The sequence below is a fragment of the Peribacillus sp. Bi134 genome (genome assembly GCF_918698065.1).
In the GTDB taxonomy this organism is placed as follows: Bacteria; Bacillota; Bacilli; order Bacillales; family DSM-1321; genus Peribacillus.
Window position 1 is genome coordinate 1 of sequence record NZ_CAKKLN010000009.1, and the last position, 56,145, is coordinate 56,145.

Annotated in this window: 60 protein-coding genes, 15 tRNA genes, 2 rRNA genes, 2 pseudogenes and 1 riboswitch (1 of these 80 only partly in view); of the genes and pseudogenes, 58 read left to right on the plus strand and 21 right to left on the minus strand. The window is 37.3% G+C overall.

Annotation, left to right across the window (positions count from 1 at the left end; all coding sequences use genetic code 11):
• From LQ188_RS20215 to LQ188_RS20320, 22 genes are all read left to right on the plus strand, one after another.
• Positions 1–127 (plus strand): 23S ribosomal RNA (locus tag LQ188_RS20215); the annotation flags it as partial.
• A gap of 119 nt (positions 128–246) precedes the next feature.
• A 5S ribosomal RNA gene (gene rrf / locus LQ188_RS20220) occupies positions 247–362 on the plus strand.
• Positions 363–371: 9 nt separating this feature from the next.
• Positions 372–446 (plus strand) — tRNA-Asn (locus LQ188_RS20225).
• Positions 447–451: 5 nt separating this feature from the next.
• A tRNA-Ser gene (locus tag LQ188_RS20230) sits at positions 452–543 on the plus strand.
• Positions 544–552: 9 nt separating this feature from the next.
• Positions 553–627: transfer RNA gene (locus LQ188_RS20235), tRNA-Glu, on the plus strand.
• Between the two features lie 15 nt (positions 628–642).
• A tRNA-Val gene (locus tag LQ188_RS20240) sits at positions 643–718 on the plus strand.
• A 105-nt stretch (positions 719–823) separates the two neighbouring features.
• Positions 824–897: transfer RNA gene (locus LQ188_RS20245), tRNA-Met, on the plus strand.
• Between the two features lie 5 nt (positions 898–902).
• Positions 903–978 (plus strand) — tRNA-Asp (locus LQ188_RS20250).
• A 12-nt stretch (positions 979–990) separates the two neighbouring features.
• A tRNA-Phe gene (locus LQ188_RS20255) sits at positions 991–1,066 on the plus strand.
• A 7-nt stretch (positions 1,067–1,073) separates the two neighbouring features.
• Positions 1,074–1,149: transfer RNA gene (locus LQ188_RS20260), tRNA-Thr, on the plus strand.
• A 16-nt stretch (positions 1,150–1,165) separates the two neighbouring features.
• A tRNA-Tyr gene (locus LQ188_RS20265) sits at positions 1,166–1,249 on the plus strand.
• 10 nt (positions 1,250–1,259) lie between these two features.
• Positions 1,260–1,333: transfer RNA gene (locus LQ188_RS20270), tRNA-Trp, on the plus strand.
• Between the two features lie 17 nt (positions 1,334–1,350).
• A tRNA-His gene (locus tag LQ188_RS20275) sits at positions 1,351–1,426 on the plus strand.
• A 35-nt stretch (positions 1,427–1,461) separates the two neighbouring features.
• A tRNA-Gln gene (locus LQ188_RS20280) sits at positions 1,462–1,536 on the plus strand.
• Between the two features lie 3 nt (positions 1,537–1,539).
• Positions 1,540–1,614 (plus strand) — tRNA-Gly (locus LQ188_RS20285).
• A gap of 8 nt (positions 1,615–1,622) precedes the next feature.
• Positions 1,623–1,696 (plus strand) — tRNA-Cys (locus tag LQ188_RS20290).
• 8 nt (positions 1,697–1,704) lie between these two features.
• A tRNA-Leu gene (locus LQ188_RS20295) sits at positions 1,705–1,785 on the plus strand.
• A 174-nt stretch (positions 1,786–1,959) separates the two neighbouring features.
• A complete protein-coding gene (locus tag LQ188_RS20300) occupies positions 1,960–2,949 on the plus strand; it encodes a tyrosine-type recombinase/integrase (protein WP_230177966.1) in 990 nt (329 codons plus the stop codon).
• A 724-nt stretch (positions 2,950–3,673) separates the two neighbouring features.
• Positions 3,674–4,939: a hypothetical protein gene (locus tag LQ188_RS20305; RefSeq protein ID WP_230177967.1), complete on the plus strand. Its 1,266-nt coding sequence runs from the start codon at positions 3,674–3,676 to the stop codon at positions 4,937–4,939.
• A 493-nt stretch (positions 4,940–5,432) separates the two neighbouring features.
• Positions 5,433–5,729 carry a hypothetical protein gene (locus LQ188_RS20310; RefSeq protein ID WP_230177968.1) on the plus strand — a complete coding sequence of 99 codons (297 nt, stop codon included), beginning with the start codon at positions 5,433–5,435 and terminating at the stop codon, positions 5,727–5,729.
• On the plus strand, positions 5,719–6,021 hold the full coding sequence (locus LQ188_RS20315) for a hypothetical protein (protein WP_230177969.1): 303 nt from the start codon (positions 5,719–5,721) through the stop codon (positions 6,019–6,021). The genes LQ188_RS20310 and LQ188_RS20315 overlap by 11 nt, the downstream gene beginning before the upstream one ends.
• 123 nt (positions 6,022–6,144) lie before the next feature.
• The gene (locus tag LQ188_RS20320) at positions 6,145–6,939 is read left to right on the plus strand and encodes a hypothetical protein (RefSeq protein ID WP_230177970.1); all 795 of its coding nucleotides are present in this window, start codon (positions 6,145–6,147) and stop codon (positions 6,937–6,939) included.
• 689 nt (positions 6,940–7,628) lie between these two features.
• On the opposite strand, the gene LQ188_RS20325 is transcribed toward LQ188_RS20320, so the two are convergent.
• Positions 7,629–8,102: a hypothetical protein gene (locus LQ188_RS20325; RefSeq protein WP_230177972.1), complete on the minus strand. Its 474-nt coding sequence runs from the start codon at positions 8,100–8,102 to the stop codon at positions 7,629–7,631.
• Between the two features lie 702 nt (positions 8,103–8,804).
• On the opposite strand from LQ188_RS20325, the gene LQ188_RS20330 reads away from it, so the two are divergent.
• Positions 8,805–8,999: a hypothetical protein gene (locus LQ188_RS20330; protein WP_230177974.1), complete on the plus strand. Its 195-nt coding sequence runs from the start codon at positions 8,805–8,807 to the stop codon at positions 8,997–8,999.
• A gap of 39 nt (positions 9,000–9,038) precedes the next feature.
• Here LQ188_RS20330 and LQ188_RS20335 read toward each other — a convergent pair whose 3' ends face one another.
• The 3 genes from LQ188_RS20335 to LQ188_RS20345 are packed head-to-tail and all read right to left on the minus strand — an operon-like array spanning position 9,039 to position 10,563.
• Positions 9,039–9,590 (minus strand): adenylate kinase, encoded by a 552-nt coding sequence (locus LQ188_RS20335; protein WP_230177976.1) that lies wholly within the window; start codon positions 9,588–9,590, stop codon positions 9,039–9,041.
• Between the two features lie 49 nt (positions 9,591–9,639).
• Positions 9,640–9,882 (minus strand): hypothetical protein, encoded by a 243-nt coding sequence (locus LQ188_RS20340; protein WP_230177978.1) that lies wholly within the window; start codon positions 9,880–9,882, stop codon positions 9,640–9,642.
• Complete coding sequence (locus LQ188_RS20345; RefSeq protein ID WP_230177980.1) at positions 9,883–10,563, minus strand: hypothetical protein; 681 nt, start codon at positions 10,561–10,563, stop codon at positions 9,883–9,885.
• 672 nt (positions 10,564–11,235) lie between these two features.
• Between LQ188_RS20345 and LQ188_RS26860 the strand changes: the two genes are divergently transcribed.
• The 4 genes from LQ188_RS26860 to LQ188_RS20360 all read left to right on the plus strand — a co-directional run bounded on the left by LQ188_RS26860 (position 11,236) and on the right by LQ188_RS20360 (position 14,021).
• Positions 11,236–11,358 (plus strand): hypothetical protein, encoded by a 123-nt coding sequence (locus LQ188_RS26860; RefSeq protein ID WP_290370130.1) that lies wholly within the window; start codon positions 11,236–11,238, stop codon positions 11,356–11,358.
• Between the two features lie 128 nt (positions 11,359–11,486).
• Positions 11,487–12,131 (plus strand): HNH endonuclease, encoded by a 645-nt coding sequence (locus LQ188_RS20350; RefSeq protein WP_230177981.1) that lies wholly within the window; start codon positions 11,487–11,489, stop codon positions 12,129–12,131.
• Between the two features lie 9 nt (positions 12,132–12,140).
• Positions 12,141–12,992, plus strand: coding sequence for a DUF6615 family protein (locus tag LQ188_RS20355; RefSeq protein WP_230177983.1), 852 nt, complete (start codon positions 12,141–12,143; stop codon positions 12,990–12,992).
• A gap of 18 nt (positions 12,993–13,010) precedes the next feature.
• Positions 13,011–14,021, plus strand: a complete 1,011-nt coding sequence (locus LQ188_RS20360; RefSeq protein ID WP_230177985.1) for a hypothetical protein — start codon at positions 13,011–13,013, stop codon at positions 14,019–14,021.
• A gap of 32 nt (positions 14,022–14,053) precedes the next feature.
• On the opposite strand, the gene LQ188_RS20365 is transcribed toward LQ188_RS20360, so the two are convergent.
• From LQ188_RS20365 to LQ188_RS20375, 3 genes are read right to left on the minus strand one after another with little or no spacing between them, the layout of a single operon-like run.
• Positions 14,054–14,737 carry a hypothetical protein gene (locus tag LQ188_RS20365; RefSeq protein WP_230177987.1) on the minus strand — a complete coding sequence of 228 codons (684 nt, stop codon included), beginning with the start codon at positions 14,735–14,737 and terminating at the stop codon, positions 14,054–14,056.
• 17 nt (positions 14,738–14,754) lie between these two features.
• Positions 14,755–15,045 (minus strand): hypothetical protein, encoded by a 291-nt coding sequence (locus tag LQ188_RS20370; protein ID WP_230177989.1) that lies wholly within the window; start codon positions 15,043–15,045, stop codon positions 14,755–14,757.
• Entirely contained in the window at positions 15,035–16,576 is a 1,542-nt protein-coding gene (locus tag LQ188_RS20375) for a DUF3427 domain-containing protein (protein ID WP_230177991.1), read from the minus strand. The genes LQ188_RS20370 and LQ188_RS20375 overlap by 11 nt, the downstream gene beginning before the upstream one ends.
• A gap of 692 nt (positions 16,577–17,268) precedes the next feature.
• Here LQ188_RS20375 and LQ188_RS26745 point away from each other — a divergent pair.
• The 6 genes from LQ188_RS26745 to LQ188_RS20400 all read left to right on the plus strand — a co-directional run bounded on the left by LQ188_RS26745 (position 17,269) and on the right by LQ188_RS20400 (position 20,600).
• Positions 17,269–17,997: a tyrosine-type recombinase/integrase gene (locus tag LQ188_RS26745; protein ID WP_253074058.1), complete on the plus strand. Its 729-nt coding sequence runs from the start codon at positions 17,269–17,271 to the stop codon at positions 17,995–17,997.
• Positions 17,994–18,197 carry a site-specific integrase gene (locus LQ188_RS26750; RefSeq protein ID WP_253074059.1) on the plus strand — a complete coding sequence of 68 codons (204 nt, stop codon included), beginning with the start codon at positions 17,994–17,996 and terminating at the stop codon, positions 18,195–18,197. The genes LQ188_RS26745 and LQ188_RS26750 overlap by 4 nt, the downstream gene beginning before the upstream one ends.
• Positions 18,198–18,367: 170 nt before the next feature.
• Complete coding sequence (locus LQ188_RS20385; RefSeq protein WP_187050469.1) at positions 18,368–18,580, plus strand: hypothetical protein; 213 nt, start codon at positions 18,368–18,370, stop codon at positions 18,578–18,580.
• 53 nt (positions 18,581–18,633) lie between these two features.
• A complete protein-coding gene (locus LQ188_RS20390) occupies positions 18,634–18,885 on the plus strand; it encodes a hypothetical protein (protein WP_230177993.1) in 252 nt (83 codons plus the stop codon).
• Positions 18,886–19,098: 213 nt separating this feature from the next.
• Positions 19,099–19,626: a DUF6241 domain-containing protein gene (locus LQ188_RS20395; protein ID WP_230177995.1), complete on the plus strand. Its 528-nt coding sequence runs from the start codon at positions 19,099–19,101 to the stop codon at positions 19,624–19,626.
• Between the two features lie 542 nt (positions 19,627–20,168).
• Positions 20,169–20,600 (plus strand): ASCH domain-containing protein, encoded by a 432-nt coding sequence (locus LQ188_RS20400; protein WP_063577328.1) that lies wholly within the window; start codon positions 20,169–20,171, stop codon positions 20,598–20,600.
• Positions 20,601–21,206: 606 nt separating this feature from the next.
• Here LQ188_RS20400 and LQ188_RS20405 read toward each other — a convergent pair.
• Together LQ188_RS20405 and LQ188_RS20410 are read right to left on the minus strand one after the other, a co-directional pair.
• Positions 21,207–21,497: a hypothetical protein gene (locus LQ188_RS20405; protein WP_063596606.1), complete on the minus strand. Its 291-nt coding sequence runs from the start codon at positions 21,495–21,497 to the stop codon at positions 21,207–21,209.
• A 414-nt stretch (positions 21,498–21,911) separates the two neighbouring features.
• A complete protein-coding gene (locus LQ188_RS20410; protein WP_134783170.1) occupies positions 21,912–22,118 on the minus strand; it encodes a hypothetical protein in 207 nt (68 codons plus the stop codon).
• Between the two features lie 473 nt (positions 22,119–22,591).
• On the opposite strand from LQ188_RS20410, the gene LQ188_RS20415 reads away from it, so the two are divergent.
• Together LQ188_RS20415 and glsA are read left to right on the plus strand one after the other, a co-directional pair.
• Complete coding sequence (locus LQ188_RS20415; RefSeq protein WP_101223432.1) at positions 22,592–23,047, plus strand: stage III sporulation protein AH; 456 nt, start codon at positions 22,592–22,594, stop codon at positions 23,045–23,047.
• A 373-nt stretch (positions 23,048–23,420) separates the two neighbouring features.
• On the plus strand, positions 23,421–24,362 hold the full coding sequence (glsA, locus tag LQ188_RS20420; protein ID WP_101223532.1) for a glutaminase A: 942 nt from the start codon (positions 23,421–23,423) through the stop codon (positions 24,360–24,362).
• Positions 24,363–24,490: 128 nt separating this feature from the next.
• Here glsA and LQ188_RS20425 read toward each other — a convergent pair whose 3' ends face one another.
• A complete protein-coding gene (locus LQ188_RS20425; protein WP_053533812.1) occupies positions 24,491–24,685 on the minus strand; it encodes a hypothetical protein in 195 nt (64 codons plus the stop codon).
• Positions 24,672–25,193, minus strand: coding sequence for a tyrosine-type recombinase/integrase (locus tag LQ188_RS20430; RefSeq protein WP_230178222.1), 522 nt, complete (start codon positions 25,191–25,193; stop codon positions 24,672–24,674). Before LQ188_RS20430 ends, LQ188_RS20425 begins: the two co-directional genes overlap by 14 nt.
• A gap of 356 nt (positions 25,194–25,549) precedes the next feature.
• Here LQ188_RS20430 and LQ188_RS20435 point away from each other — a divergent pair, with 356 nt between their 5' ends.
• From LQ188_RS20435 to clpP, 3 genes are all read left to right on the plus strand, one after another.
• Positions 25,550–25,882 carry a hypothetical protein gene (locus LQ188_RS20435; protein ID WP_101223431.1) on the plus strand — a complete coding sequence of 111 codons (333 nt, stop codon included), beginning with the start codon at positions 25,550–25,552 and terminating at the stop codon, positions 25,880–25,882.
• Between the two features lie 447 nt (positions 25,883–26,329).
• A complete protein-coding gene (locus LQ188_RS20440; protein WP_230177997.1) occupies positions 26,330–27,037 on the plus strand; it encodes a sigma-70 family RNA polymerase sigma factor in 708 nt (235 codons plus the stop codon).
• 30 nt (positions 27,038–27,067) lie between these two features.
• Positions 27,068–27,652 carry an ATP-dependent Clp endopeptidase proteolytic subunit ClpP gene (gene clpP / locus LQ188_RS20445; protein WP_101223429.1) on the plus strand — a complete coding sequence of 195 codons (585 nt, stop codon included), beginning with the start codon at positions 27,068–27,070 and terminating at the stop codon, positions 27,650–27,652.
• A 140-nt stretch (positions 27,653–27,792) separates the two neighbouring features.
• Here the strand turns inward: clpP and LQ188_RS20450 are convergent.
• Positions 27,793–27,912 (minus strand): annotated as a pseudogene (locus LQ188_RS20450) (alpha/beta hydrolase); the annotation flags it as partial.
• Between the two features lie 167 nt (positions 27,913–28,079).
• Between LQ188_RS20450 and LQ188_RS20455 the strand changes: the two are divergent.
• Positions 28,080–28,667, plus strand: a complete 588-nt coding sequence (locus tag LQ188_RS20455; RefSeq protein WP_230177999.1) for a DUF6241 domain-containing protein — start codon at positions 28,080–28,082, stop codon at positions 28,665–28,667.
• A gap of 136 nt (positions 28,668–28,803) precedes the next feature.
• Here the strand turns inward: LQ188_RS20455 and LQ188_RS20460 are convergent, their stop codons facing one another.
• Positions 28,804–29,697, minus strand: a complete 894-nt coding sequence (locus LQ188_RS20460; protein ID WP_101223427.1) for a TauD/TfdA family dioxygenase — start codon at positions 29,695–29,697, stop codon at positions 28,804–28,806.
• 30 nt (positions 29,698–29,727) lie between these two features.
• Entirely contained in the window at positions 29,728–30,717 is a 990-nt protein-coding gene (locus tag LQ188_RS20465) for an aliphatic sulfonate ABC transporter substrate-binding protein (protein WP_230178001.1), read from the minus strand.
• A 384-nt stretch (positions 30,718–31,101) separates the two neighbouring features.
• Between LQ188_RS20465 and LQ188_RS20470 the strand changes: the two genes are divergently transcribed.
• Positions 31,102–31,869, plus strand: coding sequence for an ABC transporter ATP-binding protein (locus LQ188_RS20470; RefSeq protein ID WP_101223425.1), 768 nt, complete (start codon positions 31,102–31,104; stop codon positions 31,867–31,869).
• A gap of 32 nt (positions 31,870–31,901) precedes the next feature.
• Positions 31,902–32,726 carry an ABC transporter permease gene (locus tag LQ188_RS20475; RefSeq protein ID WP_230178003.1) on the plus strand — a complete coding sequence of 275 codons (825 nt, stop codon included), beginning with the start codon at positions 31,902–31,904 and terminating at the stop codon, positions 32,724–32,726.
• A gap of 61 nt (positions 32,727–32,787) precedes the next feature.
• On the opposite strand, the gene LQ188_RS20480 is transcribed toward LQ188_RS20475, so the two are convergent.
• Positions 32,788–34,014 carry a HAMP domain-containing sensor histidine kinase gene (locus LQ188_RS20480; protein ID WP_101223424.1) on the minus strand — a complete coding sequence of 409 codons (1,227 nt, stop codon included), beginning with the start codon at positions 34,012–34,014 and terminating at the stop codon, positions 32,788–32,790.
• 453 nt (positions 34,015–34,467) lie between these two features.
• Here LQ188_RS20480 and LQ188_RS20485 point away from each other — a divergent pair, with 453 nt between their 5' ends.
• The 6 genes from LQ188_RS20485 (at position 34,468) to thiC (ending at position 41,305) form a co-directional block, all read left to right on the plus strand.
• Positions 34,468–35,388, plus strand: coding sequence for a glycerophosphodiester phosphodiesterase (locus LQ188_RS20485; RefSeq protein ID WP_101223423.1), 921 nt, complete (start codon positions 34,468–34,470; stop codon positions 35,386–35,388).
• A gap of 154 nt (positions 35,389–35,542) precedes the next feature.
• Positions 35,543–36,682, plus strand: coding sequence for a zinc-dependent alcohol dehydrogenase (locus LQ188_RS20490; protein ID WP_230178005.1), 1,140 nt, complete (start codon positions 35,543–35,545; stop codon positions 36,680–36,682).
• Positions 36,683–37,023: 341 nt separating this feature from the next.
• Complete coding sequence (locus LQ188_RS20495) at positions 37,024–37,476, plus strand: hypothetical protein (RefSeq protein WP_230178007.1); 453 nt, start codon at positions 37,024–37,026, stop codon at positions 37,474–37,476.
• A 226-nt stretch (positions 37,477–37,702) separates the two neighbouring features.
• Positions 37,703–38,236, plus strand: coding sequence for a histidine phosphatase family protein (locus LQ188_RS20500; RefSeq protein ID WP_101223420.1), 534 nt, complete (start codon positions 37,703–37,705; stop codon positions 38,234–38,236).
• Between the two features lie 135 nt (positions 38,237–38,371).
• Positions 38,372–39,160: an HAD family hydrolase gene (locus LQ188_RS20505; protein WP_101223419.1), complete on the plus strand. Its 789-nt coding sequence runs from the start codon at positions 38,372–38,374 to the stop codon at positions 39,158–39,160.
• A 116-nt stretch (positions 39,161–39,276) separates the two neighbouring features.
• Positions 39,277–39,391, plus strand: a riboswitch (TPP riboswitch).
• A gap of 135 nt (positions 39,392–39,526) precedes the next feature.
• On the plus strand, positions 39,527–41,305 hold the full coding sequence (gene thiC, locus LQ188_RS20510; RefSeq protein WP_230178009.1) for a phosphomethylpyrimidine synthase ThiC: 1,779 nt from the start codon (positions 39,527–39,529) through the stop codon (positions 41,303–41,305).
• Positions 41,306–41,596: 291 nt separating this feature from the next.
• On the opposite strand, the pseudogene LQ188_RS20515 reads toward thiC, so the two are convergent.
• Positions 41,597–42,069: pseudogene (locus LQ188_RS20515) on the minus strand (DUF3231 family protein).
• 422 nt (positions 42,070–42,491) lie between these two features.
• On the opposite strand from LQ188_RS20515, the gene LQ188_RS20520 reads away from it, so the two are divergent.
• Positions 42,492–43,130, plus strand: a complete 639-nt coding sequence (locus tag LQ188_RS20520; RefSeq protein ID WP_101223417.1) for a spore coat protein — start codon at positions 42,492–42,494, stop codon at positions 43,128–43,130.
• A 57-nt stretch (positions 43,131–43,187) separates the two neighbouring features.
• Here the strand turns inward: LQ188_RS20520 and LQ188_RS20525 are convergent, their stop codons facing one another.
• From LQ188_RS20525 to LQ188_RS20535, 3 genes are all read right to left on the minus strand, one after another.
• A complete protein-coding gene (locus tag LQ188_RS20525) occupies positions 43,188–43,553 on the minus strand; it encodes a carboxymuconolactone decarboxylase family protein (RefSeq protein ID WP_101223416.1) in 366 nt (121 codons plus the stop codon).
• 112 nt (positions 43,554–43,665) lie between these two features.
• Positions 43,666–44,448, minus strand: a complete 783-nt coding sequence (locus tag LQ188_RS20530) for a cytochrome c oxidase assembly protein (RefSeq protein ID WP_230178011.1) — start codon at positions 44,446–44,448, stop codon at positions 43,666–43,668.
• Positions 44,438–44,956, minus strand: coding sequence for a DUF2243 domain-containing protein (locus tag LQ188_RS20535; protein ID WP_230178013.1), 519 nt, complete (start codon positions 44,954–44,956; stop codon positions 44,438–44,440). The genes LQ188_RS20530 and LQ188_RS20535 overlap by 11 nt, the downstream gene beginning before the upstream one ends.
• A 271-nt stretch (positions 44,957–45,227) precedes the next feature.
• Between LQ188_RS20535 and LQ188_RS20540 the strand changes: the two genes are divergently transcribed.
• From LQ188_RS20540 to LQ188_RS20570, 7 genes are all read left to right on the plus strand, one after another.
• On the plus strand, positions 45,228–46,073 hold the full coding sequence (locus tag LQ188_RS20540) for a manganese catalase family protein (protein WP_101223413.1): 846 nt from the start codon (positions 45,228–45,230) through the stop codon (positions 46,071–46,073).
• Positions 46,074–46,260: 187 nt separating this feature from the next.
• Positions 46,261–47,241, plus strand: coding sequence for an NAD(P)H-quinone oxidoreductase (locus LQ188_RS20545; RefSeq protein ID WP_230178014.1), 981 nt, complete (start codon positions 46,261–46,263; stop codon positions 47,239–47,241).
• 211 nt (positions 47,242–47,452) lie between these two features.
• Positions 47,453–48,220 (plus strand): arylamine N-acetyltransferase, encoded by a 768-nt coding sequence (locus tag LQ188_RS20550; protein WP_230178016.1) that lies wholly within the window; start codon positions 47,453–47,455, stop codon positions 48,218–48,220.
• A gap of 334 nt (positions 48,221–48,554) precedes the next feature.
• Positions 48,555–49,172: a hypothetical protein gene (locus LQ188_RS20555; protein WP_230178018.1), complete on the plus strand. Its 618-nt coding sequence runs from the start codon at positions 48,555–48,557 to the stop codon at positions 49,170–49,172.
• Between the two features lie 383 nt (positions 49,173–49,555).
• On the plus strand, positions 49,556–49,699 hold the full coding sequence (gene sinI, locus LQ188_RS20560) for a DNA-binding anti-repressor SinI (protein WP_157831045.1): 144 nt from the start codon (positions 49,556–49,558) through the stop codon (positions 49,697–49,699).
• 133 nt (positions 49,700–49,832) lie between these two features.
• A complete protein-coding gene (locus LQ188_RS20565) occupies positions 49,833–50,402 on the plus strand; it encodes a YdhK family protein (protein WP_230178020.1) in 570 nt (189 codons plus the stop codon).
• A 277-nt stretch (positions 50,403–50,679) separates the two neighbouring features.
• Positions 50,680–51,162 carry a GNAT family protein gene (locus tag LQ188_RS20570; RefSeq protein ID WP_230178022.1) on the plus strand — a complete coding sequence of 161 codons (483 nt, stop codon included), beginning with the start codon at positions 50,680–50,682 and terminating at the stop codon, positions 51,160–51,162.
• A 237-nt stretch (positions 51,163–51,399) separates the two neighbouring features.
• Here LQ188_RS20570 and LQ188_RS20575 read toward each other — a convergent pair whose 3' ends face one another.
• A complete protein-coding gene (locus LQ188_RS20575; protein ID WP_101223408.1) occupies positions 51,400–52,236 on the minus strand; it encodes an RMD1 family protein in 837 nt (278 codons plus the stop codon).
• Positions 52,237–52,442: 206 nt separating this feature from the next.
• A complete protein-coding gene (locus tag LQ188_RS20580; protein WP_230178024.1) occupies positions 52,443–53,300 on the minus strand; it encodes a DUF4915 domain-containing protein in 858 nt (285 codons plus the stop codon).
• A gap of 425 nt (positions 53,301–53,725) precedes the next feature.
• On the opposite strand from LQ188_RS20580, the gene LQ188_RS20585 reads away from it, so the two are divergent.
• The 3 genes in view from LQ188_RS20585 to LQ188_RS20595 are tightly spaced (at most 37 nt apart) and all read left to right on the plus strand, a layout consistent with a single transcriptional unit that may run on beyond the window.
• Entirely contained in the window at positions 53,726–54,910 is a 1,185-nt protein-coding gene (locus LQ188_RS20585) for a glycosyltransferase family 4 protein (RefSeq protein ID WP_230178026.1), read from the plus strand.
• Positions 54,911–54,930: 20 nt separating this feature from the next.
• Positions 54,931–55,254: a hypothetical protein gene (locus LQ188_RS20590; protein WP_101223405.1), complete on the plus strand. Its 324-nt coding sequence runs from the start codon at positions 54,931–54,933 to the stop codon at positions 55,252–55,254.
• A 37-nt stretch (positions 55,255–55,291) separates the two neighbouring features.
• Positions 55,292–56,145 carry the beginning of a glycosyltransferase gene (locus LQ188_RS20595; RefSeq protein WP_230178028.1) on the plus strand. 937 nt of this gene lie beyond the right edge of the window, so the window shows 854 of its 1,791 coding nt (coding positions 1–854); it begins with the start codon at positions 55,292–55,294; its stop codon lies beyond the right edge, outside the window.

A 56,145-nucleotide genomic window follows, 5' to 3' on the forward strand; every position in this document is an offset into this window, starting at 1 on the left:
TCAAGATGAGATTTCCCATGGCGCAAGCTAGTAAGATCCCTGAAAGATGATCAGGTTGATAGGTCAGAGGTGGAAGCGTGGCGACATGTGGAGCTGACTGATACTAATAGATCGAGGACTTAACCATCGCTTTTAAAAAAATGAAATACCTTCTTATTATCTAGTTTTGAAGGAATGAAAATTTCTTCTTGCATTTTCTCGAAAAGACGTTATAATAATATATGTCTTGAAAAAATGTTAACATTGTTTGGTGACGATAGCGAAGAGGTCACACCCGTTCCCATTCCGAACACGGCAGTTAAGCTCTTCAGCGCCGATGGTAGTTGGGGGTTTCCCCCTGTGAGAGTAGGACGTCGCCAAGCTTATATTGTTCCGCAGTAGCTCAGTGGTAGAGCATTCGGCTGTTAACCGAACGGTCGTAGGTTCGAGTCCTACCTGCGGAGCCATTATTGGAGAGCTGTCCGAGTGGCCGAAGGAGCACGATTGGAAATCGTGTAGACGGGTAACCCTGTCTCAAGGGTTCAAATCCCTTGCTCTCCGCCATTTATACCTGGCCCGTTGGTCAAGCGGTTAAGACACCGCCCTTTCACGGCGGTAACACGGGTTCGAATCCCGTACGGGTCACCATTTAGACAACATATTGGAGGATTAGCTCAGCTGGGAGAGCATCTGCCTTACAAGCAGAGGGTCGGCGGTTCGATCCCGTCATCCTCCACCATTTTTCAATAACATCAAGTTGTTTCTGCATAAAGGATTGATCATTTCAGCCCATTGAAACGCTTAATACGAAAACTTGATGCATAAAAAGCAACATTATTACCGTCGCGGGGTGGAGCAGTCCGGTAGCTCGTCGGGCTCATAACCCGAAGGTCGCAGGTTCAAATCCTGTCCCCGCAATCTATGGTCCCGTGGTGTAGCGGTTAACATGCCTGCCTGTCACGCAGGAGATCGCGGGTTCGATTCCCGTCGGGACCGCCATTTTTATTGTTTGGCTCAGTAGCTCAGTCGGTAGAGCAAAGGACTGAAAATCCTTGTGTCGGCGGTTCGATTCCGTCCTGAGCCACCATAGTAGTGCCGGTGTAGCTCAACTGGTAGAGCAACTGACTTGTAATCAGTAGGTTGGGGGTTCAAGTCCTCTTGCCGGCACCATGTTTCATCCATATGCGGAGGGGTAGCGAAGTGGCTAAACGCGGCGGACTGTAAATCCGCTCCTTAGGGTTCGGCAGTTCGAATCTGCCCCCCTCCACCATCTTTATTACAGGGGTATAGTTTAAAGGTAGAACAGAGGTCTCCAAAACCTCCAGTGTGGGTTCGAGTCCTACTACCCCTGCCAATTTAAATCCTATAATGGCGGTTGTGGCGAAGTGGTTAACGCACCTGATTGTGGTTCAGGCATTCGTGGGTTCGATTCCCATCAGTCGCCCCATTTAATAAAACATGATATAATGATTACAACGTTAATGGGCTATAGCCAAGCGGTAAGGCAACGGATTTTGATTCCGTCATGCGAAGGTTCGATCCCTTCTAGCCCAGCCATATGCGAAAGTAGTTCAGTGGTAGAATACAACCTTGCCAAGGTTGGGGTCGCGGGTTCGAATCCCGTCTTTCGCTCCAAAAACGTTGGCGGCATAGCCAAGCGGTAAGGCAGAGGTCTGCAAAACCTTTACCACCGGTTCGATTCCGGTTGCCGCCTCCAACAAACATGCCGGTGTGGCGGAATTGGCAGACGCGCACGACTCAAAATCGTGTTCCTCTGGAGTGCCGGTTCGACCCCGGCCACCGGTATCAAATTTTATTACCTTCAATTACACAGTGAATTAGGTAATAGCAACGTTTAAAAACGTCTCTACAGTTATTGTAGGGGCGTTTTTTTGTTGTCTTTTTTATCTATTTTCACATGACAAAATTAACTAAAATCGTGTTCATGAATCGTGTTCACTGTAGAAAGGAGGAACCAATTTGGCAAGGCGTAAAAATGTTTTGAATGAAGTTGAATTAGCTGTTATTGAAAAGAAAGTTAAATCCCATGTAGAAACATTTAAGGATGCTATACAATTGTTCATCCAAGACTGTGAACTTCGAAATTTAAGACCTCATACAATTCAATATTACTTGAATGAAATACAAGCATGTTTAAATCAGCTTAGAGATCAGGAAATCGACATAACTGTTTTAAAGCCTTCTAATCTAACTGAAGAACATATAAAAAACAATGTAATCCTCTATATGCGTAACTTCAAGGGTAGCAGAGTGGTTACTATCAATACAAGATTGCGTGCTTTACGTGCCTTTTATAATTTTCTTTATAAACAAAAGCATATTTCAAATAATCCAATGGAAAATATCAAGTTGCTTAAAGATAGGAAAACAGTTATTGCTACATTTACTAAAGATCAGTTAAATAGGTTGTTTAAACAGCCGGACCTTAGAACTTTTACGGGTGTCCGTGATTACACAATCATGATGTTAATGCTTGAAACTGGTATAAGAGTGAATGAGTTAGCAGGGTTATCTTTAAAGGATATTCGCTGGGAAGACTATATGGTTGTTATTAGAAATGCTAAAAGTTATCGGGAAAGATTAGTTCCCATTCAAAAAGAAATGAAACAACAAATAAAAAAATACATAGCTATTCGTGGCTGTGTAGAGAGTGAAGCGTTGTTTGTTACTGTTGATGGGGAAAGATTGTCTAAAAGAGGGATACAACAAAGGATTACTAAATATGGGGAGATGGCTAATCTTAAAGATGTGAGATGCAGCTGTCATACTTTTAGGCATACTTTCGCTAAATTAAGTGTTCAGCAAGGTGCTAATATATTTGAAATTCAAACTATTTTAGGACATACCAGCATGGAAATAGTAAAGACATATGTAAATCTATTTGGTAATGATGTTAGAGACAGACATAAAGAATTTTCACCAATAAAAATGCTGGATAAACGAATCTAATAATGTTCGAGAACAAAAAGAAAGCCACCTATTCACAGTAGGTGACCTAAGATCCTTTAAAATTTAATACGAAAAATCGTAATTCTTGTATTTATTTTATCGAAAAAAATAAATTTATGCAAGTTGTCTTTAGTTATGTCTTTTTTACGGTCTTTCCAACGTGGAAACCTACTAACACGTTGTTAAACAAAACTTGAAAGGTACTGGTTGTAGCCAATGCAGAAAATACAGCCGTAATCACATGAACAGCTTTCCTTGTTTGCTGGTGGTTACTAGGTGAGAACGACCATTAACGGTTCGGTAGGTTGCTTGGTGTGTTACGGCACAGGTAGCAATAGACAAACGATAACATTCGGCACGTTGGACAAGCATAACGTGTAAAAAGTCTGTTGTGTATGAAAGTACAACATTCAAACAAGGTGATACGGTGGAACCCTCAACAACTCGGTTCAATTCAGTGTTAATGAATGGCTGCTTTTATAGTACTTAATTTTTTTAAGTGCTATAAAGGTAATCATTCTTTTGTCCAATGTTTCCTAGACAATCTTGTTAATTCAGTAGAAATCAAAACCAAAAATCAAGAAAATCAAGATAAAATAGAACATACCTTATGTTAAATTTATAATTGCTACCTTAAATATATGTCCTAATTCATGTGTAAAGTGCCAGTTAATAAGTAGGTAAGTTAACTCTTACAAAACACACATGAAGAGGAAGATTATATATGCTAGTGAAAATACCAACGCAAAAAAACATCAATATTATTGATTCAATTATGGGAAGTGGAAAGACTAGCTGGGCTATACAGTTCATGAAAAACGCACCTCCCTATCAAAAGTTTATTTACATCACGCCATTTAAAGGAGAAGTAGAAAGGGTCATTCTATCCGTTGGCCGTGGCTTTAAACAGCCACAAATAGACGATAAAAATAATACAAAATTAGAAGATATAAAACGCCTTATTGCAAATGGTGAAAACATTGTTTCAACCCACTCTCTTTTTAGAAGTATAGATAGTGAAGTCATTGACTTGTTAGATATGGAGAATTACACGTTAATTCTTGATGAAGCTATGGATGTAATCGAACAATTAGATATTTCAAAAGATGATTTAAAAGTGCTATCCGAAAACGAAGTGATCGAAGTAGATAATAAAGGGGTTGTACACTGGAAGCAATTCGATTATAAAAGAGGATATTTCGAAAAGTTGAGGAACTCAGCCAATTCAGGGAACCTAATGATGTATGAAGATGAAAAAAAAGAACCAGTTGCAGTATATTGGACTTTTCCAATAGATACCTTTAAATGTTTCGAGGAAATATATATTTTAACCTATATGTTTGATGGACAAATACAACGTGCTTATTTTGATTTATTCGGTCAAAATTATATCTATAAATCAGTTGTAAAGGAAGGAACAGTATACAAGCTAGCACCTTATGTTTCTTTTAGAAATGAAGAACGTTTACAACTAAAGGAACTGATAAACATTTATTATCTTTCACCTAAAGACAAAAAAGATATGAATAAAATGGGGAATAAGCATAATTACTTTAGTGTGGCTGATTTAAAGAAAAAGGTTAAAAGCAAAGACACAAAGAAAGTAATAAAAGATAATGCCTATAATTTCTATTACAATAAATGTAATGTACCAACGGATGAAGTTATGTGGACTACCTTTAAAGAATTTAAGGATCACCTAACACCTAAAGGCTTAAAGGAACATTTCGTAAGTGTAAATGCCCGTGCAACAAATGAATTTCAACATAAAAGCACTTGTATCTATTTAGCTAACATTTACCTCAATCCATTAACAAAACATTTCTTTAACAAACAAGGGGTGGAAGTTAATATTGAATTATTTGCTTTATCGGAACTTCTTCAGTGGCTTTTTCGCAGTCGTATTAGAACTGGACAGCCCATCAATGTTTACCTTCCCTCTAAGAGAATGAGAACTTTACTGGAACAATATCTCGACAATCAAATTTAACTCTTCTCTTCACTTTAATAGCTTAGTAAGCAAACGCTGAAACCGTTGGTATCACTGGGTTTATCAAGTATTTCCTTATAAGAAAGATACTAAAATAATAAAAACCTTCCCAATTACATTACAAGGGATAGCCAAAGAACGGCTAAACCCTTTCCATGATAATTTGGCTGATAATAGAGGGATTGTAATAATATATCCTAATAATAATAAAGTGAGGGGGGTTATGCCCTCACACGAGGCTTTAGCCGAGTTATGTTTTGAACTCAAAGAAACTAAAATTAGTTTTTAACAGAATAATTATGTATTTCAAGTCAGGTTAATTCAAAGCCTGGCTTTTTTTATTCAAGAAAGGTGATCAAATATAAACACCCTTTGTTTTTAGTTTAGATTTTCAAAAAAATATTTTCTACAATGTCCTAAATTGAAATCAAATTGTCAGTAAGTAATAGTAACGGGCTTTAAGAAGTCCAAAAAAAACTTGGAGGGATACAAAATGAAAACAAAAACGATTATTAAGAACGGAACTATTTTTTCAGGAGAGATTAAAATGGTTAAGACTTTTCCAGCTTCAATTCGAAGTAACGGTGAGGATACTACAACTACATTTTTATGTTTTGAGATAATTGATGATAAAGGTTGGCATCTTATAACTGTTAGAGATAAAGGGATTTTGGATAGTATAACCATAACGGGCGACGGAGGGGGAAGAATAGTTGATATAAATAATCTTTCTATTAAGGAGTACGAATTTATTAGTAGAATGATTGAAGGTGCAAAGTATGAAATTTAATAGAGAGGAACAGGAAACAGTTATTACTTTTGACGCTAAAAAAGGGAGATGGACTTTCTATAGCTGCGTCCCCTCTCACGTTCATTCCTTTATAAAAAATCCTATTCTAAATAAAGAAAAAATAAAGGTATTAACATCACATGAAGGTAAACCCACTAGTATTAAGTTTACTGTTGAAAATTCTCTTGTTACAAAGAGTTTTTTGAAGAAAAAACGAACGTTAAGCAAAGAACACAAAAAGGCGTTACAAAATGGAATGAATAAAAAAAGGGTACAAAAGACTAACCTATAATCCCACTATCTAAACGCTGTATAAGGCATTTACTCTAGCTTTATATGGCGTTTAATAATGGAATTGATTTGCAGGAATATAGTCCCTATTTGTCGAATTAAGTAGGTGAAAAGGGGAGAAAAGATGAGAAAGCATCTATTTTTGTTTGCATTATTATTAACACTATTATTGGTGGGCAATGATGCCAGTGCACAAACAACAGCCAAACCAACAAATGAACAATTAGAAGCCCAAATTACCGAACTTGAAAAAGAAATTGAGGAATTAAAAAGTGTAGATGAATTAAAAAGTGATATGCAGGATTCGTTATTAAATAAAGAAAAGGATAAAGCCAGCAATATCTATAATGCCTCTATGTGGTTTATAGCTGCTATAGGTGTTCTTGTTGCAGTAGGCGGTCTTTCTCTTACATATTTCTCTAATAAAATAGCCAAACACCAAAAGAAAATTGAATTAGTTTTAGATTCTAAAGACTTTGATAACAAAGTAGAAGCCATTGATAACAAAGTAGAATCGATTGAACAAAGACTAGCCACCATTCGTTTTGAAGAAAGATTGAATATAATATCTACTGCTAAAAGGCAATTTAAGACACTATGCAAAGACATAGATAAAATAATAGCTGATGTAAAAATCACAAAAGAACATAAAGTGATGGATATTGAAGACCTTGAAGAAATTTTGAATAGAGATGCAGATGGTGATTACGGATTTAATGATTTCATCTCCGAATATGAAAGAGTAAAAAAAGATTTTATAGAAACGTCGGGTCATGAAATTACTCCTATGGACGATGAGGAAAATGAAGAAACTGTAGAGGAAGCACTCCTAGATGATATTGAGGACTTAGAAAGTTTGCTTGAGGATTTTGAAAGAATAGAAAATGAGATTGGTGCTGCGATATTATTAAAATCCTGAATTTATGAGTAAAGTAAAGTGGAATTTGATGCTTGTCCACCCCTTTTGGAGACAGTAGCCCCAAACTTTTTTATGCTTTTTTGTGGATTTGAAAATGGGCAAATTGTTAAAAAGCTAGGCGGGACAAGGGGTGAACAAGTGTTCGTGTTTAAGCGTGCACAAATAATAAATACCGTGAAAGAACCTCAAAAACGACTCTTTCCTTTATGCAAGAAATAGTGGGAAATAAAATAATGACGACCTCCAAAAGCCCGTTAAATCAACAATGTATGAAATAACGTATAAATGATAAAAACACACAGTTCCAATAACGTTGATTTGAAGGTATTTATGCAAACTATCAACTTCCTATAGTGGTGATTATGTTAACTAGTTTTGAATATTCAATTCACCCATATACACAAAACAGAGTGAACCCCGTACATAGAATAAAATTGAATCACCTAGCAAACAATATGGATATATATTACAAAAGTATTGCCGTGCATTTAAAATGTCTCATTTGTAAAAGCCGAACTTTTAATGGGTTCGGTTTTTCTCATGGAGAAGGCACATTTTTTATATAACATCCGATCCGAGGAAAAACATTCTATGTATTTTGTTACTATCAAATAAGATTGAACTGAAATAACAAAAATAAAAAGAACCACATCCAATCAAAAGTTGGAAATGATTCTTCTATCGTCATTTTATAGTTTTGCTAAAAACTCTTCTTTTTCCTTGTTCATTCTTTCCATGGCTTCATCAGTGTACCCTGACTTACCTTCAATTTCACCCTTTCTAAATTGTTCAAAAGTACCTTTTGTTCTATCCCAGGTCATAGGTATATTAAAATTGACTTTTTGTTCATACTCAGCTTCTCTTTTTAATATTTCAAACTCATCTTTATATTCAATCTCATCTAATGGGTCAGAATGACCATATTTAATATATTCTTTTTTTATTTGTCTTGCATAACAAAATTTTTGATTAGTAAGTAATTCATCAATAAATACTTCCTCTTCAGTTCCAGTATTTATACAATGCATGTACCATAGATTCTCTTTAAAGAAGTCCTTCTGCAAACAAATAATATCCCCTTTAAAGATGAATTTTAGGAAATTAACGCCTTTCGGGATAAAAATTATATTACTGGTTAATTGTTGAAGTTCTTCAATCTTCATTTTATATCATCCCCTTTAACTTATTTAGGATAATTTTCAATATATAACATCTGTTTTCCTTCTGTTTTAAAAAAAAAGTGAAAATAAGATGAAATAAAAACAAGCTATTTGTGAGACTCTCATATACCAACAGTAATGATTGAGGCTATACAGCACCGCAGGTAAGGAGTGGGGGTCTGTCAAAAATACCAGTCAATAGTGGGGCTATAATTGGGGCTATAAATATGGGCATAGGTTATGCCTCACCGCACCTACTCACTAGATAAGTAACACCTCACCACCGCCTCATACAAGGGCATATAGAAGGGTATGTACATAGGTAATAGGTAAGGCAAGGACAATAGAAAGAAGAACAATGAATGAAGAAAAGAAAAAGAAAAGAAAAAGAGAATGAAAGAATAAAGAACAGTGAGGATAGGTAGTAGTAAGGCATGAGGTCAACCGCACAGCTAGGACATGGCAATATAGGGAAGGGTACACCATGGGAAGCACTATATCTCCACAGCCCTGTCTGATCAATGCAATGTATACACCATATTTATAAAACCTTTTTGGGGGAACTAGTGTTGCTGAGGGCGATTCTAAGCCACCTAAAGTCATTAGTAAAGTATTCACCCGTTAACTTAGGATTTGCTATAATTGAATAGCCAACTTCTCAAAAAAAATTTCTGGGATTTTTCAAAACATTTTAGGGGTGTCCATATGACTGATAAAGAAAAAGAACTAGCTGAACAGATATTAGATAAAATAGAATCTATAGAAAACAACCTTTCCGATTTTAGGCAAGAAGTGAAGGGGTTCAGAAATGAAGTTAATGGGTTTAATGATGCATTCAATAAAGGATTTAATGGGGTTCATGAAAAGCTGGATAATATCATTGAAATGAATAACAAATAGTGATCGCTGCCATGACTAATAAAAAAGAAAGAAAGGCTATTATAGAAGCCCTTCTTCAATGAAATAATTCTTTATAATCTTAGGGTTAACTTGTAATTCTTTAGCTATTTCTTGATAGGAATAATCTTCCCAAACCATTCTATCTAGTTCGGCTATATCTAGTGAGGCTTTCTTCTTTTTAGATTTAATACTCACAGCACTGACACCAAAAGAAGTTGATTTACCATGAGTAGTACCATAAGGTTTGTGACACCTGTGACGCTGATTAGCATTTTCACCAACCATATGTCCAGCCTTATTAAAGAAGATTACGCCACAGGCACTACATTTAAACGTCATAGAAGAATGGTTATTAAGGTAATGGGTAAGGGCTGTGACAGTGCCACCATACACCTTATCTAATTCCTTTTGAAATGTCTGATCCTTTGCCTCGTACTTCTCATTAGTGTTTACCGCAGGTTCTTCATAAGGTGGCAAATAGTCAGAAGAAAAGCTGTTAACCTCTATTACTTGTACCGCTTTATTAGCATGTTTAAATGTCCGCTTTAATTGTCTTTTCTTACGTTGCTTTAACTTCTTTTTGTTTGCCATTACAAAAACCCCTCTCCTTATTTTAGGTAAAGAAAAAAGACCACCGATTTTAATCAGTAGCCTTTTCTTGTTCTTCCATTGCTTTAATTATCTGTTCCTTAAAGCCAGTATCTTTAATGCGGTTTAACATAGCCTCAGCAAGTCCTTTGTCACTAATAGGAGACTGTTCTTTTTCCTGTTCTTCTCTTAGTTGTAATCCGTACTGCATGGCAACTAAAGGAGGTAAGTTTTTTAATGCCTCCATGTTACCTTTCTTTAATTCTGCCAATACCTCAGGGTCTAAGTTACTCATTTATTCAGTCTCCTTGTTTTTAAATTTGTCTGGAATACGTCCACTAGTTGCTGATTCAATTTCATGTGCTTCTAGTACAATATTAGAACCGTTATATCTTGGACGGTGGCGGTCTGCATTAAATGACTCGTCAAGGATACGTGGGTACATTTCACGAACTTTAGAATCACTGAAAAGGTCGTCTACGTCAGGGAACACCTCTAAGTACTGTTGATGTGATTCCATTCCAACCTCAGCGATTATTGCCATTGTCTGACTAAGAACTCTATCAATAACAGGTTTCACATCATATTGACTAGCAATAGCACCGTCCATAGACAATGCCTTACGGTACACCTTGTAATAGTGATACATGAGTTCTTGCTTTTCTTCCTTAGTCTCAGCTAATAGCGTATCAATAATATTCATTTCCTCAGCAGTCTTTTTCTGTTGGATCCTCAAATAAACAACCTCAGCCACATTAGCTGTTTCTTGGTCAATTAGATTCTGTGCGTACTGTTGCTGTAGGTCTAAAATTTGGTTTTCTAATACTCGCTGCTGTTCTTCCAGCTTATCCGCCACAGCCTTGTATTCTGCAATAGCTTGTTTAATGTTAGGGTATAATTCCATTTCACTAGCTAGCTGTTTAAGTGCCTTTTGGTCAACCTCGACATTTACTTTAAGTTCATTCATTTTAGACATATTCCTTTTCTCCTTTTCCTACACTAGATTTAATTTCTTGATTCTTTTCTCGATTCAACGTCCAATACCTTTATGGCGGTTACTGATAATAACAATCCAATCACTTGTACCCTTTCCTTTCTTTACTGTCGATTATGTTACGAATTGCCACTAATTCAATGTTGCTAATCTGTAACTTCTTAATAGCGTCCTTTAGCTTGTTTTCATAATATGGTGTGAAGTCTAAAGAACCTTTCTCCAATTTTCCGATAGTTGATTTATTTACCCCCATATACTGACTGAACCTGTCTAAAGTTAAGTTGCGTGAATGTCTCACATACTTAATAAAACGGTGATCAAGTTCCGATTATATGGAAGACGTGAATTAACTGTATACATTGATTTCACCTCTCTTGGTTCCTCTTTTTAGAATTGAAATGACAAAAAAAAGGCATGACATTTGAGGCACACCTTAACCCCAAAAACATTCAGAAAGGAAAGATAGAATGGAACTATAGAGAAGTCCAGCATTAAACCTCTCTATTACTTCCTTACACTATAGATTGCGGGACACCCCAAAAATATCGGAACTTTTTAGAAAAATTTTTATTTTTAATGTCCTAAAGTGAACTCAGATTGTCAGTACCTAAGGGAGAGGTTAAAACCTTATCCATATTTCAAGGGGAAAACATCATGGGGAAAACAACAAAGAAAAAGAAACCAATTACTATAAACGTAACAGTAATCAATAAACCATCAAAAGAAGTTATTATAAATACAACAAAGATTTTAAAGACTTTAGGCACTTCTGCTTAGAGTCTTTTTTTGGAGGGAAATAGTAGTTCATAAAATTTATAATTATTTTTTTTCTAAAGTCAGTTTCTTTATTTTGGTAATGTCTATTTATATTATAATGTAGTTATGGAAATAAAATGAGGTGTGTTATGTCTGATAGAACACAGTGGCTTCAAGAGGTAATTCATGCTTTGGAGGAATTAGGTGGACAAGCTACATTAGTTGATATTTATAACAAAGTTGAAGATAGAAATAAAATTGATTTAAGTAGTTATATAGATTGGAAAGCACAGATTAGAAAGCATATTTATTTAAATTCCAGTGACACAGATATTTTTAAGGGTAGAGTTGGTGACGATACGGATCTGTTTTATTCTATTGAAGGTAAAGGAAAGGGAATATGGGGATTACGTGCATTTGTACCTAAAGGAAATAATGTAGATTTAACTGAGGATGATCTTGGTTTCATTGAAGGAAAGAAAAAGTTAAGACAACATATCTATAGGGAACGGAATCCCAAAGTAATAAAAATGGCAAAAGAAAAGTTTAAACAGGAACATAATGGAATTTTATTTTGTGAAATTTGTGGATTTGACTTTTATGAAACATATGGTGAAGTAGGTGAAGATTTTATCGAAGGTCATCATACAATACCTGTTTCAGAATTAGAAGAAGGACAAGTAACTAAGGTAGAGGATATTGCAATTGTTTGTTCTAACTGTCATAGAATGTTACATAGAAAAAGACCTTGGTTGACTAAGGGAGAATTAAAAAGATTAGTCGGAAAAAAATGAGGTGTACGAGTGGAAACGAAAAGTACTCTAATTAAAGAAATTAAGAGAATTTCATGTGAAATATGGGATCAAATGCACGAAGTTATTCAACTCCAGCAGGGTGCTAATGAACCCTCAATTACTAGTTCCATATTCTCTGAGTTGAAAAAACTAGAGAGAAAGGGTCTTAGTATAGCAATTGCAACACGCACAGAAAGCCCAGAGAATATAACTGGTGCAGATATTGAATGGTGGTTAGAGGAAGAAGGGAAGTTTATAGCTTTAAGCATACAAGCAAAGAGGTTATATTCCAATGATGAATACTCTCAACTGGACTATTATGTTGGTGAAGAAAAGAAACCACAGATTGACATCTTAATTGAATATGCCGAACAAAATAAAATGATACCTCTGTACAGTTTTTATAATTTTATTCAATATGAAGGTGGATCAGATGTACATACACAACATGACAAAGCGTGGACGTATGCATATGCCCATGATTTATTAAATGTTAAAACTTCTTCTCCTTCTGACTATCAAAAGAGAGAATATTTAGAGAGTGCATGTGATATTAAACCCATTTATAACATATTTAATATAGGTCTTACTGGTGTATTAGAAAATTATAAAGCAGTCCATGAAAGTATAAATATTAGCAGTTATAAACATTCTGATTGCCCAAGTTATATTAAAGAACTTAAAAGAAAAATAAATGATACAATGCTATATACAACTATAGAAGAGGCTATGTCGATTTTTCAGGGTCACTCTACCCGAACAACGCCACCACCCCCTAAAGAACTTGAAACTAATCAAAAAATATTTATTTACACCAATCTAACACCATACCATGACCATCTAAAAGCGTTGGGTTTTTAAATAACTGGAGGATCATCAATGAGTATAGAATTAAGTCTATTAGTAGAAGACTACATAGATAAGGATAGTATAGAACAAATTATTTTTAACTTAGGTTTTGAAAAAAGTGAAGTTTATGATGATTACTTCTGGTTTAACGCTGATTATGTTTCAACAAGAGGTTGCTGGTTTAGTTATAGCTATGATGTTGAAGTGTTTATTAGTGATGAACCAGAGGTAATCAAAGTGTTTAAAACAGTGCTTAACACAAAGACTTATGCGGGTAGAAGTTATGGAGATATTGAAATGCAAATGGAAGTCCTTCGTAAAATACAAGAAAAACATGGTGGTGAAATCTTTGATCCTGATGAACGGGAATATGGATTTTTTGATAATGACTGGCCAAACTTATCCAGAACCGAAATTGCCTGTGGTTTAGCCTATTTACATTTTAAAGAGAATCTACGTAAAGCAAAGTTACTAATTGAAGAAGTAGATCTAAAAGAAATTGAAGGAGAATTAGCAAGAGGTTATCCCATAAGTAATAAACAGTTATTACGCAACAACACATTGTTGCCATTTTTTGTTTCTGTTCTTGAAACATTTTTGAAATTATTTTTTATGAGATACTTAGAAACAAATGATGAAGCAGTAGATAAAATTTTTCGTAAGAAAGATAAATTACCATATTCAATCGTGAAAGAAATACTTTCAGGTGAAAAGTCTATTATAGACATTGAATTAGAGGACTATTCTTTTCAAAACTTTAAATCTGCTAATAGAGGATATACAAAATATTTGAATTTTGACTTATATGATGTTTTAAGTAAAAGAATTAAATATAACGAGAAAGAAGATACTATTGCAAATGTGTTAAGTGAAATGATAAATATGAGGCATGAGATTATCCATAAGGCGTTATTAGAATATGATTTGGATAAAACAAAAATGGATAAATATTATTACTATATTGAAAAATTCGGTGAAATTTTTATAGCTGACTTTATGAAAAAGCATAAATTAAGATTGTTGATTGAAGAAGAACTATAGAAGGGTATCCTAAAAACGGACACCCTTTTTCCTTACTGATAGACATTCAATTTTTCTTTTAACAAGTTTATGAAGATTCTATCAGCAAAGTTATTATCATTTAGACAAATATAATCGTACCAGCTGTAGTCTTTTTTAATCTTATTTAGTAAATCTATATTTGTACCGTTGGGTTTAGAATAAAAAATAGTGACAGCTTTAAAGTTATCATGTTCACTATGTCGTACATTCTCTATTCGGTTAAAGTCCTGTAATGCTAAAGGTATTTCAATATCTTTATACAAACTGCCTTGAAAGTAATTAGCCACAATATTACTATTTAAGTCACCAACGTCTACTTTTACCTTTTGAGGTATTTTAATTGCTTTTACTGAAAAGTAATATTCAATGGTGTTACCATTCATTACTTTGATATCCGATTGTTGTGTTTTAATCTTCTCATTTCCATACTTATCAAAGTATGTTCTTTTACCATTTAAAGTTCCCCCAGAAGAGACTTTAAGGTAACTATTTGATAAAAGCCACCCTTCTATAATTTTAAGAAGTAGTAACTCGGTAAAACCAGAGAAGTTACTTTTACTACCAAAATACTCTTTAAAGTTATCCGTTAGGTAAATGTAGGCATTACGTATGTCTCTGCATGTTAACTTGTTATGATCTTTTAATAATGTATTATTTAAATCATTTATAAAGTTATTGATAATCGAATTTATCATGTCAAGCGTTTTCCTTTTTATTTAGAATAACGTGCTATCAGGTCTTTACAGGCTTTATCAACCATTTCATAGTCTTGAAATAAAATATGTGCAGGATTATCAAAAACAATTTCTCTATTTTTGCAAGCCGTTTTCCAATCTTCAGAATTACCATGTTGAATAAACACAATACAAGCTAGCCTCTCAATACCGTCGTTCCATGTAACGTCACCCACGAAAACCCTATAATATCTATCCTTACCTTCACTGGATTTTAGAATTTTTCTATCCCACTCATTGTGTACTTTAAGGTCGTTTTTATAATTCACTTATAGCCACTCCTTTTAATAGCTTTTTTAAGAACTCAATAGAGTAAGCAGGTTTTTTCTTATGTAACATAGCATGGCAATTTGGACATACAGGTCTTAAATCAGCAATAGGGTCAACTTCATATTCTTCACCGATAGTATGTAACTCTTTAAGGTGATGAACATGTATAAAGTCCTTGCCAAGATCACCATAAGTTCTTTCAAAATTAAAATCACAAACTACACAACTATACCCATAGTGTTCAATGCATTTCTTTCTGGCTACAGGGTTACGTTCATAAACGTTAACAGATACTTGTTTAGTCGCCCCTTCTGTAAATTTTTCTGGGTTATCTACTTCCTCAGTAGTTTTATTAGGGTATTCTTCATTTTCATCATTAAATTCCCATATGATCTTTACTGGTTTAGTGTTCTCATATTCTTTTACTCTACCGTTACCTTGATATACAAAGTTAGGATTACTACTGTCCTCACGTGTGAAAATATAAATGTTTCCTTTCGGATTTAACATGGCTTGAATAGTTGGTGTAGATAATGAGTGATGATTTTTACCGAACCACTGAAATTCATCACCAATAAACTTATTGTCATAATCATGCCCAGTACGTCCAGCAGAGTTAATGTTGGCGAATATAAAAATGTCATTATTGAAGGTAGTGTAACCAGTGTTCCAATTACCACCTTGTTTTTCTTCGGGAACATTGAAAACCCTATAAACGTCTTTTCTAGCATATTCATTTCCTACTTTAAGAGGGATAGTGTTTGTGTTTTTAGGACTATCTACAAGTATGGAAATTTTTCTTAACGTTTGTGGATTTAAAGGCATTGAAGAAGCTTGAAAGCCTTCAACCAAATACTTATCAAATTCTTGTTCTTCTAAATTTAAATCATCAAGTAGTATTGGTCTATTTAATAAGTTTCTTATGTATCTAACAGGTACTCGATAATTTTCTTGATCGCTTTCCTCGTAATAATGTTCGTCTCTTTCTGATGAATAAATTGGTTCATCAGTAACTTCAACTACTGCGTAAATCCCACGCTTTAGCTTGGGTTTACCGTTTAGTTGTTCTTTATTTCTATAGTCGTGACCAACTCTAATAACACCTAATTGTCTTTCTTTAAACCAGTCTTTTTGCCAACTAGTTATTGAAAAGGTATCTTCAACTTTGTTTGAGGTTAAGAAGTCATCAATAGCCCATTTCTTTGGATTACAGAAAAATGTCCAAAACCCAGTAGGCTCAACTTTACTTTCATTATTGTTTTCTGTCTCAATACCCAATTCATTTAATTTAGCTAATCTAACATTTTCATCAGTTGTGAAAGCATAGGTATTTCCATTATATGACCAAGTTTCTCCAAAAAATATTCCACTTTCTACTTGCTTGTATGGTATGTATTCGTAATCTGAGTACTCTTTTAACCATTTTGAAGCTGATTGAATAGAAGGAAATTCTTTTAATTCTATCCCATTTTTAAAAATAATTACTGGTTTTTCTATCTTATTTACTGCAACAGGGTTTCGTAGACTCATTTATTTTCATCCTTTTTATATATTTATTTTAATATTCATAAAAAATGATGGTAGGTCACTTACTAAAAATACTTCAAGTGTTGTTATGATTTATCAAATGGTTAAAGACATTTGATAATAAAAGTTAACTTATTGAATTTAATTCAAATATGTCAAATCATAAAGAATTAAATCTTAAAGCACTATAGTACTGATTGATAGTTTTACCTTACTTCTTATCTTATCAAACTCTGTGACAGTAAATGAATGCACTCAGGAAATTCTTATAGCTATAGTAAGAGGTTAGTTTCTAAACAGCAAATACATGTTAATGGAACTATCATTATTTAATATAATACCGTAACGATTTTCGTAAGGAGAAGTACAAAAGGTATATTGCTATTGAAAAAGAAACTGTATATAATCATTATTATTAGATTGTCGTGTGCAGAGATAATATATTAAAAATTACAATTACCTGTAGAATTACATAATATCACTGTAAATAAAGGTATAATAAGATATGGATACTGGAACTTTCCGACTCAAAATCGTGTTCCTCTGGAGTGCCGGTTCGACCCCGGCCACCGGTATCATGAAAGCTTATAGAAAAAAGGTCTCAACTTAAATGTTGGGGCCTTTTTTCTATGTCTTTAATACGACAAAAATAATCCAGAATCGTGTGCGGCGAATCGTGTGCTTAGGAGGTCGTAATGAGAAGACGTAAAGAATTAACAGAAGATGAACTAAGAATTATTAAGAAGAAGATTTCAGATGAAGAAGCATATGAAGCCTTTTTTAAGGACTGCTATTTAAGAAACTTAAGACCAGCGACGATTGAATACTACAAAAATGAATTTCATGGAGCAAAGCGGATTATTAATAAGCAGCTCGTTAAATGGGTACAAAAGGACGTAGAAAGCTTAATTCTCCAGAGTAAGGAACTAATGAAGGTTACTACTATTAATACCCGATTGAGAGCTCTAAGAGCATTCTATAACTTTTTATGTAAGAGCAAATTTATCGATAAGAACCCAATGAAGAACATCAAATTATTAAGGGATAGACAAAAGACAATTGATACATTGGACAATAAAGAAATTGAGAAACTTATAGGGACAATTAGAAAAGAAAAAAAGTTTATATCCTTTAGAGATGAAGTAATCATACTTGTTTTCCTGGATACTGGAGTCAGATTGTCTGAACTTGTAGGCATTGAAGTAGATGATGTTAGGGGGAACATTATCATTATTAGAAGAACAAAGAATCTCTTTGAAAGAACGGTTTACTTATCTGAAACGACACAAGAGCAGCTAAGTAGATATATAAAGATAAGAGGAGATGTTGAGACGACCAAGCTGTTTATAAGCCAAGATAATAAAGAATTAAATCGACATAGCATTCAAACTAGGCTTACTAAGAGTTTGGGAAGAAAGCAATGATAAATAAGCGAGTTAGTCCTCATACATTTAGACATACGATGGCTAAGAGGATGATTGTTTCAGGTGTGGATGCATTCTCTTTAATGCATTTACTTGGTCATACAGATATCACTGTTACTAAAAGATATGTGAATTTATGGGGACAAGATCTGGAGCAAAAGCATAAGTTGCACGGAGCATTAAAAGGATTGAAAATGTAGGTAATATATCCCAACTTATATTTTACGAACAAGTGTACGTTGAATTATAATAATAAAAGAGATGGCAAATGAGTTTGGCGGCTCTACCATCTCTACACAAAAAACAGAAGAATTAACTTCTAATTAAATTTTAGCAAGTTTCTTTTTCTGTGTCAAAAGGGGAAAATTTTATGAAACTCATGTCACTTTTAAGTGGAAAAGGATTTGTCATGTTTAACAAAGAACTAGCTCATGAAGTATCAGTCAACGGAGCAATTATTTTTGGACAGTTATGTTCAAGCTATGAAAGTTTTGGAAGTAAGAAAATGCTAACTGTACGAGATGGTAAAGAGTACTTTTATTTAACTAGTGGAGTTTTGGAAGAAGAAACAGCTTTATCATAGAGGCAGCAATTGAAAGCAATTTAGAAGATGCAGGATATATCGAATCGGTAATCATGGGTTCGCCTTCTAAGAAGTACTTTCATGTCACAGATAAAATAGTGCAGCAGTTACTTCCAAAAGTTGCTGTCAGCTCTGTAAAAAGCGCAGACCTAAACGAGGAAAATGAACAAGGAACTTCAGTACAAAAACAGTCTAAAGATTTTTTGAGCTATGATAAAAGTGTAACCCTAGCTATAACTAAAGAGCAATCCAAGCCTGTACAAAAGTTACCAGCTTATAAAAAGAAAAATATTAATCCCATCTAATCAATTTAGATTTAGATGATTTTGAGGATTAATAACTTATGCTCTATTTTTTTATTATAAGATAAAAATTTTATATCTATCTATCTATATGGTTACTTAATAGTTTAAGATTATTTGTTAATAGTTTATGTTAATATAATAATGGTTAGCTTATCCATAAAAGGATGTAACTGAAATGAGTGATAATCGAACTATGACTCGGAGGAACTTACAATGAACAAATTTAGATGGTCAATGGTTGGACTTATAACAGCTGCAGCAGTTATCTCAGTGGTAATGACAATTTATCAGAATGCTAAAAATTATGAAGAAAGGCGGGAATCTAGAAGTGCTCCTGTGGAAATTTTGAATAAGGATGATGAAGAAGCAGAAATGGAAGAACAAACTTCAGAAATTGGTGGAGTTCAAGATGAAACTGGTCTTACCCAAAATTCAACTCAAGAAGAAGTTATGGATGTTATGCACCATATGACTCATCAAAAAGTTATTGCAGAAGAGAAATGGGGAGCAGTTGAGATGAATTCCGAAAACATCAATGCAGTTTACGATATTGTGGTTGATAGCGATTTCATGCTTAAAGGTGATTTGTTAAATATCGTATCTGGTTGGAAAGAAGGAAACTTTGACAACGTTGCTCAAGATCATAACTACTTTTGGGAGTATCAAAATGGAACTGTTGGAAAAGCCACCGGAATCCTTAACACAGATGAAGAAGCAGAATTTATCGATAATAACTTTTAACAAAAAATGAGCCAAGCCAGGCTTATTTTTTATTTTAAAATCAATATTTTATTAACCAAAACAAAAAGGACCTGGGTGGTCCTTTTGTAGCTTGTCCCAATAATCCTATAAAACTAAATATGGAATTTCCTTACCCTTATAGTATGGAAAAAAATTCGATGTTGCAAGGTGTCTTTAGTATTGCCTTTTTTAGGGTATTCCCTTGTGAGCTGCCGTTAAGCACAAGTTAATAGACAAAACAACGGAAAAAATAGCTGATTTTAAGCAGGAGAAAACTGTTCTACAATTCGATTTTTCTAGCTTTATCGACAGTGAAAAGTTAGAACCGTTTACTGTAGAACTGCCAAAATAATGCACTAGCATCTATGCACTTAGTGTTGCAACAAAATATAGTTAGGACCACGAGGACAGCGTACATTTTGGTTAGCTGTCTTTTTTATGGCAAAAGTGAACATTAAATCTAGATACAGTCTATATTATCCTTATTCAAGGGAACTATATAACCAATTAACTTAATGATGTCAGGAGCAGGGGGATTAATAATGAAAGTACTGTCGATGATCCAGCCTTGGGCAAGCTTATTTGTCCTTAGGGAAGCCGAATATGAAACAAGGACTTGGAGAACGCATTATCGGGGTCCTCTTGCTATTCATACGAGCAAAAAAGTAGATAAGCCCGCCTGTAGACTGGATGGAGTTGCCGAGCTGCTGGCTAAGCATGGGTATACAGAAGATAATCTGCCGACCGGAATGATAATTGGAGTCTGCAAGCTGAAAAACTGTTTGAAAATAGAAGAAAACAATGGAAACTGGGCGGTCTTAGAAGATAGTCGGGTTATTTCAGGGAACGACTTGTTTTTAGGGGATTACAGAGTTGGCGGCTATGCCTGGGAAATTGAGGACATGCGGATGCTCGATGAATATATTCCTGCAAAAGGGCAGCTTGGGCTGTGGGAGTTTAGCGGAAAGATATAAGTATCAAACCATAGTGGCACTGAATCTGGAAATTCTATGCTTGTGGTTCTCTTTGGGGTTGCCATTTGATTAGGAATTTACTGTTTTTTTGGTGGTTTTTCATAGTTCTGAGACTAATTTTTGCTTGTTTCCCCATTGCGCGGTTCAAAAAGAGGGAGAAATATGATGGTTTTTAAGGGATATCGGTTTCCGCAAATGGGGAATTTAACATTTTTTAGCCCGACTCAAAATCGTGTTCCTCTGGAGTGCCGGTTCGACCCCGGCCACCGGTATCACCAATAGCGAAGAATCGCTATTACATCAAGCTTCACACTTAATTGTGTGAAGCTTTTTTGTGTTCATGACGCACTACAGAACATGTTCAAATAATGTGCGGGGGCATTATGCAATGGTTTTTAATCACTCCAGAATGAAGGGAATTGAAACCAAGGAGCAAACAAAATCGAATCAAACAATTGGCAGCTTATCGGAGTTAAAAAGGTGATAGAATCTTATGCACTGAAATCGTTTATTTTATCAACGTTTGTTCTTACAATTAAAAAGAAAAAACGAATGGGTCAAAGAGTATTAACTCTGCCATTCGTTTCGTAAACTTTGTTAATTGATTTAGATTTCAATATTCATAGCATTCAAGTCTGCTTCCGTATAGCCAGAAGCGGAGAGTGCGATTTCAATTTTTTCAGCAGCCTTATAATCAAATAATTTGAATTTAGACATTAATGCGAAAGCATTTTGATTTTCGATCGCCAAGGCAACAGCCTCCACGTCTTGCAGTAACTTCAGGTCTTCAATGTAGAATTGAGCGGTTCTCATAGCTAAATACTCATTCGTTGTAGTCGAACTGTAGAAAAGCCTTGTTAAAGTGGCGATTGCGTTAGGAACGAAAATCTTATTCATAATTACCCCTCCACTATTCATAATATTCTGTCACCTGAGTCATTACTAGTATGAGTCACTCTAAAAATGTTGTCAATCTTTATCTTTTGAGCATATTTACTCACCAGTTGAAAGTAGGTATATATTGAAATTGAGTAATAAAATATCTGAGACTTTTCCAAAGGCAAAAATCATTGCACAGGGCGCACGAAGTAGGCGAAAGAATGAAGTTTGTTTACGAAACGAACCAAATTATATGTACCATGTTGTTTCAAGCTCGATCGTTAGGTCTCAGGCTCGATCATAACCAATTGGATTATATACTTCATCCAATTACTTTATTCAACAAATGGGCCATTTTTTTCAGAAATTCTTTCAATGATGAATTCGTTTCTGTGTTCGAAACTTTTAAACGGTTTATGAAACAGCAGACCCTTATAAACTGTAAAGAAGGCGGGCTTCCACATTCCGCAGCTCTCCAGATGAAACACTATCAGCCACAATTATTTGCATTGTTCTCGTAGTTGTCATTCGTTTGTCTGGATGCTTCAGTTGTAGCTGCTGTTGTATCGCTCGGAAAAGTTCATTATTTTCTGGACGGTTGGCGTTATAGATTTCTTGTAAACTTTTTGATTTTCCCATGACCTTTCCTACTTTCCATCAAGTGTGAGATACATATGAAAGCTTCTTATGCGATAATATTCGTATGTTCTATATTTCCGTCTTATCGCTTCTAATTCCTTCTTTTTTTAATTAAATCTTTAAAGAACAGAGAAGGTTGCCCCTGTTTTTTTACAAGGCATTAGCCCATCTGTCTTACAGCTTGACCTTTGTTATATATGTTGTTGTTGTTGTTCAGGATCAAAGTAATTCTGAATCACGATCTGCGTAGGAGTACATTATTGTGAGGATAGAATATTCATATGAGGCATGATGCATTACTCCCGTTATCATCAGCGTTTCAAATGGAAAGAACATGGTTTGGCACTATCATCCACTCTCTGGATACGATAGAAATGGTAAAGGTATTCGGATTGAGGGTGCACATGCGTTCTATGGCAGTGCAAAATAATCTCGTATTGTAATATGCTTGATTTATAAATAGGGGGGACAAGATGTTAAGCGTTGAAAGGGATCCAAAAAATAGAGTTTATCAGGAACTAATTGATTTATGCTTTGAAGTATGTGATGAATTTCATCTAGTTATTAGAACCGATATGGGTGCAATAAAAGACTTAGAGGAAATCATAAATAAGTTCAAAGCATCATTAAAAGAAATGAGAAGCGAATCAACATGGGCTAGTACAACTCTTGGTGATAATCAAACTGCAAATGTTTATTATTTTTATGCTGATGGGAATGCAAAATCAATAATAAAAATGATTGCAAAATCTCTTTTTCAGTGGGAAATGCCTAATTTGCCTGAGGATTTGTCTTTTTTTAAACAAGGAAAGGTCTGGCTGGCTACTTCTTCTCATGAAAAACAATGCTTCATTTTTCCTGAGAATGAAACCGAAGCTTCAAAAATTATGGGTATTGAAGGTTTAAGAGTTGAAGAATTGGATGATTAACCAATGATATGTCTTTGAATATATACACATAACAAAAAAAGATGAACCCTATTTGATTCCAACGCAGCATTAAAATCAAGATCTCAACGATTATGTGAGGTCTTTTTTCTTTAAACACGACGAAAATAATTCAGAACCGTATGCATTTAGATTAGGGGAGTATGGTTAGACCTTATAATGGGTGAATTAGTATCAGTAAGAAGCATATGAAAATTTCTTTAAAGAATTATTATTTAAGAAATCTAAAACCAGGAAAGTGCCGCTTCGTAGTTTTTTAAATAATATCGATGAAATATGGTAATAAATAATAAAACCACTATCTAAGAACGCTTCACAAAACAAATTTTCTAAGGGGCGGAAAATTGTGAACAATATGGGATGTCAATGCAGTTCCAATGAAGAATTACAGCAACTGGTCGATGAGGCAAAAAAATATACAAATATGGGAACAGTGGCAGACTATATACCGGCTCTTGAGAAGGCGAATCCTGGGGATTTGTCTGTTGCAATTTACTATCCTGACGGAAAAGGATATTGTGCGGGGGATGTAAGAGGTAAAATGACCCTGCAAAGCATATCGAAAGTTTTGACACTTGCTCTGGTATTAATGGAAAAGGGAGAGGAATATGTCTTTTCCTATGTAGGAAAAGAACCTACCGGCGACCCTTTTAACTCAATTGCCAAGCTAGAGACAAACAAGCCATCCAAGCCGTTAAACCCGATGATCAATGCAGGAGCATTGACTGTGACCCACATGATTGCAGGTAACAGTGTAAATGAGCGATTTCAGCGTATTTTACATTTTATCCGGGAGTTGACGCAAAATCCTACTATCGGTTTTAATGAAGATGTTGCCCGGTCAGAATACAATACAGCAGACTTGAATAGGTCTTTAAGCTATTTTTTAAAGCAGCATAATGTAATAAATGAGGATGTGGAGGATTTAATCGAATTGTATTCGAAGCAGTGTGCCATTGAAATGGACAGTCAGGATTTAGCGAGGATAGGCTGTGTGCTGGCCATGAATGGGAAAGATTTGTTGACGGGAAAGCAAATCATCCCCGGGGACATTGCACGTATTTGCAAGACATTCATGGTTACTTGCGGCATGTATAACGCATCAGGTGAATTTGCCATTAATGTTGGCATACCGGCTAAAAGCGGTGTGTCAGGGGGAATCATGGGGGCCGTCCCCGGAAAATGTGGGATTGGAATTTATGGTGCAGCGCTGGATGAGAAGGGGAACAGCGTTGCCGGGATAAAAATCTTGCAAATAATGGCGAAAAAGTATTCCTTAAGTATGTTTAATTTGTAAACATTGAAACCATTATCGAGTGAGTCGGATGTTAAAGGAGTTCAGTGTAAACCCTTGAGGAAACAGATCATTTACCTTCACAGCAGCAAAAAAAGACCTCTGCACATAAGGGCAAGGTCTTAAGCTGGTTATAACAAGTTGGAGAAAAGAGATACTTTTTTATATAAAGCATTTACCTCTTTATTTCGATGTTCCCCGATTTCATTTTTTAGCTGGCCTTCCATATCGGTCATTAAATCAGCTAACTTCAATGCCTTTTGTCTGTCGGAAATATTGCTGCGAATGATAGATTCATATTTTGCATTGTATTCAGTCAGTGACATTTCTTCCGTCCTCCCATAGTGTAAAGTCATTTAAGCTGCCCTCTGTTCCTTCTTCAGCAACCCCAATGTACTTAAGTGTAATTACAGGGTGTGAATGGTTAAGGATCATTTGTAACTCAGTGAGGTTCTTACTTCGTTTATAGTGCCAGTACCCGAATGTTTTCCGCATGGTATGTGTACCGACGCCCTCGATGTCCACCATGTCAGCTGCTTTATTAAGCTGTCTGTAAGCTTGTATCTTACTTATTGGCTTATCGCCCTTGCGTGAGGGGAATAGCCATTCACCATCAATGGTGGCTATATAGGCGGCCAATTCATTACATATAGTATTAAGCTGTATCATTCTTGGCTTTTTTGCTTTCCCTTCCTTGATGATGACCTCCATCTTGCCTTCAATGTCCTTTATCTTCAGCGATAATAAATCAGTTACACGCAATCCGGTATTGATGCCTAACAAGAACAATATGTAGTCTCTCTCGCTGCAATGTCTTTTCAATGACCATTTCATATCATCTAATTTTTCCGATGATCTGATTGGTTGAACGTCTATTAAATGTTCTTTTGGCAAAAGTGATCACCCTTATTTCACGCCAATGGAATCAGTATTTTGAATGTATACTTTTAAGAGTAACACTGAAAAAGGATGGAAGTCAATTTGAGGAGTATACTGATATTTTTTGGACTGTCCTTTTTATAGGGTTCGGAGTATTTTAGTTGTTTATTGAATAATAGCAATAAACAACTTCTGGAACTTGATATACTGAAAATAGTAATATTTTTCTAAACTAGTGTTATTGATGGATATTTAATAGATGAATTAATTCATTCTGAATTTATTATGCTAGCAGGATTGGGGAAACCACCATGAAGAGAGTTTTAGCTATATTGAAAAAGGTACTGCCTTTAAGCTCAAGGTTGATTACTATGGCAATTATGATAGCCGTTTTTTACTGCATGTTCATGTTCGCAGACCTGGAGAATGAAAAGGTAGACAGAGAGCGTCATAACGAGCGATCGGTGAATTTTGAAGAGATGAGCGATCAAGAGTCTGAATCTGAAGATAATCCAGCAGGTTCTATGGTGAACTATTGTAAAGATAGCGCTAATGAAGGTCGCACCTCCAGTTGGTTTGGTATCGAAGAAAACGAAATGGAACCTAGCGAATACACGGTCGAATGCATTGAACACCTGGAATAGCAGCTGAGTTCCTATGGATCATCCGGAAATTTGAAATTCAGGATTCACTACAAGGACATCCGGGGAGGTCAGGGATATCGGAACAAGTTGAGAATTGGGAAAAGGTTTGGATATATACGAAACATTCCTGAAAGTCACTTCCAAAGATTTTGCTGATTGTCTTAATGGCGTGTACGGAGAATAATAATTGGTTTGGTAAATAAGGTCTTCACTGAAATGCTTGGTGACGAACCGGGTACACAGCGGGGGAGGTCTTATTTGTTGCATACAGAACATTGACATTAGCCTGTTTGGAGCTTAACCAAACAGGTTTTTAGTATGAAAGGAAATCCAATGGAAAAAATGGAATAGGATATAAAGAAGAATGAAGGAAAATTTTTCACCCCCATATCTTTTTCTCTTTCTGAAACGTTTATAGGATAGAGGGTGTTGAAGGAGTGAGAAAAAATGATAAATAAGTTAAGGGAAGATATTTCTGAAGAAAATGATAACGGTGCGATTTTGCGTGAAGTCTATCCTGAATTGCTGCGGTTTTGCCGATTCCTGACCCAAAATAATTGGGATGGGGATGATTTGGCACAGGAAACGATATTGAGGGCAATGCAGGGCTATGGAAAGAAAACGGAGATAACAACCGCTCTATTGAAGACGATTGCCCGCCATTCCTGGATTGATACGATTAGAAAAAGGAAAAAAGAATCCTTAGACGATCTGTTGGATACCGAACAGCAGGGGGCAGGAGGGGAAAATGTTTTTGAAACGGTTGAATATATAATTAAATCCCTTACCCCGAAACAAGCTGTAGTGTTCATATTAAAGGAAGGGTTCCTCTATCGGTCAAAAGAAATCTCAGATTATTTGAACACCACGGAAACAGCAGTAAAAGCCATCTTGAACCGTGTGAAAAAGCGTTTTGACAATGACGTTGATGAGCGTATGTTGTCTTGTGTGGAAGATTGGCAGGATGAGGAGGAACAGCGGCTCATGTCCCTGATGACACAGGCTTTAAAAGCCCAAAATCCTGATATCCTCATTAGAAGCATCCCATCTTTTAAATCCCTGAACAGTGAATCGATGATTCCTAAACTGATGAATCGTCCGATTCTTTCTCAATCAAGCTTCACTCCTTCAAACACACTCTCAATGGCTGCATAGCCAATTATATTGTTAGGAGGAAGAAGAGATATGACCACAATTCCATATGTAATTGAGCAATCAAGCAAGGGTGAGCGCTCGTACGATATTTATTCCAGACTTCTAAAAGACCGTATCATCATGATTGGGGAAGAGATCACCGATCATTTAGCCAATAGCGTGGTTGCCCAATTGTTATTCTTGGCAGCGGATGCACCTGATAAAGAAATTACCATCTTCATAAACAGTCCAGGGGGATCGACCAGTGCCGGTTTCGCCATTTATGATACGATGCAATATATTAAGCCTGATGTCCGGACTGTATGTACGGGGATGGCTGCATCATTCGGTGCCATGCTTTTATTGGCGGGTACGAAAGGGAAAAGGTGCGCTTTGCCAAATAGTGAAATCATGCTTCATCAACCGCTAGGTGGGGCGAGGGGGCAAGCCACGGAGATTGAAATTTCTGCCCGAAGGATTTTAAAGCTAAAGGATCATATCAATCAAATCATCTCGGAAAGGACCGGTCAGCCTATCGAAAAGGTGGCGAAGGACACAGATCGTGATTATTTCTTAAGCGCAAATGAGGCGAAGGATTACGGTATAATCGATGAAATAATCGTTCAGGCTAATTAATCCTGATAAAAACGCGATGTAAGCTCAAAATATTCTGGACGAAAACGAAAGGAAACTGCCGATTGCATATCGGCAGTTTCTTTTTACCCTCTTTCATTACTCCATATATTTATCCACAAACCCCATACCTTGTTCCAATACTATTCCGGATCCACTACCTCAGCTTCACAATGCCCGGCACCCGGTATTATCAATTTTTCTTTGTCTACTTTTGCTGCATTAAATATGTCATCCAGCATGGAATAAGTGACTAATGAATCTTCTTGAAAAAATAGAATGGTACCTTGGGGAATTATCGATATCTGAAACTACTGTAATTCTTCTTGAAGGGATAAGAAGGTTGGATGTCTACCTTTTCTGGATAGTACATCCATTTAATATGTTAAAATAAATATTATCTGACATTATCAATCTTGGAGGAAGTTTTATGAAGAAAACGCAAAAGGTTTTACTTGTTAGTGGAATCTCTGCTGTTGCATTATTCGGGGTGGGGGCTGCTTCCTTTAAAATCATGGAGAACTCCAATGAGTACGAAAAAGCCCAACTGGTAATTGAAGCCAGGGAAACCAAAGAACAAATTGAAAGAGAAAGAGAAGATGAAAAAATCGAAGCCCAAAGGGAAGCAAAAGCGAAAGCTGCGGAACTTGAGGCCAAAACTGCGATATACGATGGGATCGAATTTGAAACAGGACTTGATGAAGGCTCAACCGAAATGGAAGTCATGGACGTCATGCATAAAATGACTCATCAAAAGGTTCGCTCGCAAGATAAATGGGGAGCTATACCGATGTCCCCTAAGATAATAGAAGAAGTTTATAAAATAGTGGATTCAAGTGATTTTCAGCATAGAGATAGATTGCTGGCCATCGCTGCCCGGTGGCGAGACTTTGATTTTAGCACGATCGTTCAGGACCATAACTTCTTTTGGGAAGACAAAGAAGGCACCGTTGGAAAAGCCCATGGAACATTAAGTCGGGCAGAAGAGGTTGAATTCATTGAAGTTAATTTTAAATGAGGGGATAGAAAGTACTTAAAATGCCAAAGGGCGAGTGGAAAGACCTGTTCAAAAAGAAAATACTCAAACCTCCTGCAATAAGGCCAGTTCCTCAGGAGGTTTGAGTATTTTCGAACCTTTCACTCGATACAGGAGTTTATTTTTTAATAATTAGTTTGCTTGACTCGTTCTCCTTGTTTACGGGAACGTCTTTACCTACAGTGACCCTGCGAACGACGCGATGCTGTTCCCCGTAATCGGCAATAGCATAATGCTGCGTGGCCAGGTTATCCCAAATGACCACGTCCCCTTCACTCCATTGCCAACGGACGGTATTTTCTAAGCGCGTGACGTATGAATCGAAGATACTTAATAATCTTTCAGATTCACTTGTTGTATATCCTTCCACTCTTCCAGCAAAACCACCTAATAACAAATGCTTTTTTCCTGTTTCTGCGTGCACGTGAACGACTGGATGCCTTGTTTTATAAATGGTGGATTCGAATATATCACGATATTTCTTTTTAACCTCATCATCAATGTTTTCGGCTGGTTTGAATTGTGCATAATCATATTCATTTGTATGGATTGCCCATAGTCCGTCAGCTAATTTCTTCAATCCATCCGGCAGGTCCTCATATGCTTTATTGGTATTTGCCCAGACTGTATCGCCGCCAACATCAGGGATGGTTACACCTCTTAAAACAGAGTATTTAGGAACTTCTGGAACAAAAGTGACATCAGTATGCCAATGGTTTGCTTTAGCACCCCGTTCGGAATCAAGTTCGAAAATATAGTTAGTATTGTCTTTGACCGGTACTGTAGGATGTGCATAAGGCTCACCCAATAGTTTGGCAAATGCTTCTTGGCTGGCATCGTCCAAATGGTTTTGACCTTTGAAGAATACGACTTTATGATCGTTTAACGCTTGTTTGATTTCACTGAAAATAGCTAAATCCAAGTCTCCGCTTAATTGGACTCCTTGAATTTCCGCTCCAATCCTTCCTGCTACCGGTACCACTTTTAATTGTTGTGTTTTAGTTTCCGTCATAATCAATCTCCTCCTGTAAGGTATGTTTTTTTATTTTTTAAAGGCTTCATCAATGTATTCATTGTGGATCTGATTTTTAAAATTAAATGATTTCTTGATATAACCCACACCAGCTAAAGTATCGATGGATTCTTGTTGTGCTTTGATGGCATCTTCGGTAAAGAAGATATTTGGTTCTTCGGCCGTTATTATTGTCTTGACCGTACCCACAGGCAATTTAGTTTCTTTGGAATAAATTTCAGATGCTTCATCTGGATTTTCAATTTGCCAGTCGGCAGCTTTTTTATAAACCTTTAAATATGCTTCTACAATTTCAGGATGCTCTTCGGCAAAGCCTTTACGTGCAATGATAGCTCCAGGTGCTAATATTTTTCCTTTTACTTTAAGTGCGACAGCATTCCCTTTTTCAATATTATTAAGGTAATAAGGGTTCCATATCGCCCAGGCGTCCAATTGTTTGGTTTCAAAAGCTGCTTGAGCATCATCCGGTTGTAAATTGATCAGTTTAATGTCATCAGTCGTTAAGCCATGGGCTTTCAATGCCTTGATTAAATACACATGACCCGTTGTCCCCGAGGCAACACCGACCGTTTTTCCTTTTAAGTCTTCAATCTTCTTTATGTTACCTTCTGCTTGAGCCAGAATCCGGACAGATGACTCACCCCGTCCTGTTTGTGCAATCACTTCGAATGGCAGATTCTTATCAATGCCGGCAATCAGTGCACCATCCCCTAAAAAAGACAGGTCAACCCGATTGGAAGCAAGGGATTCCAAAAGCGGGGGCCCACTCGAGAATTCACTCCACTCGATTTGGGCATCCAGTTTAGAAAACTCTTCGTTGAACAATCTCTTTTCCTTTGCAATGACCAATGGTCCCATCTTGCCATTTAAGGCAATATGAACTTTCAGTGGATCACTTTTCCCGGAAGCTTTGCCGGCATCGGAATTACAGCCTGCCAATACAGTGATGCTAATGATGGCAAGTAGTAATGCGGTTAACTTGTTACGATATTCCTTCATGAATTCCCTCCTTCTCTAATACACTTACCACATCTGGATAGTCAGATTAATGACGAAAAAGAGATTCAACGAAGAGTATGCCGGGGTTACTCTTCATTGAATCTCCGGTAGTCCAGTTGATTCACATGACCTTTATTTAATTGGCTCCTGTGTGAAGCGGATTTGTGTATGAATGCATCTTAACAGCTGTTAGAATTATCTGTCAATTACTTTTTCACTATTAATCCGATAAAATAAATTGGTATTAGGTGTTGATTATAAATAATCGATAAGTTAATATAAAATGAAATATTGAATCGACTAGTTAACTAGAGATTCAGCAAAGGGACAATATGTGCCTTATTGCTGGATCTCTATTTTTTTATTTGAGAAAGGGTGAGGGTATTGGTTGCGACGTTAGAAATTAATCAAGTAAGCAAAACATTTAAGAATGAGAATGAAAGTGTCCATGTTTTGGATAATTTAAATCTGACCGTCAACAATGGTGAATTCGTCACCATCATTGGTCCGAGCGGCTGCGGGAAAAGCACATTATTAAAGTTGATCGCAGGACTTGATTCAGACTTTGACGGAGCAATCATGGCAGGTGATCATCCGGTTAGCGGCCCTTCTAAAGACCGTGGTTTCATTTTTCAGGAGCATCGCTTATTTCCATGGCTAAACGTGGAGAAGAATATTGCAGGTAACCTTCCATTAAAGAAACCGGACATTCGAAAAAGGGTGGATGATTTGATTTCACTTGTTAAACTAAAAGGATTTGAAACGGCGTATCCACGCCAATTATCCGGTGGAATGTCGCAGCGTGTTGCCATTGCCAGGGCTTTATTACGTAATCCGGAAGTATTATTACTGGATGAGCCATTCGGTGCGTTGGATGCATTCACGCGAACGCATCTTCAAGAGGCTTTACTAGAAATATGGGAGAGGAATAAGACAACGATGGTGCTTGTCACCCATGATATAGATGAATCCATCTTTTTATCGAGGAAAGTGGTCGTCATGGATGCAAAGCCTGGACGGATTAAAGCTATCGTTCCAATTGATTTGCCATATCCAAGAACTCGAACAAGCAAAGCGTTTCAGGAATTCAGGTCCGTCATATTAACCCAACTTGATCATCATCCAGTAGAAGTGGAAGATTGGAGCATTTAATTAAATTTTTGAAAAAAGGAAGGATGAAAATTATGTCTACACAGACCGTTGCTCAAAACAAGCCGCTTGTCATTAGGGAAACGACAAAACAATCCAAACTCGCCAAATCGGCATTGCGGGGTTCGGTCCTTCCCGTTGTCGTGTTGATTGCATGGCAAACATTAGGATCGGTTGGCATCCTGCCTGCCCAATTATTCTCATCACCTTTATTGATCGTCACGACTTTCATTGATCTCGTTCAGTCGGGGGAAATGGGCATGCATTTACAAATCAGTTTAACGCGGGCTATTCTAGGCTTTGCATTAGGTGGTTTTTTAGGATTATTGTTTGGAGTCATCGTTGGCATGCAAAAAAAATCCGAGGAATATTTAAACCCGAGCATTCAAATGTTACGAACGGTCCCTTTACTTGCTATTACCCCTTTATTCATTATGTGGTTCGGATTTGGTGAACTATCCAAAGTGCTGCTTATCGCTTTAGGTGCTTTTTTTCCTTTATATTTACAAACTTTTTTGGGACTTCGGAATGTGGATAAAAAACTGTACGATGTTGCCCTAATATTGGAGTTTAGCCGACGGGAACAAATAACGAAGCTCATGATTCCTGCAGCTTTGCCAAACATATTACTTGGTATCCGTTTAGCCTTAAGTGCGGCTTGGATGTGCCTGGTCGTGGCTGAATTGCTGGGTGCGGATAGAGGGGTGGGCTTCATGATCCAGGATGCCCGTTCATTCATGCAAACGGACGTCGTATTCGTAGGCATCATCATTTTTGCCCTCGCTGGTAAAATCTCAGACTCGTTTGTCCGCTTTTTAGAAAATCATTTGCTGAAATGGCAAGATAGTTTTAAAGCCTAATTGAAAAAGGATGACCGCCCGGTGATGGGGGGTCATCCTTTTTCTTATTAGGGATATATATTTAATCTATTTTTTTATATAAGGGCAAATAAATGGTGAACGATGTTCCTCTGTTCACTTCGCTCTGTACCACGATTTTCCCTTTGTATTTTTGAACGATGGAATAACAAACGGTCAGGCCGATACCGGTTCCCCTATCTTTAAGTGAATAAAATGGGGTACCTAGAATTTCAAGCTGTTCTTTTGAGAGACCTATTCCTGTATCCGTTATTCGTATTTTTGCCATAGTGCGTTCCTGCTCTGTTTCCACCTTGATGAATCCAGGTTTGTTCATTGACTCAATTCCATTTTTCATGATATTGACCAGTATCTGTTTAAGTTCGATGGGATTCATGTTAATGTGCAGGTCGTCACGGAAATCCAGGAGAAAGCCTATGTTACGATTATTGGCGAAACTGGTTAATAAATCGGAAATCTTTTGGATTTCATAATTTAAAGGTATGACCTGTACATTATCCGTATGCGGTTTTGCCAAAGACAAATAGTCATTGATTATCACTTGTGTATATTCAAGTTCCGTAAGCATGGTCTGTACATAAAATTTTTCCGTTTCATTCAGTTCCTTCTCTTGATCTAATAACTGGGCAAACCCTTTAACGACTGTAATCGGATTACGTATCTCATGTGCAATGGTGGCAGCTAGCTGTCCGACTGAGTTCAATTGTTTGGCCTGCTGTATTTCCTTGTGGAATGCATTAGTGGATTCCATCCTATTATTGGTGCCTATGAACACGAATACCAATATGATTTGAATGGCGATGAAATTAAGCGTGTTGCCGAAACTATCCAAAGCGACATATTCATAAGTGTATTGAAGATCCGTTTTTGAAATGATCATGATGGAAGCGGGACCTAATATGATATTTAAAGTGGCCACAACATAAAACCCGATTTTATCAAAGAGAAAAATGGGAAACAAGGGTGCTATAGCAAATAAAGAAAGCATGATTGCTGTATCTGGAAATATCAAAAATTTGCTATATAAATAAACAGTAATTAAGAAAATGAATAGGGTCTTATAAAAATTGACTTCTGTTTTTAAGAAAAATAACAGAGAAATTATCATCCCCGATATTAAAATGACCTGTAATGTCATCTCGTAGGGATTATCTTTCCAACTTATAGGTGATACAGAAATCCCAACTAATAGTAAAAAGGATATCATTGCCATGAATGCTTTCAGTATAAATCGGTGTTTGTTTTGATAATATTGATAATTTTTTAACATAATTCCCCTTAGGATTAATATTCTGTTTGTTTAATAGTAATATGATACTAGTTTTTTGTAAATCAGAAAAAGATAGATTTTGCATTGATAGTCTTTGTATCTATATTTTAGAAAAGACCATACTCCAGGCATGGGTCGGGTGGAATTCAGTACCTGAAGGTCAGGGCAAGGAGTTAAGGAGCAATTCTGTACAGGTCCTCTTGGTATGTCAACATTGGAATATTTGATCTAATATCTGGAATTTATCGGCTTTGAGTTTGATTTAATATGGGTCTGGAAGGCTTAAAGTGTCAATGAAACGGTTAATCAGGTAGAAAAAACTACATGAATGCCTTGTATTTGATAGGTTATTTTAACCATTTTAGATAATATATTATTTCTTTACATTATATTTGCTGTAAGTTCACATTCCCCTTCTAAAATGATGGTAATAGTAGGAGGGAGAGAGGGAAAATGAAAACGAATATAAAGAAATTCAGTTTTTGTATGATGAGTGCGGCTTTTATATTGCAGGCTACTTCCATCGGGACCCTAGCTGCAAATGGAAATCATTCCAATTCATCTATTTATGAGAAGAAAATCGTGAATATTGCACATCGGGGAGCTTCTGGTTATGCACCTGAACATACCATTCCAGCTTATCAAATGGGAGAACAAATGAAAGGCGACTACATAGAAATCGATCTTCAAATGACCAAGGATGGTAGATTGATAGCAATGCATGATGAAAAGGTGGATCGTACAACGAATGGTACTGGTCTGGTGAAGGATTTAACGCTGACAGAAATCAAGAAACTGGATGCCGGTACATGGTTCAATGAAAAATATCCGCAATTGGCAAAAGAGGTATATGAAGGGTTAACGGTTCCCACTCTTGAAGAAGTCTTTAAGAAGTTCGGAAAGCAGGCCAATTACTATATAGAAACAAAGTCTCCTGAAGTATATCCGGGAATGGAAGAAGAACTTCTGCAGGTTCTGGAAGAATATAAAATGGTGGATTCAAAAGGCCGAACCAAGAATGTATTAATTCAATCGTTCAGTAAAGAAAGCCTTATGAAGGTTCATGACATGAATCCAAAGTTACCGCTTGTGCAACTATTTTCTTATAAAAACCCAGCAACCATTTCCGATGAAGAATTGGAGTCCATTAAGGAATATGCAATTGGCGTTGGGCCGAACTTCAATAAGGTGGACGGACAATATGTGAAGATGGTTCGCGACCATGACCTCCAATTCCATCCATATACAGTAAATGAAAGAGCAGATATGAAAAAGGCTCTTGAATGGGGTGCAACGGGGCTGTTTACGAATTATCCCGATGTATTCAACGAGGTACTAAGTGAGTATAAGCACAATAATAAGGTTCCTAAATAAATGGTTTCATAGGTGAGTCCCGGTTTCCGGGGCTTTTTTTGTCATCCTGGTGCAGCATGATGAAGAGATTCTTGGGAAATTAGATGTTCATAGGCTTAGTAGCCTTTTTTGACGGGTATATCAAATGTATAAAGAATATTTTAGGAGGTTGAATATGAAGGCTGTAACTTTTCAAGGAGCAAAAGATATACAGGTAAAACAAGTTGAAGATCCGAAACTTCAGCAAAAGGATGATATCATCGTCCGAGTGACTTCAACGGCTATTTGCGGGTCCGACCTCCATATATATCAGGGTGCTTTGCCGACGCATAAAGATTATGTCATTGGCCATGAACCGATGGGCATCGTCGAAGAAGTGGGTCCGGAAGTAACAAAGGTGAAAAAAGGGGACAGGGTTGTCCTGCCTTTCAACATTTCTTGTGGGCACTGTTATTATTGTGAACATGATATGGAGAGTCAATGTGATAATTCCAACCCCAATGAAGCGGTGGATACAGGCGGGTACTTTGGTTTTACGGAACGATATGGGAACTATCCAGGCGGGCAGGCAGAATATTTAAGGGTCCCATATGGAAACTTCATGCCGTTTGTCATCCCAGAGTCATGTGAACTTGAAGATGAAGCGCTTTTGTTCATGTCCGATGTGCTGCCAACCGCATATTGGAGTGTAGAGAACGCTGGCGTCAAGAAAGATGATACGGTAGTGGTATTGGGCTGTGGGCCGATTGGGTTGATGGCTCAGAAGTTCGCTTGGATGAAAGGAGCAAAAAGGGTCGTTGCCATCGACAATCTTCCTTATAGACTCAATAAGGCTAAACAAATGAATAAGGTTGAGGCGTATAACTTCGATGAATATAACGATATGGGCAGCTACATTAAGGAAATCACTTCTGGCGGGGCAGATGTGGTCATAGATTGTGTAGGAATGGACGGCAAGAAATCAACGATAGAAGCGATTGAGCAAAAGCTGAAACTTCAGGGTGGAACGTTAAGTGCGATCGAGATTGCACTTAACGCCGTACGTAAATTCGGCACGATCCAACTGACTGGCGTATACGGATCCAAATATAATATGTTCCCATTAGGCAATTTATTTGAGCGGAACATTAATCTTAAAATGGGACAAGCACCGGTCATTCACTACATGCCCAAGCTTTTTGATAAGATCACGGCTGGAGAGTTCGACCCCACGGAAATCATATCCCATAAAGTCCCTCTAGAAAAAGCGAGTGAGGCTTATCAAATCTTTAACGATCACGAGGATGAATGTATTAAAGTGGTGCTAAAGCCATAATGTGAAGCTTATAAAAAGTCCAATGTCCTGAGCGGCATTGGACTTTTTAGTTGAGTTCATAAATGGATCAAAATTAATGGTGTATTATCGATAAACGTATAAATGAGGTATGAAATATGAATTTATAATTATGCCCGTGAACTGAGAAAATTAGGATTCGTGGCTTTCGTATTAGGGAAATCCTCGAAATATGACGATTGACCCTTAAGAGTTGAAGGAGCGTATGAATTGAAAAAGAGTCGCTATAAAAATAAGATGCAAGTGAACTTGAATAAGGGTTTTTGGTAATGAAATGTACTATTTTTATTATATAATGATAGTGTCAAAAGGAGGACGTACAGATGGTATATAATTCGGCAACAGAACTTTGTGAAGGGTTTGGGTATCCGCCCGTTCATGTTAAATTGACGATAGAGATCGTCGATAAGAGATTGGGACCTGTAAAGGCGGAAGCAGAGATTGCCATCAAGCCTGTTAAGTCAAGGGGATATCTGGAAGTATTGGTGGAGGAATTGGAATCGGATCATATCTTTGCTGAAGAAAATGGCAGTATCTATGGCAGCTTCGGCATCGATCAAAGCATCCAGATATATGATGAAGTCCTGACTACCATTCCGTTCGATGAGTTGATCGGAAATGAAAATTGGAAAGAGACAGTTGAGGAATCCATCACTGTAGAGAAGCTGAGGGAACAACTGGGGAAATCTCTCAATGATTATCAATTCAGTGATTTGAGCGGAAAATATAAATTCAGGAAAAGATGTACGATAACAGAACTACAATTCATAGATTAAACGATAAATGGAGAAGGCGAGATGCTTTCTCTTTTTTCAATGCTATCATAATTAAACGCTGGATCTTTAAAAACTTTTAAATATATACACAGTGTCAAGGAGAGTTCAGTAAGGTTTTAATGGTTTTAACATACTTTTTTTTATAGTTTTACATAGGGTAATATATTGATAAGGGCTGTTTACAAGAAAAAGAAACGTATATTTTAAAAGATAAAAAGGAGAAGATATGAAAATTGGTTTGGTACGGCATTTTAAGGTGGCACATGAATTTCCTACTGGGAGATCTGTGACGGCGGATGATATGAAGCAATGGTTTAAGGACTATGATGCAGCGGATATTATTTATGGAACGACTTTATTTGGCGCGGAGGAATGGGAGGAGTGTTATTGCAGTGATATGTCGAGAGCTGTCAAGACAGCGGAACATATCTATCCAGGTCCGGTTCACCGGATGGAGGAGCTGCGGGAAATACCTTCCCCGCCTCTTAAAGGAAGGGTAAAGCTGCCATTCATCCTTTGGGCTATTTGGATTCGCTGCTGCTCGGTGTTAAACAAGCAGACAAGGGCGGAAATTAAGATCGCAGAGCGAAGGATCAATAAAGTATTGGATGAAGTCTTTGCAAAGGGGGAAAGGGATGTTTTGATCGTGAGTCATGCCGCCCTCATGGTATATATGAGGAAAGAGCTGATCCGACGGGGGTTCACCGGTCCCAAATTCAAGATTGCCAGTAATGGAAAGCTGTATGTATTTGAAAGATGATAAGTGGATAAGGGTTTCCCACTAGAAAAGGTAAGTCATTTTCCGAATAGTTATTCTTTTTTTATTGGTTGTGGTTTATTATTGTAATAGTGTAATTTTTACGAATTCAATAATAGGGAAAGAGGGGTGGACATTTTGCTGAAGGCAGTTTTTTTTGATTTAGATGATACATTACTATGGGATCAGAAAAGTGTAAAAGAGGCTTTTGTGGCCACATGTGAAGTGGCCAAGGAGAAATATGATCTGAATGTCGACGATTTTGAAGAAGCTGTGCGAAAGGAAGCGCGTGAGCTTTATTCTTCTTACGATACATATGCATTCACCCAAATGATCGGAATCAACCCATTTGAGGGGCTATGGGGAAATTTTCAGGATGATCATGATGAATTCAGGAAGATGGCCGGGATTGCACCGGCTTATCGGAAAGAAGCGTGGACGAGAGGGTTATTGGCATTAGGGATCGATGACCCGGAATTTGGACTTGAACTGGCAGAACGTTTCCCTGCGGAGAGACGCAAAAAGCCATTTATCTATGAAGAAACATTCCGTGTTCTGGATGAATTAAAAGGGAAGTATAAGTTGCTATTGCTTACGAACGGATCTCCTGAGCTGCAAAATACCAAACTTGAAATTACGCCTGAACTGGTTCCTTATTTCGACCAAATCGTGATTTCAGGCGCATTTGGAAGAGGTAAACCGGATGCCTCCATTTTTGAGCATGCTTTGGGGATCATGGAGCTTGATAAGGATGAAGTATTGATGGTCGGCGATAATTTAATGACGGATATCCTTGGAGCATCACGGGTAGGCATAAAGTCGGTTTGGATAAATCGCCATGATAAGGAACGGAATGAAGTGATTCCAACCTATGAAATCAAGCATTTAGAGGAGCTTTACCCTATCCTTGAGAGCCTGGGAAATTAATGAACGGCTCTTCTTCAAATAATAAATTTTGGATAGTTGTAATGAAAATATTAGGTCTTTCAAATTATTTACAGAATGAAAAGGGTGAGATATAGTTACCCTGTAATCAATTAAATTATTCAGACTAGGGGTGTCCAATAAAAGTTGGGCTGAGAGAGAAGCGCTTAAGCTTCTTAACCCTCAGGACCTGATCTGGTTCATACCAGCGTGGGGAAGTTAGAATCTACTAAACAATGACATTTCAATTCGTCATTTCTGTAGCCATACTAACGTTAGCCAGGTCTTAAATATGAGATCTGGCTTTTTCGTGCGAAATGGATTGGATTTTGTCCTTTTTAAATGAACTTAAAAAGGAGAAATGAAATCATGATGAGTAATTCAGTAAATGACATGAACGTTTCAATTATGTCCAGTTTTGCCGGGAGTAAAAAAGTGTATGTTGAGGGATCTAGACCCGATATTAGGGTGCCCATGCGTGAAATTAAGCTAAGTCCGACTACAGGTTCATTCGGCGAAGAGGAGAATCCGCCTTTACGAGTATATGACACAAGCGGCTTTTATACGGATTCAGAATATCCCATTGATATTCATAAAGGTCTTGCCCCGATTAGACGCAGCTGGGTTCTGGAAAGGGAAGATGTTGAAGAGTATGAAGGGCGTGAAATAAAGCCCGAAGATAACGGGTATAAAAAAGAGTCACAAACGAAAGCAGAAATTTTTCCGGGATTGAAAAGAAAACCATTGCGTGCAGCGAAAGGGCAAAACGTAACCCAGCTCCATTATGCCCGAAAAGGTATCATAACTCCTGAGATGGAATTCATCTCGATCAGGGAAAATGTAGCCCCTGAGTTTGTAAGAGATGAGGTAGCTAGCGGGAGGGCAATCATTCCGGCAAATATTAACCATCCTGAAAGTGAGCCCATGATCATTGGACGTAATTTTCATGTGAAAATAAATGCAAATATTGGAAATTCCGCTGTTAGTTCATCGATTGAAGCAGAAGTGGAGAAAATGACTTGGGCTACACGGTGGGGTGCAGACAACATAATGGATCTTTCCACCGGTAAGAATATTCACACGACCCGGGAATGGATTATCAGGAATTCTCCTGTGCCAGTTGGGACGGTTCCGATATATCAAGCATTGGAAAAAGTGAATGGAGTCGCGGAAGATTTAAATTGGGAAGTTTTCCGGGATACATTAATCGAGCAGGCTGAGCAAGGTGTGGATTACTTCACGATACACGCCGGAGTGCTTTTGCGATACATTCCCATGACAGCAAAGCGAGTTACGGGAATCGTTTCCCGGGGGGGCTCCATCATGGCACAATGGTGCTTGGCCCACCACCAAGAAAGTTTTCTCTATACTCACTTTGAAGAGATTTGTGAAATCATGAAGGCGTATGATGTCTCTTTCTCATTAGGTGACGGCCTCCGTCCTGGCTCCATTGCAGATGCAAACGATGAGGCTCAATTTGCTGAATTGGAAACACTTGGGGAACTGACGAAGATTGCTTGGAAGCACGATGTTCAAGTCATGGTGGAGGGACCCGGTCACGTACCGATGCATTTGATTAAAGAAAATATGGATAAGCAGCTGGAAGTCTGTCAAGAAGCACCATTCTATACCCTGGGACCATTGACAACGGATATAGCTCCTGGATACGATCATATCACTTCTGCGATTGGTGCTGCCATGATTGGATGGTTTGGAACGGCCATGCTTTGTTATGTGACACCGAAAGAGCATTTGGGGCTTCCGAATAAAGAGGATGTTCGTGTAGGGGTCATTACTTATAAAATTGCAGCCCACGCAGCTGATCTTGCTAAAGGCCATCCCCAGGCACGAAAACGGGATGATGCCCTTTCGAAGGCTAGATTCGAATTTCGTTGGAGAGATCAATTCAATCTTTCCCTCGATCCTGAAAGGGCAGTTGAATATCACGATGAAACACTACCGGCTGAAGGTGCCAAGACAGCCCATTTCTGTTCAATGTGCGGACCCAAATTCTGCAGTATGAGGATTTCTCAAGACATCCGTGATTTGGCGAAGGAAAAGGGTCTGGGCTTTGAGTCGGTAATCGATGAAGGTCTTAAAGAAAAAGCGAATGAATTTAGGAAAACGGACGGGGAAATCTATTTATGATTCCGATGAGAGGGAGAATTCGATGAATCGGGTAATCCAAATAAAAGTTGAAATGAAACAGTTGGAAACTCAATTGGAACAGCTGAAAAGGGAGCTGAACATTTTTCGCGAGAAGTGTAATCATGAATTTGTAAAAACTGATTATAGTCAACAATGCACAAAGTGCCACTTAATCGAAAGTCTGCAATGGTAATGATTCCTTAATCGTCCTTTCATTATCGGAATTAATCCCTTAATCATGTTGGGCATCCAATCACGATGTCAACATGATTAGGGGATATTTCATTATATTTACATGCTTGTTTTATTAATATGAAGAGGAGGAGGGACAAGCCAGTCCTTTCCTTATTCAATCTTAGGAAGTCAGCACCCAATGCAGCTTTATTCGTATGGAATTGTGCGAACATCTGTGCAATATCTTCTCTGATGCATTGACCCATGATTTGGCTGCAAGCAACTAATCCTGCATTAATATCGATTGATACTGAAGCAGAGATTTCAGGATCTTGAAAACGTGCCCCTTCTGGAATATCCTCCCAATTAACTTTAGGCTTTTCAGGTGGTGACGGAGGCAGTTCTACGTTATTTTCTTTTAATAATGATTCAAGTTGGTCATGTTCCTGTTTCCCTTGATTGATCACTTCAACAAGTAATTTATGCAGGCCCTTGTCGCCAGCATGATTAAGCATAGTTTGATGACAGGCAATCAGTCCTTATGTAGTTGTTAGAAATGCCCATGTTCCAAATACCTCTCCGTAATGCATAGGCTCTTCTTTCGGATTTCCGCTTAAAATTCACATAACCATCCTCCTTGAAATTCACTATTTAACGGATTTAAAATGTGAGGGCTTTAATGTTTAACCTTTTATTCCTTGTAGCCATTCTTGATAACATTCATCACAGAGCATTTCATTTCTATCTTGGTCAGAAACTTGAAACGTTACCACATGGATTTTTTTTCTTCCGTAACATCACTACAATAGAAGCATTGAAGTGTCGATATGTCATTGGAAATCCTCCCATCCATATAAAGTGTCTATAGTTTAAAACGCCACGTTTTTTTTATACAGAAAACATGATGCAGCAGCTCATTGGTCTTCTTGGAAGAGTTTAGATTGAATAATCCAGTTGGGGTTTAACATACTAAACTTGTTCGCATCATTGATAAAACGAGGAGGGAAATACAATGCAAAACCAATATCAACAAGGTCAAGTACACCAGAACATGCAAACGGGTGCCATTCCCCCACAAATGAATCACGGTGGTCACGAAGTATTCGATGTACATGAAGTGTTGTCGGGAACGATTGGTACTTTAAACACGTATACTCTTTTGCGTCAGCATATTCAGGATCAGGAATTACTTGATATTCTGGATCGTCAATATCAGTTCATCCAAGATGAATATAATATTTCACTGGAGTGCTTCCAATCGGGCCAGGATCCTTCTAAACGGACTGAGAGCTACAAAATGAATCAAGGTAACGATTTTATATATGGATTGACACCAACTCAGCCAAAGAAACCTTTGCAATCCGTATCGGAAATTACGGATGAATGCATTTCAGGTTTGATGCTTGGAGCTGTTAAGTCTGCTGCATCCATGAAAGCGATGGCAGCGCTTGAAATAACGAATCCGGTGGTTCGCCGTGTATTTGCAGATTCCGTTCCGAACTGCATTGAAATGGCATATGAGATTTCGATATATCAAAACAAACATCATTACTATCAAGTTCCGCAGCTTGCACAGCAGGATATGCAGCAAATGTTGAATTCATATGCACCAGCACAAGGAAATAACAATAACAACAACATGAGTCATTAAAAGCATTTGTCAACAACAGAAAGAAGGGATAGGACTATTTGTCCTATCCCTTCTTTCTTACTGTTTCATCTGATTTATATCTTGGATGCATTCCTGGACGAGTGTTACAGCCTGACTCATGGCGGCTCCTCCGCCAAATGCTGCGGTCACACCAATGGCTTCAAGAATTTCCTGTTCGGAACAGCCTTGATCAAGACATCCTTTTGTATGGTAGATAATACAGTATTCATCTTGTGAATATAAGCTTATTCCTAATGCGATAAGCTGTTTTTCTTTCTGGGATAATTGACCTTCTTTAAAGCACTCTTCCGTAAACGAATTGAATTTCTCTGCGAGAACAGGCATTTTATGCGTAAAGGCACCGATTCCAGCTTTATAATCACGAAGAGCATTTTCAGTAGAATTGTTAGCTTCAAATTCCATTTTCCATTCAGCTCCATCCTAAATTTTTTTCATCAAAAATTAGTATGAGCTAAATGTTGGACGATTAAACAGAAACATAGGAGTTTAACTAAGTAATAAGTAGCCTTCCTTCCTACAAGGCAAGTGATTCCTTAGGACGGGTGGCTTTGAACCATTGATAGCAAAGGATGAAAATAAGTGCAACGTCAATGGCATCGCCGGCATAGTACATTAACATTCCTCCATTTTCCGCTTGTTCCTTTGTGACTCCGCTTGGAGGATGGGCAAAAATATACTTAGAAAGGATATCATGGCCGGCCAGTGAAATTGTAAATACGACAGCACGAAACATGAAGCTGAACCTGTGGGGCGTCGGGTCCATATAAATCATAGACGCAGTGAATAGATAGCCCGCCATGAACACGTGAAAATGCACTAATGCATGTAGAAGGGCATTCTGATGCATCAACCCATATAACTCAGTCGTATAAAGAATCCAAAGCCCCCCAATATTAAGCACAGAGGCAGTGATTGGATTGCTTATAATGCGCAGCGGCCAACTTTTCAACACCTTTGAAAGGCGTCTTGCTGATTGTACATCAAGTGTTCGCAGTGCAAGAGTAATAGGTGCGGTAAACACGAGTAGGATGGGTGCAATCATTCCAAGCAGTAAATGACCAACCATATGCGCCGTGAAATCCATATTCGCGCGATTGGCTATGGGACCTATAATTGCAGAGGCTGCACAGATGGTGCCAAGAATCCAAAAGAGCGTACGGTATAAGGGCCACTTTTTATAGCGGCGGTTTGAAATTACGGCAGCTGCGATATAAATCACTATCACAAGCGCCAGAAGAATCAATAAAATCGGTTCAAAACCAGCCCCATTATCATGAATATGTCCATTACTGTGCATTGCTGGTATCTTCTTTCATTTTAAGTACGCTGCGCCTTGTTTGAATGATAAGGATAATGCCGATCAAGATCATGATTGTGGCTGCAATGTTCCAAATCAAGTCGTATGGGAGAATATCGACATTGTAACGGATTTGATGGAGACGCATGAGCTTGTGCTGGATGATTCCGTCATATAACTGGAAAGAACCTGCCCCGAGCAAAACTCCTCCTATCCACCTTTTCAGCCATAATCCCTTTCGACGGCGAAGGTCAGCGAACATGAATAACGACCCGACCGTTGCGAACCAGCTAAGGGCATGAAATAAACCATCCGAGACAAGCCCAATATTGGATGTGGACTTGTCATAGAAATGGTGCCAATGCAATAGTTGATGAAAGATGGACTCATCGATGAATGCCACCAATCCGATCCCGAATAGAAAACCGGACCATAGATTACGAGCGGTATAAGTATAACGTAATTGTGAAATAGATTGATCTTTTTGATTTCGGGGCTTGAAATCCATTTTCCATCCTCCTTTTTAAATTTCCTATATATGGTTCTTTCTACTTTACCCTGTATTGTAAAGTTATAGACAGTAAATGGACCTTTTATAAATCTTATTTATTGAGCGATTCATAGCCCAAAGATAGTCCTTGGCTTTTTAGTTCAGTAATCATTGTTAATGGTATGTAAATTTTTTCTAATTACTGTTCGTTATAACTAAATTCAGGTTTCAAGCATGGACAGGCGGGTAATAAAAAACCGTACATCATATAAAAAAAGGAGGAGTTAATATGTTTCGCCATCAAAAAGAATTGCAATTTGAAGTTAAGGTAGATCGACCAGATCCGATGCTTGCCCGTCAAATTCAGGAAGTGTTAGGTGGACAGTTTGGGGAAATGACTGTCATGATGCAATATCTTTTTCAGGGTTTTAACTGCCGTGGAGAAGAAAAATACAAAGATATGCTGATGGATATTGGTACAGAGGAAATTGGACATGTAGAGATGCTTTGTTCGCTCATTAGTCAATTGCTTGATGGCGCTTCTCCGGAAGATCAAGCAGAAGCCGCAAAAGATCCTGCAACAGCAGCCATCATGGGTGGAATCAATCCCCAGCATTTGCTCGTAAGCGGTCTTGGGGGACTGCCAACCAACTCGAATGGGGTGCCTTGGAACGGATCTTATATTGTAGCCAGCGGAAATCTATTAGCGGACATGCGATCGAATCTTCATGCTGAAAGCCAAGGACGCCTTCAAGTGGCCCGTTTATATCATATGACCAAAGATGAGGGGGTACGTGCCACCTTCCGTAAAATGTTAGCCCGTGATCGTTACCACCAATATCAATGGATGGCGGCCATTGCAGAACTTGAAGAAAAAAATGGCGTTGTCGTTCCCGCGTCATTCCCACCGGAAGCGGAAATGGAATCTCAACCGGAAGCGTACGAATTCTGGAACTTGTCAGAAGGTAATGAATCAGCAGACGGACTATGGGCAACAGGAAGCGCCCCAGATGGTACAGGAGATTTTGTTTATGTAGCTGAACCAGTTGCAAAAGGGCAGATTCCTAACCCTAAGGTTCCGGCAGCACAATTGCATCATGACCTGGATAGAAGTCAAACGCTTAATAAAAGATAATAATAGGAAACTTTTCAAAAAAAGCTCGATGGCCCCTAATGGGACATCGGCTTTTTTTATTCTATCAACATGTTTACAAAACCTAATTATTTGCTTGTGGATATTTTTTGGAGTAGCATAGTTTCCATCTTCAAGACAAACCATTTTAAAAGTGTGGTCACTAATTTAATAGTAAGGAGTGGGACAAATGAAAGCAGTGGTAGTTAAAGAACCGGGTGGAGCAGATCAATTACTATTTAAGGATTTTTCCAAGCCCATGCCCGGAAAAGGGGAGATATTAATTAAGGTGAAAGCCTCTGCTATAAATAGAACGGATATTGTTTCACGAGAAGGGAAATCGGGTTATATGGCCAATCCAATATTGGGGATTGAAGTTTCTGGGGAAGTTGTGGAAACAGGGGAAGGTGCAAATTTACAATTAGGGACAAGGGTGATGGGACTTGTAAACGGCGGCGGTTATGCTCAATATGCCTTGATGCCGGCTGATAGAGCAATGAAGATCCCGGATAACTTGTCATTTGAAGAAGCGGCTGCGATTCCTGAAGTATTCTTGACGGCGTACCAAACCTTGTTTTGGTTAGGTGAATTGACGGATCAAGATACGGTATTGATTCATGCTGGCGGAAGCGGTGTAGGCACAGCAGCTATCCAACTGGCAAAAAAACTGACAAAAGCGAAGATCATCACTACAGCCGGCTCAAAGGAAAAATTGGATTTCTGTCACTCATTAGGGGCGGATATCTGTATCAATTATAAAGAACAATCTTTTGATGAGGAAGTAATGAAAGCTACAAATAATCAAGGAGTGGATGTTATCCTGGATTTCATCGGTGCTTCTTACTGGGAGAAAAACCTTAAAAGCATAAAAACTGATGGACGCTGGGTACTGATAGGGATTTTAGGAGGAACAGTAGTCGAGAAGGTGAACTTGATGGAACTTCTCTTAAAAAGAGTTCAATTAAAAGGAACTCTTTTAACTCCTCGGAGTGATGAATATAAAAAAGAGTTAACTGAAGAATTCATTACAAAAGCCATGCCGTTGTTCCTCCAACATGAAATCAAGGCAATCGTCGATCATGTCTTCCCTTTTGAAGAGGTACAAAGGGCGCATGAACATATGGAAGCAAATAAGAATTTGGGTAAAATCATTTTACAAGTAAATGAATGACTAAAGCAGCTTTGAAGCATGTTTGGAGACAGTTACCCAAAATTACGACATTATTTGGCGGCCTATTTTTCATGGTGCTTGATAAGGAATAGGTGGAATGTGGGTTTTGTTAATGGCATATCGTTGAAGAATGAAATATGGGCAAAGTATAATGAATATATACAAAGTCAAGATGCTCTTCATTGGTATCTGTTAAAATGGGGGAATCGTAATGAATGAACTGAATGCATTATTCAGGAAAAGAATAGGGCTCCAGGAAGATGTGAAACTGACATTTGGAAAATTAGATGAAATTCTGGATAAAACTGCGAAAACCATTCCGTTTGAAAACTTATCAATCATGGCCTCCCATCTAAGTGATATCAATAAAGCCAATATCATGAACAAAGTCCTCGTGAGGAATGAGGGTGGATTATGCTATGAATTGAATGCAGCTCTTTATTTTTTCCTGAAGGAAAATGACTTTGATGTATTCTTGGTTCGAGGTGTCATCTATAATCAGGGGTGGATGACCATAGGAAGGACCCATGTTACCATTCTATTGAACCATGTGGGCCAAACCTATCTGATCGATACGGGTTTTGGCGGGAATCTGCCTTTAAAACCAGTTCCGCTGAACGGAGAAACGGTCGTTTCCCAAAATGGTGAATTCCGAATAAAAAAAGAAAGTACCGACCATGGAGATCATGTCCTTGAATTAAAACTGAAACATAAAGATCGCGATTGGAGAATTGGGTATGCTTTCGATTCTTCAAAACCCGTAGGAAATGTAGCGGAACTTAATGAGGTCCAAACGATCATCAGGGAACATCCCCAATCGCCATTCAATAAGCATCCATTAATCACCCGTTTGACAAACAGCGGGAACATCACTTTAACTGATACATCCTTTACCCGGTGGGAAGATGGGGAAGTGACGAAAGAAGAAATAGATGGAACACGATTTAAAGAGTTAATGAAACAGCACTTCGATAGATAGTGGAAAAGGACTGAATATCAAAGGCGTCCATACCGAAAGACTGTCCATTCTCGACAGTCTTTTTATGAATAAAATGATTGTCGAGACCGCGCAGGTATACTGAGGTGAAGGAAGAAACAATTGAGAACGGTCGAATAAAGTGCGTTGAAGGTTGAATAAGTCCGAGAACGGTCGAATAAAGTGCGATGAAGGTCGAATAAGTCCGAGAATGGCCGGATAAAGTGTTGTTAAGGACGAAAAAAATCGAGAACGGCCAAAAAAGGCTCCGGATGAAATCAACTGGATGTTTTTACTATTCACTAAATAGATATGAATTCAGTGGGGTGAGAAGGATATGGAGAGGAAGAATCGATTGGTTTTCACTAGATCGAATGCTGCTGCTAAACGAAAATTCGATGAAGCTATCACCATTTTGGAATATAGCGTAATGCTCGTTGAGCTCTTTGGATTAGAAGAGTTCAATAATATAATTGCCGGACAGTTAAGGCTGATTTTATGTGAAACGAAGAATACGCGCATAAAGCGGGAAAAGGTCACGATTGATCAATCCTTAATAAAGAAAATCAATCCTAACCCAAGATTGTATCCTATTAAGGACTCCATTCAAATGAGCAATGTTCATATTACGGAAGACATCTTCGATTATACTAAACAGAGGATTGAGCTAAAGCTTTGGAGAAATCAAATTATCTATAAAACCGATATCGAAGGTAAAATACAGGAAATTAAAATCATTGATTTTATTAAGGAAACAGCTAATAAGATTGGCGGTGCACAAGCTGAATCAAGTTTCCCTAATAAGTCCATTATTTCGGATGGTCATACCAAAATCATGTTAAGAGGAATAGCAAAAGGATTATTCAAATCCATAGGCAGGGATTATAAAAGACATGCCTCCATGAACCTTTCACATATCATGCAAAAAATCGAACAATCAGCTTTGGGAGACTAAACATAAGAAGGACTTTTACCAAAGTCCTTCTTGCTTGGTTTCCAAGCAATATCCGTTTGGATTGAATACCCCTCATATAACCTCTATCAATAAACCATCTCTTCTTACTTCTGTTAAAACACTCCCGATAGCATGCTGTTCACTTTTATAATTAAAGGTATATAGAAGGATGGGGAATTCCTTAATTAGATAACAAACAAACATTGAGGCCTTATATGTAAATGTAAAGACTTATTAAATTTACACTAAAATCCAGCTATGGACGCTTGAGGTAATTTATAATGATATTCCCGAATATAGTTTCACGTGGAAAAATAGCCTCAATATTGAACCTTACCCCATACAGTTAAAATAACTAAAGATAAAAAGAAAGAGATGATGAAATGAAGGATTTTGATGAAAACCTTCCTGACGAATGGCTGGAACTAGTAATATTGGCAATGAAATCGGATGTTACAAAAGAGCAATTCAAAAAGTTTCTTCAAGAAAAATCGAATAGCAATAAAAGTAGCGATTGTGGTGGCTAATGAACGCTTAAATTGAGGCAGGACTATTCCTAAAAAAGTATGAGGCTTCATTTCTTTTGCCACGGGTGAACTCCATATTTTCTGCATATTTAATTGGTAAGATGGATGTAATCATAAGGGAGGTTTTATTAATATGAAAAAAAGAACAAAATTGCCTATCATCTTATCATTATTAGCAGCCCTGTTTTTAGTCCTTGGCGCATGTTCCAACAGCGATGATAAAAACAAAGAAGAAAAAAAAGAAAAGGAACATAGTGAAATGGACATGAACCATTCTAGCACGGGTGAAGTTCCAGAAGGATTAAAAGCTGCAGAAAATCCAACCTATGAAGTTGGAAGTCAAGCGATTATCGAATCAGGTCATATGGAAAGCATGAAGGGGGCGGAAGCAACAATAGTGGGTGCCTTTGATACGACTGCTTATGCAATTTCGTATACGCCTGCAACTGGCGGAGAAAAAGTTGAAAATCATAAATGGATCATTCACGAAGAAATCAAAGATGCAGGTGAGAAAGCATATGAACCCGGAGCGGAGGTCACAGTAAATGCTTCTCATATGGAAGGAATGAACGGGGCTGTCGCTGAAGTTGAATCTGCTGAAAAAACGACTGTTTATATGGTCGACTTCACACCGACTGCGGGAGGAGAAAAAGTGAAGAATCATAAATGGGTAACGGAAAGTGAATTATCAGCGTCTGAATGATTTAACATCTTCATGGTTATGAAACTCTTAATAGGTTGAAGAAATTTGCGATACACCTGCCGAATAACTGGTCTGCCAGTACCCATAGCCGCTTCCTTTGATGAGGCTTGGCAGACTGTCGGCGGAAAGGGAGCGGATTCTCGCCGTTTTATCTCAAGTTCGTCTACAGTCTGAAGGAATGGTAAACAAACCATTCCTTTTTTTATTTTGCAGTGAATTGTAAAACTTTAGTATCTGTTAATATGGATTTATAGAAATGTAAAAATGGGGTGCAAGTATGATGACTGGATTAACTATCAGACCTTTTATGGAAAATGACTATGAGGCGCTGAGCAATTATTGTTTACCTATAGAACAAGCAATCTATACTTCCTTACCTTTGAAAGTTATTGAAGACTTCAGGAAGGATAAATATAACCTCCCCATGGTCATTTATTTAGATAAGGATTTGATTGGTTGTTTTGCCTTATATACGGATAAAGCGGGAAATCAATATACAAGTAATGAGAATGCGATTCTTCTAAAATCATTCTCCTTGGATTTGCGCCATCAAAAAAAGGGTCTAGCTTTTGAGACTTTAAAAGTGTTGCCTGATATGATCAAACTAAGTCATCCAGATAAAGATGAGATTATTCTAACAGTGCATCATACGAATGTTCCAGCGATAAATTTATATAAAAAAGCAGGATTCATTGATAAAGGATATAGATTCAATGGGGAAGAAGGGGAGGAATTAATTTTCCACTTTGCCCTGGATTAAACAAATGAAATACTTTGGGAAAGTAAGATAAAAGAAAAACAGGCACCCATGAGACGATCATCAGAAAACTTAGGAAATGGACAGTCCACGGAAAGGGAGCGGATTATTGAAATCAATGGGAACGTTTTTCAAAGAAAAAACTGTAGGCAAACCCGTTTTTCGAATTTGTCTACAGTCTGAAGCACTTAAACGATGCTTATTTTTTTGGAAGGTATTCCATACGATATGATTCAGAATTCATGGAATCCATCCTGCAATTTCTAATAACGTCAGAACGATCTCAAAGACAATGAGGATTACAATGATCCATTCAACGAATAGTCCCCTGATCGAATGGCTGATGTTAGAAAACCCATCCATAATGTTATATAAAATTTCGGTTTTACTTTTCAGGATTTTATACCGATCATTCAATTCAAAAAAATCAAGCATTCTGTCATAAAATTCGCCGGCAATGCTGCTTGTCCATGTAATATCAGGTTTGTCCAGAATCATGATGTACGCTAGGGTATTATACTCGTGACGTACGATTTTGGCAGTCGTCCTCGCTAGTTCCTTATTACCGATTCTCAGCTTGCCTTTTTCCAGTCGGTCTATCATGGCTTCGAGCTTGTCGTGGATTTTTCCGAGCTGTTCCTCAGTTTTTTCAAGTGCCACCGATTTTGCGAGAATGGTGGAAATTAATTCAGGGTAGAAAAATTCATATTTAGGTACAACTACATATTCGTCTGTCAAATTGATGCTTCCGGTTTCACTGAAGTGAAGGCTGTAATCGTCTGTATATCTATCTAAATTGTCGAGATCAATAACCGGCTCGAAAGAATGGATAAAGGATGAAAATTCCTTAATCTCATTTGCGTGTGAGTAATTGATGAAGACAATGCTGCCAAAGGAAAAAACCAGCACCTGCTGCGATTCGTCCACATTTTTATTTAGGATGGAACTTAGAAAATCGCCTTTAAGGATTAAAGGCTCTTCCCAGGTGAATTTTTTCGGTATGCCGCAATGAATGGCGATTTTATTCAAATCGATTTCATTAGTGATTGCAAATGCTTTAAAGGTAATTGGTTCCATCTATATCACTCTCTTCAGCAAATTGGTCTTTTTTCGATTCTATTCTATTCTTACAAAAATATGCTTGAATAATTCTTGAAGGTAGAAAAAAGTTCACTGACTGTTCAAGTGAATAAAGAAAGATATCCTTATGATCTGGTAACTAAACGAATAACTTACATAGGATAAAAAAATTTCAACAACTGAAAAATACGATTTCACTGTTTTTAAATAACCAATATTCCATAAATTTCTTCAGAAGGTATATGGATGAAAGATGAAAGTTTCGTAGAGATGTCATGAACATAAATCCCGCAATCCAGTAATATGTTCGTATGTTTTTTTAGTAAAACCGGTATGTGCCTACTCTCACTTTGACCAATGAACATCGTTTGATTTCTAACTGCTAAACCGCGAGTATAACCAAGGCATTTAAAAATATCTTCCTCATTTCTTTTTACTAGGAATTCACCTGAAACACAATAATACATCTTATTATCATAATGAAGTACGCTGTGAGGTTGAAGTAATTTATCATGACAAATCTTAACCACTTTTCTTTCCTGTAAAGAATATTCAAGGATCACACCTTTGTGGATTGTTTTATTAGGGAAATAACTTGCTAAAGAGAGGAAATTTTTCCTTGGAGGATATGAAAACATCGATACATATAACTTATCATTTGCTATATACAAATCGTTGACGTGGAAAACATCGTCATTTTTAGGTGAAAATCTAATTTCATCAATTCTTTCCAAATCGTTTTCCAAATCATAAACACCAATTGAGTTAGTTTTGGTTTCAATAATATAAGCTTTATCTTTATCTACCGCTACACCATGTAAATCTAATTCTGTAGATAAAGCCTTATTCTTTATAACCTTTAAGCTTTCATCCAAAATGAAGATTCCATGAGAATTGGAAATTACGACAAAAGAGCTGCCGTATTTTGTAATGCCTGTGCATCCAACATTTAAAATCTTTTTTATTTCATGTTGTTGTTGTTGTTTAAATTGGACTAAATATAGACCGCCTTTATGATTGCAGCATGAAATCAATAATTTACAATCATCTATGGGTATCATGTAAGATCGCACCTCTTTTATAGACAATTCCTTTTCTTATATAATATGAATTTTTATTGTAATGGTGTAGACAAGTTATGGGGGGAATAGTGGACACTTTATAACTGATTAATGCAGGAGGGCGTTTCCGCTAAATGGAACGCCCTCCTTCTCTATGTTGCTGTTTATTTACCATCCACCTTCATGCTATTACTGATGCTCCCAGTCATGACATTAATGAAGCTTTACAAAAGCCTATAAAAGTTCATGAAAACTTTACTTTTATTTACAGAATTCTCATATTGATGTCAATATTCAGTAATACATGTTTGTTATAATCGGTTGACGGTTTTAAAGGTGATTGGAAAAGAGTCTCTTAAAAATCCTTCATTTACAGATAAGTAGCAGGCTGATTGAAGATGACTGAATAGTAGGAGTGAACAAAAATGGATGAATCTGTAAATCTATATGAGCTTACATTTAGTGAAAAAGATAGATATGTAATCATTACGAATGCTTATCCACATGAAGATCAGTTATATCGGAATGGGTTTATCCACCGAAGAGTCAAGGCCTATCTGGATGAGGGTTTGAAAGTTGATGTTTTTGTTTTGCATCCTGCCTATAAAAAAGCAGAAAAGTATACGTATGAAGCTGTGCCTGTTTATCGTGGAACTGAACAGCATCTGCGCATTTTCTTAAATCATAAAGTACATAAAAAAGCGCTCATTCATTTTGTTAATCCAAAAATGGTACAAGCGATAAAAGAAACGAACACAGATTTACCGATTATTACCTGGATACATGGATTTGAAACGGAGGCATGGCATAGAAGGTGGTTTAATTTTCTTGAGAGCCCTGAAAGCTTGCGGAAGATACTTGAAATGTCGGACGACTATTATGTAGCTCAGCTTTCTTTCATGAATTGGTTTTATCAAACGAATGAGTTGAATACAACCTTTGTTCATATTTCCAAATGGTTCAAAGAACATATAGCGGAATGTGATGCAAGAGCAGAATCGAAAAATTCAGTAATCATTCCTAATGTAATAGATGACAATCTCTTTACCTTTATTGAAAAGCCAGTTGAAATGCGGACAAAAGTCCTTTCAATCAGGCCATACGCTTCGCGAAAATACGCCAATGATTTATCGGTGAAAGCAGTTATTGAACTATCGAAGCGACCATACTTCGATAAGTTGGAATTTGCATTTTATGGTGATGGAAAATTATTCGATCAAACCGTTGAGCCAATCAGGGATTTTGAGAATGTAACGATTCATAAAGGTTTCCTATCTCAGGATCAAATCGCTGCATTACATAAGGAGTATGGAATTTTCCTTTGCCCGACCCGTTTGGATTCTCAAGGGGTTTCAATGTGTGAGGCAATGTCGAGCGGGCTAGTGCCGATTTCAACAGATATTACGGCAATCCCGGAATTCGTTAAACATGACGTTTCTGGCCTTCTAACAAAACCTGAGTCTCCTATCGAAATTGCCGATGCAATAGAGCGCTTATATTACAATCCGGACGTATTTTTAAGAGTGTCAAAACAAGCTTCTCAGTCGATTCGAGAAATATGCGCAGTAGATGTTGTTATTAAAAGAGAATTGGAGATTATCCAAGGTTAATCGAAGGGAGTTTTTTCAATATGGAAGAACGAAACGAATATTGGAAAACTATGTACGAGGAACTCGAATTACAAATGAAAGACATGATGTCCATGACATTGGAGCTCATAGAGGGCAATGGCACTGAAAAACAAAAAATCATTGAGAACATTACAAAAGAAAATAATATGCTGCGAGAAGAATTAGAAAAAAGTAAGATCGCACAAAAAGAAAATATTAAGCTTAACAAAGAAATACGAAGACTTAAGCTATTAGAACACAAATTCAACGTTACATATGCAGGAAAATTCACGTTAAAATATCTTGCGCTTAAATCATCTATTAAAGAACAAATAAAAAAATAAAGATTCATATCAGATTTCAGTCATTGGAGTGAAAACTTTGAATTCACATGAACTAGTTGAAAACAGAAAAATGAAGGTACTTCTATTTGGCTTTATTGACATGAATTCAATGGATGGATCTGCAGTATTTTTATCTTCCTTAGCATCGACCATTGCGCTAGATTCCAACATCGAAGTTGACTTACTTCTAGCTAGCCCGGTCAAACGTGATATCTTAATTCGGCCTCTTGAGAAATTTGATAATATAACCATTCTCAATCCTTTTGTTGATCCTTTTTTCAGTGCCACCGATGATGAATGGGTAAAAAAAGGTGTCATTGATTTTGATATAGCTGAAATGCTCATTACTCACTATTGGAGTCAAAAGGGATATGATTGGCTATTTGTTAGAAGCATTGAGACTGTTGAAAAAATAGCAAAGCATAAGCATATCATAAAGAATACTTTAGTTTATGCTACAGGATTGACTCACATAGGCCAGGATGTTGATGAAGAAAAATTTGAGAGCATCAAAAATATATATGATCAGTGTGCGTATTTCTTATGTCAAACAGAAGAGATGTGCGAATTTGTCATTGAGATTCTTAATTTGAATAAAGAAAAAAACAAAGTTTCCCTGCTTACCCCGATGATACCAAACATTGAATCAGCAGAAGGGCAGACCCGGTTAAAAAACAAACTTGTATATACAGGGAAGTTCGACCCTGATTGGAAGACCATTCCGATCATTACTGCTTTTAAAGAATTAAAGCGCGAAATTCCGAATCTTTCACTTGATGTTGCGGGGGATAAATTCAAATGGGTTAAGGATGATTCTCAGTTTAAGGAAGAAGCGGCATACCTTCTTAAAAATACAGATGGTCTTACATGGTACGGTGCATTGACAAGGGA

Excerpts from the sequence above, each read along its gene's own strand:
- LQ188_RS20305 (WP_230177967.1), top strand. The coding sequence starts at position 3,674 with ATGCTAGTGAAAATACCAACGCAAAAAAACATCAATATTATTGATTCA.
- LQ188_RS20310 (WP_230177968.1), top strand. The coding sequence starts at position 5,433 with ATGAAAACAAAAACGATTATTAAGAACGGAACTATTTTTTCAGGAGAG.
- LQ188_RS20315 (WP_230177969.1), top strand. The coding sequence starts at position 5,719 with ATGAAATTTAATAGAGAGGAACAGGAAACAGTTATTACTTTTGACGCT.
- LQ188_RS20320 (WP_230177970.1), top strand. The coding sequence starts at position 6,145 with ATGAGAAAGCATCTATTTTTGTTTGCATTATTATTAACACTATTATTG.
- LQ188_RS20325 (WP_230177972.1), bottom strand. The coding sequence starts at position 8,102 with ATGAAGATTGAAGAACTTCAACAATTAACCAGTAATATAATTTTTATC.
- LQ188_RS20330 (WP_230177974.1), top strand. The coding sequence starts at position 8,805 with ATGACTGATAAAGAAAAAGAACTAGCTGAACAGATATTAGATAAAATA.
- LQ188_RS20335 (WP_230177976.1), bottom strand. The coding sequence starts at position 9,590 with ATGGCAAACAAAAAGAAGTTAAAGCAACGTAAGAAAAGACAATTAAAG.
- LQ188_RS20340 (WP_230177978.1), bottom strand. The coding sequence starts at position 9,882 with ATGAGTAACTTAGACCCTGAGGTATTGGCAGAATTAAAGAAAGGTAAC.
- LQ188_RS20345 (WP_230177980.1), bottom strand. The coding sequence starts at position 10,563 with ATGTCTAAAATGAATGAACTTAAAGTAAATGTCGAGGTTGACCAAAAG.
- LQ188_RS26860 (WP_290370130.1), top strand. The coding sequence starts at position 11,236 with ATGGGGAAAACAACAAAGAAAAAGAAACCAATTACTATAAACGTAACA.
- LQ188_RS20350 (WP_230177981.1), top strand. The coding sequence starts at position 11,487 with ATGTCTGATAGAACACAGTGGCTTCAAGAGGTAATTCATGCTTTGGAG.
- LQ188_RS20360 (WP_230177985.1), top strand. The coding sequence starts at position 13,011 with ATGAGTATAGAATTAAGTCTATTAGTAGAAGACTACATAGATAAGGAT.
- LQ188_RS20365 (WP_230177987.1), bottom strand. The coding sequence starts at position 14,737 with ATGATAAATTCGATTATCAATAACTTTATAAATGATTTAAATAATACA.
- LQ188_RS20375 (WP_230177991.1), bottom strand. The coding sequence starts at position 16,576 with ATGAGTCTACGAAACCCTGTTGCAGTAAATAAGATAGAAAAACCAGTA.
- LQ188_RS26745 (WP_253074058.1), top strand. The coding sequence starts at position 17,269 with ATGAGAAGACGTAAAGAATTAACAGAAGATGAACTAAGAATTATTAAG.
- LQ188_RS26750 (WP_253074059.1), top strand. The coding sequence starts at position 17,994 with ATGATAAATAAGCGAGTTAGTCCTCATACATTTAGACATACGATGGCT.
- LQ188_RS20385 (WP_187050469.1), top strand. The coding sequence starts at position 18,368 with ATGAAACTCATGTCACTTTTAAGTGGAAAAGGATTTGTCATGTTTAAC.
- LQ188_RS20390 (WP_230177993.1), top strand. The coding sequence starts at position 18,634 with ATGGGTTCGCCTTCTAAGAAGTACTTTCATGTCACAGATAAAATAGTG.
- LQ188_RS20395 (WP_230177995.1), top strand. The coding sequence starts at position 19,099 with ATGAACAAATTTAGATGGTCAATGGTTGGACTTATAACAGCTGCAGCA.
- LQ188_RS20400 (WP_063577328.1), top strand. The coding sequence starts at position 20,169 with ATGAAAGTACTGTCGATGATCCAGCCTTGGGCAAGCTTATTTGTCCTT.
- LQ188_RS20405 (WP_063596606.1), bottom strand. The coding sequence starts at position 21,497 with ATGAATAAGATTTTCGTTCCTAACGCAATCGCCACTTTAACAAGGCTT.
- LQ188_RS20410 (WP_134783170.1), bottom strand. The coding sequence starts at position 22,118 with ATGGGAAAATCAAAAAGTTTACAAGAAATCTATAACGCCAACCGTCCA.
- LQ188_RS20415 (WP_101223432.1), top strand. The coding sequence starts at position 22,592 with ATGTTAAGCGTTGAAAGGGATCCAAAAAATAGAGTTTATCAGGAACTA.
- glsA (WP_101223532.1), top strand. The coding sequence starts at position 23,421 with ATGGGATGTCAATGCAGTTCCAATGAAGAATTACAGCAACTGGTCGAT.
- LQ188_RS20425 (WP_053533812.1), bottom strand. The coding sequence starts at position 24,685 with ATGTCACTGACTGAATACAATGCAAAATATGAATCTATCATTCGCAGC.
- LQ188_RS20430 (WP_230178222.1), bottom strand. The coding sequence starts at position 25,193 with ATGAAATGGTCATTGAAAAGACATTGCAGCGAGAGAGACTACATATTG.
- LQ188_RS20435 (WP_101223431.1), top strand. The coding sequence starts at position 25,550 with ATGAAGAGAGTTTTAGCTATATTGAAAAAGGTACTGCCTTTAAGCTCA.
- LQ188_RS20440 (WP_230177997.1), top strand. The coding sequence starts at position 26,330 with ATGATAAATAAGTTAAGGGAAGATATTTCTGAAGAAAATGATAACGGT.
- clpP (WP_101223429.1), top strand. The coding sequence starts at position 27,068 with ATGACCACAATTCCATATGTAATTGAGCAATCAAGCAAGGGTGAGCGC.
- LQ188_RS20455 (WP_230177999.1), top strand. The coding sequence starts at position 28,080 with ATGAAGAAAACGCAAAAGGTTTTACTTGTTAGTGGAATCTCTGCTGTT.
- LQ188_RS20460 (WP_101223427.1), bottom strand. The coding sequence starts at position 29,697 with ATGACGGAAACTAAAACACAACAATTAAAAGTGGTACCGGTAGCAGGA.
- LQ188_RS20465 (WP_230178001.1), bottom strand. The coding sequence starts at position 30,717 with ATGAAGGAATATCGTAACAAGTTAACCGCATTACTACTTGCCATCATT.
- LQ188_RS20475 (WP_230178003.1), top strand. The coding sequence starts at position 31,902 with ATGTCTACACAGACCGTTGCTCAAAACAAGCCGCTTGTCATTAGGGAA.
- LQ188_RS20480 (WP_101223424.1), bottom strand. The coding sequence starts at position 34,014 with ATGTTAAAAAATTATCAATATTATCAAAACAAACACCGATTTATACTG.
- LQ188_RS20485 (WP_101223423.1), top strand. The coding sequence starts at position 34,468 with ATGAAAACGAATATAAAGAAATTCAGTTTTTGTATGATGAGTGCGGCT.
- LQ188_RS20490 (WP_230178005.1), top strand. The coding sequence starts at position 35,543 with ATGAAGGCTGTAACTTTTCAAGGAGCAAAAGATATACAGGTAAAACAA.
- LQ188_RS20495 (WP_230178007.1), top strand. The coding sequence starts at position 37,024 with ATGGTATATAATTCGGCAACAGAACTTTGTGAAGGGTTTGGGTATCCG.
- LQ188_RS20500 (WP_101223420.1), top strand. The coding sequence starts at position 37,703 with ATGAAAATTGGTTTGGTACGGCATTTTAAGGTGGCACATGAATTTCCT.
- thiC (WP_230178009.1), top strand. The coding sequence starts at position 39,527 with ATGATGAGTAATTCAGTAAATGACATGAACGTTTCAATTATGTCCAGT.
- LQ188_RS20520 (WP_101223417.1), top strand. The coding sequence starts at position 42,492 with ATGCAAAACCAATATCAACAAGGTCAAGTACACCAGAACATGCAAACG.
- LQ188_RS20525 (WP_101223416.1), bottom strand. The coding sequence starts at position 43,553 with ATGGAATTTGAAGCTAACAATTCTACTGAAAATGCTCTTCGTGATTAT.
- LQ188_RS20530 (WP_230178011.1), bottom strand. The coding sequence starts at position 44,448 with ATGCACAGTAATGGACATATTCATGATAATGGGGCTGGTTTTGAACCG.
- LQ188_RS20535 (WP_230178013.1), bottom strand. The coding sequence starts at position 44,956 with ATGGATTTCAAGCCCCGAAATCAAAAAGATCAATCTATTTCACAATTA.
- LQ188_RS20540 (WP_101223413.1), top strand. The coding sequence starts at position 45,228 with ATGTTTCGCCATCAAAAAGAATTGCAATTTGAAGTTAAGGTAGATCGA.
- LQ188_RS20545 (WP_230178014.1), top strand. The coding sequence starts at position 46,261 with ATGAAAGCAGTGGTAGTTAAAGAACCGGGTGGAGCAGATCAATTACTA.
- LQ188_RS20550 (WP_230178016.1), top strand. The coding sequence starts at position 47,453 with ATGAATGAACTGAATGCATTATTCAGGAAAAGAATAGGGCTCCAGGAA.
- LQ188_RS20555 (WP_230178018.1), top strand. The coding sequence starts at position 48,555 with ATGGAGAGGAAGAATCGATTGGTTTTCACTAGATCGAATGCTGCTGCT.
- sinI (WP_157831045.1), top strand. The coding sequence starts at position 49,556 with ATGAAGGATTTTGATGAAAACCTTCCTGACGAATGGCTGGAACTAGTA.
- LQ188_RS20565 (WP_230178020.1), top strand. The coding sequence starts at position 49,833 with ATGAAAAAAAGAACAAAATTGCCTATCATCTTATCATTATTAGCAGCC.
- LQ188_RS20570 (WP_230178022.1), top strand. The coding sequence starts at position 50,680 with ATGATGACTGGATTAACTATCAGACCTTTTATGGAAAATGACTATGAG.
- LQ188_RS20575 (WP_101223408.1), bottom strand. The coding sequence starts at position 52,236 with ATGGAACCAATTACCTTTAAAGCATTTGCAATCACTAATGAAATCGAT.
- LQ188_RS20580 (WP_230178024.1), bottom strand. The coding sequence starts at position 53,300 with ATGATACCCATAGATGATTGTAAATTATTGATTTCATGCTGCAATCAT.
- LQ188_RS20585 (WP_230178026.1), top strand. The coding sequence starts at position 53,726 with ATGGATGAATCTGTAAATCTATATGAGCTTACATTTAGTGAAAAAGAT.
- LQ188_RS20590 (WP_101223405.1), top strand. The coding sequence starts at position 54,931 with ATGGAAGAACGAAACGAATATTGGAAAACTATGTACGAGGAACTCGAA.